This window comes from Acinetobacter parvus DSM 16617 = CIP 108168 (assembly GCF_000368025.1).
In the GTDB taxonomy this organism is placed as follows: Bacteria; Pseudomonadota; Gammaproteobacteria; order Pseudomonadales; family Moraxellaceae; genus Acinetobacter; species Acinetobacter parvus.
The window spans coordinates 229410-287080 of record NZ_KB849210.1 but is presented as its reverse complement, the minus strand read 5'-3'; the positions used below and the strand labels follow the sequence as shown (position 1 = coordinate 287080).

51 protein-coding genes, 1 pseudogene and 1 riboswitch (1 of these 53 only partly in view) are annotated in these 57671 nt (G+C 44.5%); of the genes and pseudogenes, 29 read left to right on the top strand and 23 right to left on the bottom strand.

Annotation, left to right across the window (positions count from 1 at the left end; genetic code table 11):
• Positions 1–260, top strand: the 3' portion of a protein-coding gene (tnpA, locus tag F988_RS02030) for an IS200/IS605 family transposase (RefSeq protein ID WP_004680797.1). It extends 154 nt beyond the left edge of the window; 260 of the gene's 414 nt are visible here — the last part of the coding sequence; its start codon lies beyond the left edge, outside the window; the stop codon is at positions 258–260.
• A 498-nt stretch (positions 261–758) separates the two neighbouring features.
• Here the strand turns inward: tnpA and dinB are convergent.
• The 3 genes and pseudogenes from dinB to mdtD all read right to left on the bottom strand — a co-directional run bounded on the left by dinB (position 759) and on the right by mdtD (position 3992).
• Positions 759–1814, bottom strand: a pseudogene (dinB, locus tag F988_RS02015) (DNA polymerase IV).
• A 1-nt stretch (position 1815) separates the two neighbouring features.
• Complete coding sequence (locus F988_RS02010; protein ID WP_004680795.1) at positions 1816–2577, bottom strand: glycoside hydrolase family 25 protein; 762 nt, start codon at positions 2575–2577, stop codon at positions 1816–1818.
• A gap of 26 nt (positions 2578–2603) precedes the next feature.
• Positions 2604–3992, bottom strand: coding sequence for a multidrug transporter subunit MdtD (mdtD, locus tag F988_RS02005; RefSeq protein WP_004680794.1), 1389 nt, complete (start codon positions 3990–3992; stop codon positions 2604–2606).
• 164 nt (positions 3993–4156) lie between these two features.
• Between mdtD and F988_RS02000 the strand changes: the two genes are divergently transcribed.
• The gene (locus tag F988_RS02000; RefSeq protein WP_004680793.1) at positions 4157–6151 is read left to right on the top strand and encodes a choice-of-anchor I family protein; all 1995 of its coding nucleotides are present in this window, start codon (positions 4157–4159) and stop codon (positions 6149–6151) included.
• A gap of 54 nt (positions 6152–6205) precedes the next feature.
• On the opposite strand, the gene F988_RS01995 is transcribed toward F988_RS02000, so the two are convergent.
• On the bottom strand, positions 6206–6826 hold the full coding sequence (locus F988_RS01995; protein ID WP_004680792.1) for an LOG family protein: 621 nt from the start codon (positions 6824–6826) through the stop codon (positions 6206–6208).
• 325 nt (positions 6827–7151) lie between these two features.
• Here F988_RS01995 and F988_RS01990 point away from each other — a divergent pair, with 325 nt between their 5' ends.
• The 5 genes from F988_RS01990 to F988_RS01970 all read left to right on the top strand — a co-directional run bounded on the left by F988_RS01990 (position 7152) and on the right by F988_RS01970 (position 14171).
• The gene (locus F988_RS01990) at positions 7152–8735 is read left to right on the top strand and encodes a TerC family protein (RefSeq protein WP_004680791.1); all 1584 of its coding nucleotides are present in this window, start codon (positions 7152–7154) and stop codon (positions 8733–8735) included.
• An 81-nt stretch (positions 8736–8816) separates the two neighbouring features.
• Positions 8817–9287: a YchJ family protein gene (locus tag F988_RS01985; RefSeq protein ID WP_004680790.1), complete on the top strand. Its 471-nt coding sequence runs from the start codon at positions 8817–8819 to the stop codon at positions 9285–9287.
• Between the two features lie 52 nt (positions 9288–9339).
• The gene (locus F988_RS01980; RefSeq protein WP_004680789.1) at positions 9340–9984 is read left to right on the top strand and encodes a trimeric intracellular cation channel family protein; all 645 of its coding nucleotides are present in this window, start codon (positions 9340–9342) and stop codon (positions 9982–9984) included.
• 131 nt (positions 9985–10115) lie between these two features.
• Entirely contained in the window at positions 10116–12335 is a 2220-nt protein-coding gene (gene parC / locus F988_RS01975) for a DNA topoisomerase IV subunit A (protein ID WP_004680788.1), read from the top strand.
• 156 nt (positions 12336–12491) lie between these two features.
• A complete protein-coding gene (locus tag F988_RS01970; protein WP_004680787.1) occupies positions 12492–14171 on the top strand; it encodes an AMP-binding protein in 1680 nt (559 codons plus the stop codon).
• A gap of 37 nt (positions 14172–14208) precedes the next feature.
• Here the strand turns inward: F988_RS01970 and F988_RS01965 are convergent, their stop codons facing one another.
• A complete protein-coding gene (locus F988_RS01965; protein ID WP_004680786.1) occupies positions 14209–14598 on the bottom strand; it encodes a hypothetical protein in 390 nt (129 codons plus the stop codon).
• Between the two features lie 150 nt (positions 14599–14748).
• Between F988_RS01965 and F988_RS01960 the strand changes: the two genes are divergently transcribed.
• Positions 14749–15147 carry an MAPEG family protein gene (locus tag F988_RS01960; RefSeq protein ID WP_004680785.1) on the top strand — a complete coding sequence of 133 codons (399 nt, stop codon included), beginning with the start codon at positions 14749–14751 and terminating at the stop codon, positions 15145–15147.
• A gap of 116 nt (positions 15148–15263) precedes the next feature.
• Complete coding sequence (gene ppa / locus F988_RS01955) at positions 15264–15791, top strand: inorganic diphosphatase (RefSeq protein ID WP_004674242.1); 528 nt, start codon at positions 15264–15266, stop codon at positions 15789–15791.
• Positions 15792–15893: 102 nt separating this feature from the next.
• On the opposite strand, the gene F988_RS01950 is transcribed toward ppa, so the two are convergent.
• A complete protein-coding gene (locus F988_RS01950; protein ID WP_004680784.1) occupies positions 15894–17219 on the bottom strand; it encodes an OprD family outer membrane porin in 1326 nt (441 codons plus the stop codon).
• Between the two features lie 724 nt (positions 17220–17943).
• Between F988_RS01950 and F988_RS01945 the strand changes: the two genes are divergently transcribed.
• A complete protein-coding gene (locus F988_RS01945) occupies positions 17944–18711 on the top strand; it encodes a TorF family putative porin (protein WP_004680783.1) in 768 nt (255 codons plus the stop codon).
• A gap of 453 nt (positions 18712–19164) precedes the next feature.
• On the top strand, positions 19165–19929 hold the full coding sequence (locus tag F988_RS01940) for a TorF family putative porin (protein WP_004674245.1): 765 nt from the start codon (positions 19165–19167) through the stop codon (positions 19927–19929).
• A 52-nt stretch (positions 19930–19981) separates the two neighbouring features.
• Here F988_RS01940 and F988_RS01935 read toward each other — a convergent pair whose 3' ends face one another.
• Both F988_RS01935 and F988_RS01930 read right to left on the bottom strand, forming a co-directional pair.
• Positions 19982–21469 carry a YifB family Mg chelatase-like AAA ATPase gene (locus F988_RS01935; protein WP_004680782.1) on the bottom strand — a complete coding sequence of 496 codons (1488 nt, stop codon included), beginning with the start codon at positions 21467–21469 and terminating at the stop codon, positions 19982–19984.
• A gap of 69 nt (positions 21470–21538) precedes the next feature.
• The gene (locus F988_RS01930) at positions 21539–21766 is read right to left on the bottom strand and encodes an accessory factor UbiK family protein (RefSeq protein WP_004680781.1); all 228 of its coding nucleotides are present in this window, start codon (positions 21764–21766) and stop codon (positions 21539–21541) included.
• 275 nt (positions 21767–22041) lie between these two features.
• On the opposite strand from F988_RS01930, the gene glnK reads away from it, so the two are divergent.
• The 6 genes from glnK (at position 22042) to F988_RS01900 (ending at position 27576) form a co-directional block, all read left to right on the top strand.
• Positions 22042–22380: a P-II family nitrogen regulator gene (gene glnK / locus F988_RS01925; protein ID WP_000780326.1), complete on the top strand. Its 339-nt coding sequence runs from the start codon at positions 22042–22044 to the stop codon at positions 22378–22380.
• A gap of 67 nt (positions 22381–22447) precedes the next feature.
• Positions 22448–23860 (top strand): ammonium transporter, encoded by a 1413-nt coding sequence (locus F988_RS01920; protein WP_004680780.1) that lies wholly within the window; start codon positions 22448–22450, stop codon positions 23858–23860.
• A 167-nt stretch (positions 23861–24027) separates the two neighbouring features.
• On the top strand, positions 24028–24492 hold the full coding sequence (gene nrdR / locus F988_RS01915; RefSeq protein WP_004674250.1) for a transcriptional regulator NrdR: 465 nt from the start codon (positions 24028–24030) through the stop codon (positions 24490–24492).
• A gap of 12 nt (positions 24493–24504) precedes the next feature.
• Entirely contained in the window at positions 24505–25605 is a 1101-nt protein-coding gene (gene ribD / locus F988_RS01910; protein ID WP_004680779.1) for a bifunctional diaminohydroxyphosphoribosylaminopyrimidine deaminase/5-amino-6-(5-phosphoribosylamino)uracil reductase RibD, read from the top strand.
• Complete coding sequence (locus F988_RS01905) at positions 25602–26894, top strand: DNA adenine methylase (RefSeq protein ID WP_004680778.1); 1293 nt, start codon at positions 25602–25604, stop codon at positions 26892–26894. Before ribD ends, F988_RS01905 begins: the two co-directional genes overlap by 4 nt.
• A 22-nt stretch (positions 26895–26916) precedes the next feature.
• Positions 26917–27576: a riboflavin synthase gene (locus F988_RS01900; protein WP_004680777.1), complete on the top strand. Its 660-nt coding sequence runs from the start codon at positions 26917–26919 to the stop codon at positions 27574–27576.
• A gap of 43 nt (positions 27577–27619) precedes the next feature.
• On the opposite strand, the gene blhA is transcribed toward F988_RS01900, so the two are convergent.
• From blhA to F988_RS01885, 3 genes are read right to left on the bottom strand one after another with little or no spacing between them, the layout of a single operon-like run.
• Complete coding sequence (gene blhA / locus F988_RS01895) at positions 27620–28246, bottom strand: cell division protein BlhA (RefSeq protein ID WP_004680776.1); 627 nt, start codon at positions 28244–28246, stop codon at positions 27620–27622.
• Positions 28247–28282: 36 nt separating this feature from the next.
• Positions 28283–28690: a DNA polymerase III subunit chi gene (locus F988_RS01890; protein WP_004680775.1), complete on the bottom strand. Its 408-nt coding sequence runs from the start codon at positions 28688–28690 to the stop codon at positions 28283–28285.
• A 3-nt stretch (positions 28691–28693) separates the two neighbouring features.
• A complete protein-coding gene (locus tag F988_RS01885) occupies positions 28694–30142 on the bottom strand; it encodes a leucyl aminopeptidase (protein WP_004680774.1) in 1449 nt (482 codons plus the stop codon).
• A gap of 156 nt (positions 30143–30298) precedes the next feature.
• Between F988_RS01885 and lptF the strand changes: the two genes are divergently transcribed.
• The 4 genes from lptF (at position 30299) to F988_RS01865 (ending at position 35366) form a co-directional block, all read left to right on the top strand.
• Positions 30299–31399 carry an LPS export ABC transporter permease LptF gene (gene lptF / locus F988_RS01880; RefSeq protein ID WP_004680773.1) on the top strand — a complete coding sequence of 367 codons (1101 nt, stop codon included), beginning with the start codon at positions 30299–30301 and terminating at the stop codon, positions 31397–31399.
• Positions 31399–32469: an LPS export ABC transporter permease LptG gene (lptG, locus tag F988_RS01875; protein ID WP_004680772.1), complete on the top strand. Its 1071-nt coding sequence runs from the start codon at positions 31399–31401 to the stop codon at positions 32467–32469. Before lptF ends, lptG begins: the two co-directional genes overlap by 1 nt.
• A 120-nt stretch (positions 32470–32589) precedes the next feature.
• Positions 32590–34134: a 2,3-bisphosphoglycerate-independent phosphoglycerate mutase gene (gpmI, locus tag F988_RS01870; protein ID WP_004680771.1), complete on the top strand. Its 1545-nt coding sequence runs from the start codon at positions 32590–32592 to the stop codon at positions 34132–34134.
• A 53-nt stretch (positions 34135–34187) separates the two neighbouring features.
• The gene (locus tag F988_RS01865) at positions 34188–35366 is read left to right on the top strand and encodes a S41 family peptidase (RefSeq protein ID WP_004680770.1); all 1179 of its coding nucleotides are present in this window, start codon (positions 34188–34190) and stop codon (positions 35364–35366) included.
• Positions 35367–35412: 46 nt separating this feature from the next.
• Here F988_RS01865 and F988_RS01860 read toward each other — a convergent pair whose 3' ends face one another.
• The 3 genes from F988_RS01860 to gacA are packed head-to-tail and all read right to left on the bottom strand — an operon-like array spanning position 35413 to position 39086.
• Positions 35413–36846, bottom strand: a complete 1434-nt coding sequence (locus tag F988_RS01860) for a sigma-54-dependent transcriptional regulator (RefSeq protein WP_004680769.1) — start codon at positions 36844–36846, stop codon at positions 35413–35415.
• A 22-nt stretch (positions 36847–36868) separates the two neighbouring features.
• Positions 36869–38434: a sensor histidine kinase gene (locus F988_RS01855; protein WP_004680768.1), complete on the bottom strand. Its 1566-nt coding sequence runs from the start codon at positions 38432–38434 to the stop codon at positions 36869–36871.
• A 16-nt stretch (positions 38435–38450) separates the two neighbouring features.
• Positions 38451–39086 carry a response regulator transcription factor GacA gene (gacA, locus tag F988_RS01850; protein ID WP_004680767.1) on the bottom strand — a complete coding sequence of 212 codons (636 nt, stop codon included), beginning with the start codon at positions 39084–39086 and terminating at the stop codon, positions 38451–38453.
• A 211-nt stretch (positions 39087–39297) separates the two neighbouring features.
• Here gacA and pbpG point away from each other — a divergent pair, with 211 nt between their 5' ends.
• Positions 39298–40377 carry a D-alanyl-D-alanine endopeptidase PBP7/8 gene (pbpG, locus tag F988_RS01845; RefSeq protein ID WP_004680766.1) on the top strand — a complete coding sequence of 360 codons (1080 nt, stop codon included), beginning with the start codon at positions 39298–39300 and terminating at the stop codon, positions 40375–40377.
• A gap of 215 nt (positions 40378–40592) precedes the next feature.
• The gene (locus F988_RS01840; protein WP_004680765.1) at positions 40593–41495 is read left to right on the top strand and encodes a hypothetical protein; all 903 of its coding nucleotides are present in this window, start codon (positions 40593–40595) and stop codon (positions 41493–41495) included.
• A 56-nt stretch (positions 41496–41551) separates the two neighbouring features.
• Here F988_RS01840 and thrC read toward each other — a convergent pair whose 3' ends face one another.
• From thrC to xerD, 4 genes are all read right to left on the bottom strand, one after another.
• Entirely contained in the window at positions 41552–42691 is a 1140-nt protein-coding gene (gene thrC, locus F988_RS01835) for a threonine synthase (protein WP_004680764.1), read from the bottom strand.
• A 58-nt stretch (positions 42692–42749) separates the two neighbouring features.
• On the bottom strand, positions 42750–44051 hold the full coding sequence (locus F988_RS01830) for a homoserine dehydrogenase (protein ID WP_004674291.1): 1302 nt from the start codon (positions 44049–44051) through the stop codon (positions 42750–42752).
• A 129-nt stretch (positions 44052–44180) separates the two neighbouring features.
• The gene (locus F988_RS01825) at positions 44181–44996 is read right to left on the bottom strand and encodes a DsbC family protein (RefSeq protein ID WP_004680763.1); all 816 of its coding nucleotides are present in this window, start codon (positions 44994–44996) and stop codon (positions 44181–44183) included.
• A gap of 133 nt (positions 44997–45129) precedes the next feature.
• Positions 45130–46050: a site-specific tyrosine recombinase XerD gene (gene xerD, locus F988_RS01820; protein ID WP_004680762.1), complete on the bottom strand. Its 921-nt coding sequence runs from the start codon at positions 46048–46050 to the stop codon at positions 45130–45132.
• 149 nt (positions 46051–46199) lie between these two features.
• Here xerD and F988_RS01815 point away from each other — a divergent pair, with 149 nt between their 5' ends.
• The 5 genes from F988_RS01815 to ftsW all read left to right on the top strand — a co-directional run bounded on the left by F988_RS01815 (position 46200) and on the right by ftsW (position 51348).
• Positions 46200–46460, top strand: coding sequence for a FeoA family protein (locus F988_RS01815; RefSeq protein WP_004674296.1), 261 nt, complete (start codon positions 46200–46202; stop codon positions 46458–46460).
• Positions 46457–48310, top strand: a complete 1854-nt coding sequence (gene feoB, locus F988_RS01810; RefSeq protein WP_004674298.1) for a ferrous iron transporter B — start codon at positions 46457–46459, stop codon at positions 48308–48310. The genes F988_RS01815 and feoB overlap by 4 nt, the downstream gene beginning before the upstream one ends.
• A gap of 54 nt (positions 48311–48364) precedes the next feature.
• Positions 48365–48616 (top strand): DUF6587 family protein, encoded by a 252-nt coding sequence (locus tag F988_RS01805; RefSeq protein ID WP_004680761.1) that lies wholly within the window; start codon positions 48365–48367, stop codon positions 48614–48616.
• A 157-nt stretch (positions 48617–48773) separates the two neighbouring features.
• Positions 48774–50132, top strand: coding sequence for a UDP-N-acetylmuramoyl-L-alanine--D-glutamate ligase (gene murD, locus F988_RS01800; protein WP_004680760.1), 1359 nt, complete (start codon positions 48774–48776; stop codon positions 50130–50132).
• Between the two features lie 10 nt (positions 50133–50142).
• Positions 50143–51348 carry a putative lipid II flippase FtsW gene (gene ftsW, locus F988_RS01795; protein ID WP_004674301.1) on the top strand — a complete coding sequence of 402 codons (1206 nt, stop codon included), beginning with the start codon at positions 50143–50145 and terminating at the stop codon, positions 51346–51348.
• A gap of 59 nt (positions 51349–51407) precedes the next feature.
• Here ftsW and gluQRS read toward each other — a convergent pair whose 3' ends face one another.
• The 5 genes from gluQRS to thiC form a co-directional block, all read right to left on the bottom strand.
• Entirely contained in the window at positions 51408–52340 is a 933-nt protein-coding gene (gene gluQRS, locus F988_RS01790) for a tRNA glutamyl-Q(34) synthetase GluQRS (RefSeq protein ID WP_004680759.1), read from the bottom strand.
• 11 nt (positions 52341–52351) lie between these two features.
• Positions 52352–52885 (bottom strand): RNA polymerase-binding protein DksA, encoded by a 534-nt coding sequence (gene dksA, locus F988_RS01785; RefSeq protein ID WP_004680758.1) that lies wholly within the window; start codon positions 52883–52885, stop codon positions 52352–52354.
• Between the two features lie 191 nt (positions 52886–53076).
• Complete coding sequence (cpdA, locus tag F988_RS01780) at positions 53077–53892, bottom strand: 3',5'-cyclic-AMP phosphodiesterase (RefSeq protein ID WP_004680757.1); 816 nt, start codon at positions 53890–53892, stop codon at positions 53077–53079.
• Positions 53893–53913: 21 nt separating this feature from the next.
• Entirely contained in the window at positions 53914–54525 is a 612-nt protein-coding gene (locus tag F988_RS01775) for an NUDIX domain-containing protein (RefSeq protein WP_004680756.1), read from the bottom strand.
• A gap of 75 nt (positions 54526–54600) precedes the next feature.
• The gene (thiC, locus tag F988_RS01770) at positions 54601–56496 is read right to left on the bottom strand and encodes a phosphomethylpyrimidine synthase ThiC (RefSeq protein ID WP_004680755.1); all 1896 of its coding nucleotides are present in this window, start codon (positions 56494–56496) and stop codon (positions 54601–54603) included.
• 84 nt (positions 56497–56580) lie between these two features.
• Positions 56581–56701: riboswitch (TPP riboswitch) on the bottom strand.
• 145 nt (positions 56702–56846) lie between these two features.
• On the opposite strand from thiC, the gene phoU reads away from it, so the two are divergent.
• Positions 56847–57569, top strand: coding sequence for a phosphate signaling complex protein PhoU (gene phoU, locus F988_RS01765; protein WP_004680754.1), 723 nt, complete (start codon positions 56847–56849; stop codon positions 57567–57569).
• Positions 57570–57671 lie beyond the last annotated feature (102 nt).

The window sequence follows — 57671 nt, the reverse complement described above, 5'->3', positions numbered from 1 at the left end:
AAGCTGAGTTGGTAGAGTTTGACGGTGAACATGACCATGTACATTTGCTCGTCAATTATCCGCCTAAAGTCGCTATTTCTAGTTTGGTAAATAGCTTGAAAGGTGCATCTAGTCGAATTTTACGAACCAAACACCCTGAAATTAAAAGCAAATTATGGGGTAATGCCTTGTGGTCGCCTAGTTACTTCGCTGCATCATGCGCAGGTGCGCCTATTGGGATTATTAAGCAGTATATTCAACAACAGCAAACACCGCATTAATGGCTTACGCCAGTCGCTTATATCCTCGGGCTAAACCCCGAGGTTTTACGCTCCAATGGATAAATCAGCCAGCAAAGCTTTCCATGCGAACCAGCCTGCGTTGCTGGAAAAATAAAATGGAGTGTTGCTGCGGGCAAATGATCATATTGCCAAGATTCAGCAACTGAATTTTTGCCTCTCTTAGTCGAGTCAGGCAGAAGTCTCGCGCATTCAAGATATTCTAATTGTATGGATACAGTTTAGCTGAACACAGTAGGGAGAAAAGTGCAATCCTGAAAATTTTATGGGTGGGGAAATTGAGAAAGGACACCAGAAGTGCCCTGTAATATTCGGATTTGATCGTCACGCCAACCACAGGAGCAGATGCTAAAAGTGAGGATTTCTTTAGCATCAGCAAATCACATGGATAATGTGATTGCGCTGCTAGAGTACTGAAAAGCACATAAAAAGCAAACATAAATTTAAACATAAACCATGCTTTTGAGTAAAAAAACGCCATTACCATAAGCAAAGCTGGGGTTCCTGCTGGGCTTGCTGTAATTGATACACGCCCACGCCAACCAGCCGAAACTGTAAAATGGGTTCAATATGCATTTCATTCAGCAATTGCAACACCACCTGCCACAGGTCCTGCTGCGATTGCAAGGGCTGTTTAAAGCTTTTACTGTGCTGTAAAACCTGAAAATTCTTTAACTTCAACTTGACGTTGACACCACGGGCCGTCAACTGCTACTTATTCAGGCTACGCCAGACCTGTTCTGTCAACGGCTGCCATGTATGGCTGCATTGATCAAGGGTGTAGTCATCATCAAAGGTGATCTCCTTGGAAATTTGCTGGCGTTCCCGTTCAGCCTTGACGGGGCGTTGGTCAATGCCTTGGGCATATAGATAGAGCTGTTTGCCATATTTGCCAAAATGGTGAATCAATATATTTTCATCAATTTGTTGCAGTTGACCCAGGGTGTGCAGATTGAGATGATGAAGCTTTTGTTGGGTCACTTTGCCGACGCCGTGAATTTTACTGACGGGCAAATCCTGAATAAAGCTGAGTACCTGTGAGGGCTTGATCACAAACAGGCCATTGGGCTTATTCCAGTCGGATGCGATTTTTGCCAGAAACTTATTCGGGGCAACGCCTGCGGAAGCGGTCAATCCAGTGGCTGCCAGAATATCGGCACGGATCTGTGTTGCAACCTCGGTGGCGCTAGGGATGTTTTTTAGGTTCTCGGTCACATCCAGATAGGCCTCATCCAGTGACAGCGGTTCAATCAGTGGGGTATATTGCTGAAAAATCTGGTGAATTTGTGCAGATACCTCTCGGTATTTCTCAAAGTTCGGTTCAAGAACAATCACCTGTGGACAAAGTTTTCGTGCCTGCCCCATCGACATGGCGGAACGCAGGCCAAAGACACGGGCAGGATAGGATGCGGCGGCGACCACGCCACGGGTATGATGAAAGGCCACCACTACAGGCAGGTCCTTGAGTTCGGGACGTTCCCTTAACTCAACTGAGGCATAGAAAGCATCCATGTCAATATGGATGATCTTGCGCAGCTCATTTGCCATCCTGAATGCCTTGTTGTGTTAAAAAGATGCGCCACTGTTTGGGAGAGTCGGCATAAACATTTAAATCGACAGGTTTATCAATACCATCAATTTTGCCATTCTGGGTATGTTGCCAAAACAGCCATTGTCGTCCATCTTTCAGTTTAGGCTGTTCCTGATAATCACGTACCCAAAGCGGTGTATTGATAAAGCTACCCATCAGCACAATATGGTAAAAACTCTTGGAAATATAGAAAATGGGCTGCTTGCCATAATGCTGCTGTAGCTGGTCATGCATGACCTGAATTTCCCTGAGTAACTGCTCCTTGGTAAAGGCGTTGATACAGTTGCTATCATATTCAAGGTCAATCACGGGCGGCAGGGCATCTGCTTTGTTGGGCACGGTAGCGATAAAGTTTTCCGCCTGCACCTTGCCATCCCGACATAAACGATAGAAGTGGTAGGCACCAACATGCAGGCCCTGTTCGCGTGCCTTAAGCCAGTTTTCCTGAAAGTTTCGGTCCTTAAAGTCGCCACCCTCGGTGGCTTTTAGATAGACAAACTGGTACTGCACTGGAGAGATCTTTTTCCAGTTAATCTCACCCTGATGGTGCGAAACATCAAAGCCACGAATGGCATAGTCCTGCGCAGACGCTTTCTGCTGATGGAACAGGCCGAAATAGCTCACCACACCAAGCATGACAGCTAAGCCAACACTGGCATAGGTTGGATAATATCGGGAGAGTGGATGTTTCACAGGTTTCTTTGCCATGTCGTCAGCTATATTTTTTCACGCATTTAGTCTGCCATTTCTTTTGGAATTTGCCAAAATACCAGTGCGGTGACCAGGTTGATACAACCCAGTGTCATTAATGTGGCATGGAACGCAGTGGTGAGGGAAGCGGTTGAGAAATGCTGACCAAACACATTAATCAAGGTTCCTGCCAACGCCACCCCAATACTCATGGATAGCATCATGATCATGGAAAGGAAACTGTTGCCACTGCTGGCATCCTGTTGCGGCAGGTCTTTCAGGGTTAGGGTGTTCATCCCGACAAATTGCAGCGAATTTAGTGTACCAAAAATAAACAGGTGCAGCACTTTAAGCCATAGTGGGGTTGTTGCTGTCATTAGGGCGAAACTGGCGATACATAATCCAACCAGAACGGTATTGGTTAGTAGAAAACGACGATAGCCAACACGCTGGATCAAAGGGCGGATAATCGGTTTAGAAAATAATGAGCCCAATACCAGTGGAATCATCATTAAACCTGTGATAAAGGGTTCAAAACCAAAGGCGACTTGTAGCATCAATGGCAAAATAAAAGGAATTGCATTGCTACCTAAACGTGCAAAGAAATTGCCTAAAATGCCAATTGAAAAAATTTTATGGCGGAACAATCGTCCATGAAACAAGGCATTCTGATGGTTATGTGCATGATACGCATAGCCAAACGTTGCTAAAGATCCGATTACCAGTAGACTGATGCTGATCCAACCAGAATATTGTGGCGCAGCGATATTCTCAATCCCAAGCGACAGACCCACCATAGCAATCATCAATAAGATAAATCCACCGAGATCAAAGGATTTGACGGTTGGTTCTTTTTGATTTGGCATGACTTTAAGCGCCATGATTACCCCAAGCACACCCATGGGGAGATTAATAAGGAAAATCCAGTGCCACGTGGCAACTTCGACTAACCATCCACCCAAAGTTGGTCCCATCAAAGGACCTATGAGACCAGCCAGACTCATTAAACTCATCGCTGAAAGAAATTGGCTACGTGGAATAATTTTAAGTAAAGCCAAGCGTCCAACGGGCATCAATAATGCGCCGCCCATCCCTTGAATAACACGACAAATCAAGAGTTGATCTAAGGTCTGAGACAGGCCACAACCGAGTGATGCCAGACTAAAAATCACCATAGCAGCAAGATAAGTATTACGGATACCAAAGCGGTCTGCCAACCAACCACTTAATGGGATAAAAGCAGCAACTGATAGGACGTAGGCAACAATTACCCCATGCATTTGTAATGGATTTTCATTGAGCTGAATTGCCATCACAGGAATCGCCGTGTTGACAATCGTGGTATCCAAGGCCTGCATAAAAAAGCCGATAGAAACCAAGAGCACCAATAAACGAAATTCAGGCTGTACGGCTTGATGAGTGGTTGTTGTCATGAGTGGTGACGTATGAAATATCAGCTTTAGTTTAATAGAATTGTATTTGAAATAAAGCCCAAAATTGTCAAAGACTCGTCATCGAACTGACATGAAAATGTCATCGTATTTGCACCTCGAATGACTAGATTAGCTCTACAAAATAAAATCTATGGAATTTGATCATGAAATTTAAGATTTCAGTGTTATTCACTGCAATGCTGTCAGTGGGGTTGGTGGCGTGTAATGATGATGACAAAACAGAAAAATCATCAAATCCTGATCCTAAACCTGAAGTAGTAGAGCCTACACCAGAGCGAATTCAGTTGAGCTTTTTAAGCCGATATGAATCAGGTGTTTTTGGAAAGAGTGCAGCTGAAATTCCTGCCTATGACCCTGCGACAAAACGTGTTTTTGTGGTCAATGCTGAGCTGGGGGCATTAGATGTACTTGATCTTGCTGATCCAGCTAAGCCAACTTATTTACAATCACTAACTGTTGATGACATCGCGGAAGGTGCAAAGGTCAACAGTGTCAGCATCCAAAATGGCATTATTGCTTTGGCTGTTGAAGCTGCGAATAAAACAGATCTTGGTTTTGTTGCCTTTTATCAAGCGAGTGATCTTAAACGTCTAAGCCATGTGCAAGTGGGTGCTTTACCCGATATGTTGACGTTCACACCAGATGGGAAAACGGTATTGGTGGCCAATGAAGGTGAACCCTCTGATGATTATCAAACCGATCCAGAAGGCTCTGTCAGTGTGATCAATGTGACTGATATCAGCAAGCCAAAAGTCAAAACTGCTGATTTTAAAGCGTTTAATAGTCAAAAAGATGCGTTACTTGCCAAAGGAGTTCGTATTTTTGGACCGAATGCGACAGTCGCTCAAGATCTAGAGCCAGAATATATTGCAGTTTCGGATGATGGTAAAACCGCTTGGGTTGCACTACAAGAAAATAATGCGATCGCGGTTTTAGATATTGCGACGGCAACGGTGACTTCGATTGAAGCAATGGGATTCAAAGATCACGGGCTTAGCGACAGTGGTTTTAAGTCGATGCTGGATCCAAATAAAAACTCAAGTAATGCTTTGGATGTGAGTGATTTTGACGGTAAAAAAACAGTTCAAGATATTATGATCAAGGCATGGAATGGACTTAAAGGGATTTATCATCCTGATGCGATTGCTGCTTATACTGCCGCGGATAAAAAAACCTATTTAATTTCTGCAAATGAAGGTGATGCGCGTGCATGGGGTGAAAATACAGCCGAATATTTTGGGCTAACTAAGCTGAAAGACTTTGAAAAGAATAAATTGCAGCGCTGTGACAATGACAATAGCAAAGGATTCGTTGAAGAGTGGCGCGTAAAACATCTCGTGCACAAGGATGGTTTTGATCGCCGTTGTGCCGATGATCTTCCTGCACAATTACGTGATTTAGCTGCTGGTGCGCACCTGAATCCGACCACTTTTGCCTACTGTGGTGCGAGCAAAGGTGATGCTGGTAACTGCCGAGATGACAAGCAATTGGGCCGTTTAAAAATTACCTGGACACAAGGTTACCAAACTGAAAATGGTAAACCTGTGTATTACTCAAAAGCTGGCGATAAAATTGGTATCAATGGTAATCCACTTACCGATTATTTGATGTACGACGACTTGTACCTGTTGGGTGGACGCTCATTCTCAATTTGGGATACACAAAATCAAGTTAAAATCGCTTATGACTCGGGTGATTTCATTGAACAATATTTGAATAGTGATCAATGTAAACTTGGTAAAGCACGGAATATTCCATGCCAAGATTGGTTCAATAGCAATCATGAAAAAGGCAACACATTAGGCGGACGTAGCAGCAATAAAGGACCTGAACCTGAAGGCTTGACGATTGGCAAAATTGGCAACAAACAATTCTTGTTCTTAGGACTTGAGCGTATGGGTGGGGTCATGGTATTTGATGTCAGTAATCCTAAACAGCCAATTTTCCAAGATTATTTAAATACACGAGAAGTATGGGATCAGGCTGATCCGTCGACGGCATTGTCTGCACATGGTGATCTTGGACCAGAAGGTCTAATCTTTATCTCTGCCAAAGACTCGCCAAATGGCAAGCCACTATTGGTTGTGGGTAATGAGGTGAGTGGTACCACTAGCATTTATCAAGTAAATCTATATTAAATTTAGACATAAAAATGCGGATCTAGATTGATCCGCATTTTTTATAGGTGATGTTTAAACTTCAATGTGTGTTGGTGCATTGAGGTTCTTGATGACATTAGAGATTTGTTCTGGATTTTCACAAATAATCAGTTTGGCACGATGCTGGGGCGGTAAAAAGCCCTCATCAACGGCATGGTCAAGCTGGGCAATCAGCGCATCATAAAAACGGTTGACGTTATAGATAATCATCGGTTTCTGGTGCTGGTTGAGCTGTCCCCAGGTGGCGATTTCCAGAATCTCCTCGAACGTTCCCAATCCGCCTGGCAGGGCGATAAAGGCGCTGGCACGTTCCGCCATCAAGGCCTTGCGTTCATGCATGCTTTTGACGATATGCAGTTCGGTCAACTGGCTGTGCGCAATTTCATAGTCCAGCATAAATTCGGGAATCACCCCCACCACTTCACCGCCATGCTCAAGCACGGTGTCGGCAACCTGACCCATCAGGCCAATGCTGGCCCCGCCATAGACGATTCCGAAACCCTGAGTGGCAATATGCTGGGCCAGTTCAATGGCTGTGTCACGGTAAATGGGTTTGTTGCCTGTACGGGAACCGCAATATAAGGCAATCAGGGATTGGGTAGTTTTGATGGGAGATGTTTCGTTGTTTTCAGTCATTTTTACAATACTATTCATTCAGTTTATTTTTACCTTATCATTTTCACTGTCGTTGTCTAGGTTAAATGACTTTTATGACAGTTTGATGCACACTTTCCATACAAGCTTCTCTGTAAACTTTAGAAAAAAATTACCAAGATCATGCTTATAAAAATGATGAATTTCACCTCAATCTTGCCTATACTGAAAATCCTTTTATTAATCTATGTACCTCTATGAGTAGTGGTTGTTGTCGCTCCGCTTTGTTCTTTTTTCCTATAAAAAATGTTTTGGCTACCTGTGCCGACCTTTTAGATTTTCAATTTCATCATAACACTGCCAATTTTGCAGAGGAGTCAGCTCAATGATTCTGGAATGGATGTCCGACCCCTCTGCATGGGTTGGTCTGGCGACATTGGTTATACTTGAAATTGTACTGGGTATTGATAACCTGGTCTTTATTGCCATTTTGGCAGAGAAACTACCACCTCACCAACGTAACGCCGCCCGTAGAATTGGTTTAGTACTCGCTTTGCTAATGCGTCTGGTGCTGCTCGCATCTATTGCATGGGTAGTGACCCTAACCGAACCACTATTTCATATATTTGACCATGCTTTCTCAGGTCGAGACCTCATCCTGTTGTTCGGTGGTGTGTTCCTCTTGTTCAAGGGAACCATGGAACTGCATGAACGGATTGAGGGCAAGCAGGCATTAAAAGAAGAAAACCCTGTCCATGCCGCGTTCTGGATGGTGGTGGTTCAGATCGTGGTGCTGGATGCCGTGTTCTCACTCGACAGCGTGATTACTGCCGTGGGGATGGTGAAAGAGCTTTCCATCATGATGATCGCAGTGACCATTGCGATTGGTATCATGCTGCTGGCGTCACGCCCACTGATGGATTTCGTCAATAAGCATCCAACCGTGGTGATCCTGTGTCTTGGCTTCCTGATGATGATTGGTTTCTCACTGGTGGTGGAGGGCTTTGGCTTCCATATTCCGAAAGGCTACCTCTATGCAGCGATTGGTTTCTCTGTACTGGTCGAAATAGTCAACCAAACCATGCGCCGCAATCAGGAGAAACTGGTCACCACCACAGATTTACGCTACCGCACCGCATCGGCTGTTTTGCGTATGCTGGGCAGTAAAGGCAATGGTGGTGAAGGGCAGAACAACGAGTCTGAAGATGTGTTGGCGACACAGGCCTACGCCAAGGAAGTGTTTGATGAGGACAATGGCGTGTATCACAGCGTACTGGTACAGGGCGTATTGGGGCTGTCTGAGCGTCCTGTAAAATCAGTGATGACACCACGTCCTGAGCTGGAATGGCTTGACCTTGCGGCTGACCCAGCCGAATTGAAAGAACGTTTGATGGCAATGACCCATTCACGCCTGATCATTGCACGGGGTGAGCTGGATAATATTGAGGGTGTGGTACTGACCCATAAAATTCTCAATGAATACATTGAAACAGGAACGATTGATTTCAGTAAACATCTGCGTGAACCTGTGATTGTGCATGAAAATGCGCAGGTGTTGATGGTGATGGAGCAACTGCGTCAGGCACCCTTGCAAATGGCAATCGTACTGAATGAATATGGTTCGATTGAGGGCATTGCCACACCAATTGACGTACTGGAAGCGATTGCGGGTGAATTCCCTGATGAGGACGAACTTGAAGCGGCGGCGGAAAGCCTTGAAGATGGTTCCATGATACTGGAAGGTTCAACCGATATTCGCCATGTTTCATTGCTTCTGGGTAAAGACCTTGTAGATGAAAGTGAGGAATACTCAACTCTGTCGGGTTATCTTTTGTTCCATTTGGGCCGTTTACCTGAAAATGGTGAGACGGTTGAAGCAGATGGCTACCGCTTTGAAGTGGTGACCATGGATGGACACAAGATTGAGAAAGTGCGCATTATCGCGGAAGAGAAACAAGCAGAGAAGTAATTAAGTTCCATCTCAATAGCCTTTGAGTTTGATCTTGTTGTACAAGATTTTCTCAGGGCTATTTTTATTTGAGAGTTGAAAATGACCTCCTTAGAAAACTGTCCATGCGGGCAGGGGCAATATGTGGTGTGCTGCCAGCCCCTGCATTTGAAACAGAAAACGGCCCAAACGGCCGAACAATTGATGCGTTCACGCTATAGCGCCTTTGCCTTGCAGCAGATTGACTACATTCTGGAAACCACGGCTTTGGGGCAGCAGGTTTTTTTAGACCGTGATGCGATTGCAGATTGGAGTCAGGCGAATCAGTGGCTGAAACTGGAAGTGGTACAACACCAGCCCAAGCTTGATAAAAGCCATGCCTTGGTAGAATTCAAGGCCTATTACCATGATGGAAAACAGCAACACATTCATCATGAAATTTCACATTTTGTGTTGCATCAGCAACACTGGTATTTTCTTGATCCAACGCTGGCTATGCAGATCACCATGAAACAACCCTGTGTCTGTGGCTCGGGGAAAAAATTTAAGCAATGCTGTGCGCAATTCATCTAAGTTTGACTTAAAATAGCGCACACTTTTATGCCTGATTTAAGGATGTAGGCAGATGTTGCTCACCGTGATTTATATCATTGCCATCACTGCGGAAGCCATGACAGGCGCACTGTCGGCAGGGCGACGGAGTATGGACTGGTTCGGTGTGGTGCTGATTGCCTGTGTCACTGCACTGGGTGGTGGCTCCGTGCGTGATGTGTTGCTGGGACATTATCCTTTAACCTGGGTCAAGCATCCTGAATATCTGGTTTTGACCTGCTGTGCGGCATTTGTCACCATTATTATCGCCAAGTGGATGAAACATTTACGCAGTGTGTTCTTATTGCTTGACGCCATGGGATTAATTGGTTTCACCATCATTGGCTGTCAAATTGCCTTGTCGATGGGGCATGGTTTTGTGGTTTCCGCCGTGGCTGGGGTCTTAACAGGGGTATCGGGGGGTATTTTGCGCGATATCTTGTGTAATGATGTGCCACTAGTGTTCCGTCGTGAGCTGTATGCCAGTATTTCCTTTGTTGCCGTGATTTGTTATTGGGTCTGTCTAGAGGTTGGACTACCACATGACCTTACCGTAATTTTTACCTTGGTGTTTGGTTTCACCTTGCGCGTGATTGCAATTTATTTTGGTCTGGAAATGCCAAAATTTATTTATAAGGAAGATGATGCTGAGTCTGCATCTTCAACGGATGAGCATTGACAAGACACCACTTGACGCATAAACAACAACAAAGACTTGTCACAATGCTTTCTCCGCATATGAGCTGCGGTTATAGCAGCGCAAGGGCATTTACGATAACATTAAGTAAATTTTTTATATGACTTGCTGATATGACCAGCCTTGCACATCATGCAACAGAAAACCGCTCCGTAGCCGAATTCACAGAACAAGCTTACCTCAACTATGCCATGTACGTGATTATGGATCGTGCATTGCCCCATATCAGTGATGGCCTGAAACCCGTACAGCGCCGTATTGTCTATGCCATGAGTGAACTGGGCTTGAAATCAACAGGCAAGCCAAAGAAGTCCGCACGTACCGTAGGTGATGTACTGGGTAAATATCATCCACATGGTGACTCTGCCTGCTATGAGGCGATGGTATTGATGGCCCAGCCATTCAGCTATCGCTATCCGCTAATTGAGGGGCAGGGCAACTGGGGTTCACCTGATGATCCAAAATCCTTTGCGGCAATGCGTTATACCGAAGCCAAACTGTCTGCCTACAGTGAACTGTTGCTGAGCGAGTTGGGACAGGGCACTAGTGAATGGCAGGACAACTTTGATGGTTCGATGAAAGAACCAATCACTTTACCCGCCCGTATTCCCAATATTCTGTTGAATGGTACGACGGGTATTGCAGTGGGTATGGCAACCGATATTCCACCACATAATTTACGTGAAGTGGTGAAAGGGACGATTGCACTGATTCGTAACCCTGAAACCACTGATGAAAAACTGGCGGAATATATTCCTGCACCAGATTTGCCGACCAAAGCTGAAATCATTACCCCGCCTGAAGAGTTGTTAAAGATTCAAACCACAGGGCGTGGTAGCTATCGTGCGCGTGCAGTGTATACGGTAGAAAAAAATGAAATCGTGATTACGGAGCTTCCATATCAGGTTTCAGGCTCTAAAGTTGTGACCCAAATTGCTGATCAGATGATTGCCAAGAAGTTACCTCTGGTCGCAGATATTCGTGATGAGTCGGATCATCGAAATCCAACGCGATTAGTCATTGTATTGCGTTCCAACCGTGTCGATGCTGAAACGGTGATGAGCCATTTATTTGCCACCACTGATCTGGAATCCAGCTATCGCGTCAACCTGAACATGATTGGGGCAGATGGCCGTCCGCAAGTCAAATCCATTCGCCGAATCTTGTTGGAATGGATTGAGATTCGTAAGCAAACTGTGACTCGCCGTTTGCAGTACCATTTAAATAAAATCGAAAAACGTTTGCATATCCTGGCAGGTCTTTTAATTGCCTATCTTGATATTGATACCGTGATTCGCATCATCCGTGAGGAAGACCAGCCCAAACCTGTGTTGATGCAGCATTTCGGTATTGACGATATTCAGGCCGAAGCCATTCTGGAACTCAAGCTTCGTCATTTGGCCAAGCTTGAAGAAATGGAAATCCGCCGTGAGCAGGAGGAGTTGGAAGCAAAAGCAGCCATTATCCGTGAACAACTGGCAAATCCAGAATCATTGAAAAGCCTGATTATCAATGAACTGAAAGAAGATGCGAAAAAATTTGGTGATGACCGACGTTCGCCAATCGTTGCGCGTGCGGATGCCGTCCAGATTAAGGAACAGGATTTAATGCCTGCCGAAACTGTGACGGTGGTGTTGTCCGAGGCTGGCTGGGTACGTGCCGCCAAAGGTGCGGAAGTTGATGCGGCCAACCTGAATTACCGTGCGGGTGACCAATACTTGAGCCATGCAGTCGGTAAAACCAATCAACGGGTGTATTTCCTCGATGAGACAGGGCGTAGCTATGCCTTGCCAATCAGCAGTTTGCCATCCGCACGTGGTTTGGGTGAGCCCTTAAGTTCCAAGCTTGCACCTGCAAGTGGCGTATCGTTTATTCAGGTCTTTATTGCAGATGATAACAGTGAGCTACTTGCCGTCAGTTCAAATGGCTATGGCTTTAAAACCCAGGCCGCACAACTGGATACCAATGCCAAGGCAGGTAAGGCGTTCTTGACGGTTGCAGACAAGGCAACGGCCTTGCCCCTACTTCCAGTTCAGCAGGCCACACATGCCGCCATCCTGAGTTCATCAGGCCGTTTACTCATCATTGACTTGGCCGAACTGCCTGTCCTGAACAAAGGAAAAGGTAACAAGTTGATACAACTTGAGGAAAAAGAGCAGATTTTATCCATGACAACCCTGACGTTAGATGAAATAATCCAAGTCGCTGCAGGACAACAGCACTTAAAACTGAAAGGGGATGATCTCCAAAAATATATAGGAAAAAGAGCAACAAAGGGGCAACTTTTACCACGAGGATATCAAAAAGCAAATAGACTCCTCATTCAGAGATAAGGCTAGTATTCTGTGATATAAATACGTTATATATGACAATGTATTCATATTGTTTGAATAGATTGACACGGCAATTCACAAAGTTAAAAAAATGTTTTGTCATGGAAGTAACATTGTTACTATTTTTAAGGATTACCACTCGGAGATAATGGCATTATGGAAAAGATTTGGTTTGCTGAATACAAAAAGACAGGAATTCCAGAAACAGTTGCACTACCTGCTGAAAACACCTCACTTGTTGATATTTTTGAACGCAATTTCCAAAAATTTGGTTCACGTGATGCCTTTATCTTTATGGATAAAGTTTTAACGTATAATGAATTAGAAGTCGCCAGCCGTAAATTTGCCACCTACCTGCAAAGTCTGGGCTTGAAAAAAGGATCGCGTGTTGCGGTGATGATGCCGAACGTATTCCAGTATCCAGTGGTGGCATTGGGTGTGTTCCGTGCAGGTCTGGTCCTTGTGAACGTGAACCCACTCTATACAGCGCGTGAGCTTGACCATCAGTTAAATGACTCAGGTGCTGAAGCACTGGTGATCATTGAAAACTTTGCCAGCGTATATCAAAGCATTATTGGCAAAACACCTGTGAAGCATGTGATTGTTGCCTCTGTGGGGGATATGTTGGGGACGCTTAAAGGCACCATCGTAAACTTCGTTTTACGCAAGGTCCGCAAGCAAATTCCAGCATGGAATATCCCTGGTCATGTGAAGTTCAACACTGCATTGAACAAAGTGAGCCCAAGCAACTACAAGCGTCCAAGCCTGACTTTAAGCGATACGGCTGTACTTCAATATACGGGCGGTACCACAGGTGTTTCTAAAGGTGCTGAGTTAACACACCGTAACTTGGTTTCTAACCTATTACAATGTGATGGTATTTTCTCAAGTAAATTTGGCACAGGTGACGGTTCTAAAGATGATCGTATTGTCTGTGCATTGCCGCTTTACCATATCTTTGCATTCATGGTGTGCGCGCTTTACGGTATGTATAAAGGTCAAGCCAATATCCTGATTCCAAACCCACGTGACCTACCAGCAGTCGTTGGCGAATTACGTAAATACCAGCCTTCATTCTTCCCGGCAGTAAACACATTGTTCAATGCTCTGGTGAATAACGAAGAATTCAAACAGCTTGACCATAGCAAATTGAAGATGGCAATGGGTGGTGGTATGGCTGTATTACCATCGACTGCTGAAGCGTGGAAAAAAGTAACAGGTACCATCATCATTGAAGGTTATGGCTTGTCTGAAACTTCACCAGTTGCGACAGCAAACCCACCAACAACCACAGAGTTCAGTGGCACAATTGGTATTCCATTGCCGTTGACTGAAGTGGTATTGCTTGATGATGATGGTAATGAAGTTGCTCAGGGTGAACAGGGTGAAATCTCGATTCGTGGTCCTCAAGTCATGAAAGGCTACTGGAACCGTCCTGATGAAACTGAAAAAGTCATGACGAAAGATGGCTTCTTCCGTACTGGCGATATCGGTGTCATGGACACACGCGGTTACTTCAAGATCGTAGACCGTAAGAAAGACATGATCCTGGTATCTGGCTTCAACGTTTACCCAAGTGAAATTGAAGAAGTGATTGCAAAACATCCGAAAGTATTGGAAGTGGCTGCAATTGGTGTTCCAGATGAAAAATCAGGCGAAGTGCCGAAGTTGTTCATTGTGAAGAAAGATCCATCTTTAACCACTGAAGAAGTGCTTGCTTATGCAAAACAAAACCTAACTGGCTACAAATGCCCGCGTTATGTTGAGTTTATGGAAGAACTACCTAAATCAAACGTTGGTAAAATCCTGCGTAAAGATTTACGTAAACCAGCTTAAGCTGTGCTGTAAAAAACGCCGCAATTGCGGCGTTTTTTTATTTATGATTAGATTTCATTAACCAACGATCAATATAAGGACGGCCAATTCCCACAATTCCTACAAATACCAGCATGGTGGCAAGCTGAAAACGCAAGCGGCTCGGGTCGATTCCATTAAAGCTAAAATAATTGTCCGCAAAGACATACAGCGCAATCACCACTAGCCAGTGCCAAAGAGTGAAACGCTGAATTCCCACCGCATAAAAGGCAATGGTCAGCACCACAAAAGTTCCCAATGTAGACTGCCAGTTTAAGTTGGCACAAATCACGCTGAGTAGAAATGCGATGATGGGCAACACTACTTTCAGCGCGCGGTCAACTAAAAGCTGATGCTGCCGTTGTTTGGCAAGGACATCAAACATTTCTTTTTGATTTTGAGGTTGCATAACTTGACCTTAAAACAGTATGAAAAAACAGAACTTTTACACAAAGAAAATATTTAAAGGAAACACTTGGCGAACAAGCACAAATGAAAATTCAATAGATTATGAGTTATGATAGCATGATCAGCAGAACTTCAAATGATGGATGTGAGCATGCAAGGTATTAGCGGCATTATATTGATGATTATCATCGCATGTTTGTTGCCGTATGTTTTTACCCTGATTGCAAAAGCAAAAGGTGGCTTCCAAGCAAAGGATAATCAGAATCCGCGTGAATTTTTGGCGAAAACGACAGGTCTAGCCGCCAGAGCCAATGCAGTACAACAGAATAGTTTTGAAAGTCTACCCTTATTTATCGCTGCAATTTTAATGGCCGAATATATGGTTGTGCCGGAGAAATTTATTCTGAGCTTAGGCTGGGCATATATCGTATTGCGCATTATTTATGGAATATGTTATTTGGCCAATCTAGCGACCTTGCGCTCAATCATCTGGTTTTTTTCAATATTTTGTCCAATTTTATTGTTTGTGATTACGATTAAAGTGACCTAAATTGATGTTGAGTATAAAATTCTTTAACGCTCAGCATATCTAGCATCATTTTTATGGTATTCACGCTATAATCTGTCGGATTTACATCTAAGTTCACAAGATAAACGAGTGTTGATATGAGTTATAGCAATATTCCTGCGGGTAAAGACGCACCAAATGACATCTATGTCATCATTGAGATTCCTGCAAATGCAGCGCCAATCAAATACGAAATCGATAAAGATTCTGATGCGTTATTTGTAGACCGCTTCATGGGTACAGCAATGTTCTACCCAGCTAACTACGGTTATGTACCAAATACATTGTCTGAAGATGGCGATCCATTAGACGTACTTGTTGTAACTCCACATCCTGTTGCTGCGGGTTCTGTGATTCGTTGCCGTCCAGTGGGCAAACTAAACATGGAAGATGATGGTGGTATCGATGCGAAACTGATCGCAGTTCCACATGAGAAGTTATCTCCTCTCTATAAAGATGTGAAAGAATATACCGATCTTCCACCTTTATTGATCAGTCAAGTTGAGCATTTCTTCCAGCATTACAAAGATTTAGAACCAGGTAAATGGGTAAAAATCAGTGGTTGGGAAAATGCTGATGTTGCAAAAGCTGAAGTGTTGAAAGCAATCGAAGCTGCTAAAAAATAATTTTAAAAGATAAAGTCTGATTTTATCACCCTAAAATCAGGCTCATAAAAAAACCGCCATTCAATTGAATGGCGGTTTTTTTATGAGTTGATCTAAATTGAATTAGAATAGTTTCACAGGAATATCAAGGAACAAACGCCATTCATTGGTTGAGCCAATGACATTGCTGACATATTGACCAGAAACATTATTATAGGTATCACTTGAACGTAAGTAAGAATAGCGAACACGTAGGCTTGCATCTTTCAATGCACCTGTTTGAACTGTATATTTGACTTGGTTAAACAACTCATGTTCTTCGGCTTGGTCAATGATTTTTGAGCGATCTGTTATTTTAGCGATATCAATATCCCAGCCATAAACAAATGCAGTTGTCCAGTTTAGACCAGGTAAACCGTGATTTTTAAAGTTATAGTTATATTGTAGCCCGACAGATTTTTCATCATTACCATTAAAGTCACCTAAATAGGAATTAGGCACATAGATACTTTGTAAACCATCAGCATTATAGCCATAGTCATACCCAGTATTACCTGTGTTATCTTGATAAGAAAGCATGATGTTATGTACATCTTTGCCATAGCCCACTGAAACAGCCCAAATCGAGTTTTTACGGTTTGCTAGATCATCTGTGGTATGTGAATCAGTGAGCGCATCTTTATCCCATTTTGTATGATAACCCATGGCATCAAGTGTTAAGGTACTCTTGTCTTTTAAGCTTTGGGTAAAGTTTACATTGGCATAATGACGTTCTAGCTTATCTTGAACATCTAAGCCATAATACGATGAATTGAGTTGATCATTAAATTTATATTTAGCACCCCAAACTACTGCACGATCAAGCCCTTGACCTGTCACATCTTTATCGGTACTAATTTGGTTTGACATTTGGTTTTTTGTGAACTTACCTGCAACCACATTTAGATTTGGAATTTCATTACTTTCAACGAAAACACCTGTGTAATACTCAGGTACTAAACGGGCTTGATTACTTGCCATGACAGGAAGTGTTGATACCTGTGTACCATAAGTCACGGTTGTGTTGGAAATACGTGCTTTCACATTGGCACCACCACGAGCCCAATGATCATAAGCAAATCCACGATCATCTACAGGAATCATTTGATTACCCGTATTATTATTCGCACCAAGCTTAAAAGATGTATCACCTACTACGCCAACACCAAAGCCAATAATACCCTTTGTAAAACCAGATTGAAGATCAAAAATGGCAGTTTGCGCTGTTGAGCTTGTATCATTTGTTAAACCGTCTTTTTTATCACGATTTAAAAAGCCTGTGCGGAACAATACTGAACCATTTGCATCCTCAACAAAACCTTTTGCTTCGCTTTGTTCACTTGCATATGTTGAGGAGATCAATGCGGCATTAATCAAAACCGCCAATATAAGTTTCTGTGCCTTTGGCATGGTAAGCCTCGTAAATAACAAATTTGGGGAGAGAAACTGAAATTTTGACCAATTGTATAAGTTATGCATAAAAAAGATAGATTTTTATTAAAACAATTTAATTATTTTTAAATAAAATATTTATAGAATATTATGATTTATTTTTTATTAAAAATAATGATTTTTTGAATTTAATACTTTGATTTTTATTAACTTTAAATTTATTTGTTGACTGTTTTTTTGATGGATTTTTTCTGGCCTGTTTTTAATAAAACACGTGATTATTTTATGTATTTTTTCTTTTAATTTAATTATTTATTTACTACTTGGTTGAAATTAGCTCATTTGGCTAGTAAAAAATACCATCCCGATGAATGGTATTGGTGCTTAACCCTATCTGGGTCGATTGCATCTGGCGCATTTTTGCATTTTTATTGAACATTTTATCTGGAGAGGGCCTGCAATAATAAGTTTCAATCATTCCAGCGGTTTTCATGGGTTAAAAAAGCATTGTTTTTGTGCGAAAAATAGTATGGTTTTATTTATATGCCTTTAAATGGTTCAAATTTCAGCCGAAATCCTGCATCAAGCTTATAAATAGGGAAAGTGAAAATGCTTTTTAGTCCTTTAATAATACAAATATATGATTTTATTGTCTTTTGTTGAGTTGGCATAACCTTTGCAAGATACATTTTGATGCAATTTAAAACATAAATCAGTCAAATATCCATCATGGGGAGATCAAATGATGAAACTTGCATATAAAGCAGTGGCGTTAAGTGTTATGGCGATGGCTTCAACTTTGGCAATGGCTGAAGAATCGAATGCGCTGTCTCAGGCAGGTGTAAGCTTTGCAGGAACCGCTGCCTTAACTTCAGATTACCGTTATCGTGGTGTGACCCAAACTGAAAATGACCCTGCGGTGCAAGTTGGCTTTGCATTAACGCATGAATCAGGCCTTTATGCGGGTGTCTGGGGTTCCAATGTAAATTTTGGTGGTGCTGATCCACATCTTGAGCTAGACCCATATGTTGGTTATGCAACTGAACTGCCATTTGCAGGCAAACCCACTTTGGATGTTGGCCTATGGTATTACGGTTATCCAAGCGCATCAGATATCAACTGGCTTGAGCTTTACGCAAAACTTGGATTCAAGGATGTATTGACCTCTGGTGACAGCTTGCTGGGTGCAGTCAACTATACCAATGACTTTGCTGGTCTGGACGAGAATGGCTGGTATGTAAATGCAACCTATAATGTGCCGTTTGCCGCTGGCTTTGGTGGTGTGGCAAGCGTTGGCTATACCAAGGTGGATAACTACGACTTTAGCGACAGTGGCAGTGAAGATGACACCTATGTTGACTGGAAAGTGGGCCTCACCTATAACGTGAAGTCTGTTTCTGGCTTGACTGCTGAATTGGCTGCGATTGGCACCAATATTGATGCCAATGCCCAACCATACAAACGCGGTACAGAAACGGGTGCGGTGTTTACCTTAACCAAGGCGTTCTAATGGGGGCTAGGGATGTGTTGAACTTTTATTTATAAAGGTTTGCCAGCTCCTCTAGCGAAGAAAACAGCCAGCACATATGCTGGCTGTTTTTTATATCCGAAATTCACCTAATGTGAGTTACCCATTCAGTATAGGGAAAAGCATCCCTGCACCTTTACGGCGCACAGGAACGCTAAAAAAAAGCGCCGTTTTCATGTGCCAACATTCTCCATGAGCGCACACTATTACTGCCCCATGTCGGCAAATCCTGAGTAAATGTTAAAATTTATCAGGAGGGGTAATCATAATTAATTTTTATATCTAATTGTTATTTAACATAAAAAGATATTATTGTACAAAATTTTTTCTAAAGGCCCTGCATTCCATAAAAACTGGCACAGCATTTGCTGATTACACAGTGATGCAATTCAAAACATGAATCAGTTGAACATCTATAATATGGGGGAGATCAATATGATGAAATTTGCATGCAAGGCTGTTGCTTTAAGTGTTATGGCTGCAATGTCAACTTTTGCTTTGGCTGAGGATAGTAAGCTTCCATTCCCAGGTGAAGTCACAGGTAATATTAGTGCTGTATCCAGCTATAATTTACGTGGCATTACCAATGCACCTGAAAATAGTGGTCCAGCTGTACAGGGTGGACTGGACTATGGCTACAATGGTTTCTATCTAGGTTATTGGTTTTCAACCCTGGATTATTCATATGCCTGCCTAAACCCAGATGGCTGTAGCGATACAAACTCAAGGGATTCTTTTGAAAGTGATTTTTATGCAGGTTATAAAGGCAAAATCACAGATAATCTAGGCTATCAAGTTGGTGGAACAATTTATTATTACTATCCTGGCTGGGAATCAACAGGATATGAAACTTTCCTGGGTCTAAGCTATAAAGAACTCACCGTAACGGCTCAAACGCTACTCAACAACGTTACTTTCGGTAATAAGGGTGACACCTATTTCCTTGCGACTTATGCACCTGCCTTGCCTGCTGGTTTTACAGGTAAGGCGCAGATTGGTGCTTATTATTATGGGGATGATGATGAGTTCACTGCAAAAACAGAAAACACTTTTGCTTTCCGTCATGCAACGCTTGGTTTGTCTCATGCTTTAGGTGAAACAGGTGCAAACTGGAGTCTGGATTACATCCTGGGTGGCTATGACCGTACTGACATCAAACAAAAGAACAAGGTTGTGTTGGGACTGGCTTACGCTTTCTAATAACAATAAAAATCAAAGCGACCTCTAAGGTCGCTTTTTTTATGGCCTGATTTTAGGTTGAATTACCCCGATAAGACAGTGCTTCAGTCAAGTGTGAACTTGAGATGATTTCACTTTCTGCCAAATCCGCAATGGTTCGTGCCACCCGTAACACCCGATGGTAGGCACGTGCTGAAAGATTTAGGCGCTGTTGGGCCATCTCAATAATTTTGCTTGAGCTGTCATCCAGACAGGCATATTGCTCCAGCAAAGTAGGTGAAAGTGCCTGATTTAAACATTTCTGCCGCTGAATTTGCTGTTGATAGGCTTTCATCACCCGCTGACGCACCGTTTCAGAGTTTTCACTCGGTGTCCGTTCTTGTAATTCATTTGCCTGCAAAGGCGGTACATCAATATGCAGGTCAATACGATCCAGCAATGGGCCAGAAATACGGTTTTGATAGCGTTGGATACTTTCAGGTGAACATTGGCAGCGACTGTCCTGATTAAAGGCATAGCCACAGGGACAGGGATTCATCGCGGCGATAAACTGGAAATTTGCTGGAAAGGTCATTTGCCTTGCAGCGCGAGAAATGACAATTTCTTTGGATTCAAGTGGCTGGCGTAAAACCTCAAGCACTTTTCGGTCAAACTCAGGCAATTCATCCAAAAATAACACACCTAAATGGGCCAGGGTAATTTCACCTGGTTTGGGTTGTGAACCACCCCCAACCAATGCAATTGCCGAAGCAGTATGGTGTGGTGCGCGAAACGGCCTTTGCCCGAAAGTGTGCTGAGCATTTGCAACTGAGTAGATGCTGGCAACCTCTAAATTTTCCTGTGCATTTAATGGCGGTAAAATAGAGGGCAAACGCGAGGCGAGCAAGGTTTTACCTGTGCCTGGCGGCCCCTTAAATAATAATGAGTGTCCACCAGCCGCGGCAATTTCCAGCGCACGGCGGGCGCGTAACTGTCCTTTGACATCGGCAAGGTCAAATGGATAACGTGAGGATGCCGTCATTGATTTTTGTGGTGCAGCTTTTAGTGGCGAATTGCCCAGAAAATGTGCACACACCTGCTGTAAATGACTGGCTGCATACACTTCAAATTCAGGCAGTTGGCTGGCTTCATCGAGATTAGCGGTTGGCAGTAACAAGCGATGTCGTGCCTGTTGGCAAGCCATGGCAATGGTCAATGTTCCTGAAACAGGGCGTAAGTGCCCATCCAGTGCCAGTTCTCCAATAAATTCAAAACCATCGGTACAATTTTCAGGTAACTGTCCAGAGGCGATCAGAATACCCAGTGCAATCGGCAAGTCCAGACGGGAACCATCCTTGGGCAGGTCTGCGGGTGCCAGATTAATGGTTAAACGCTTGGTTGGAAAAAGAAAACCACTGTTGATAATCGCAGAGCGGACGCGGTCCTTGCTTTCACGGACTGCGGCTTCAGGCAACCCCACAATGGTTAGGGAGGGTAGGCCTGAGCTGATATGGACTTCCACTTCGATCTGAGGGGCATGTAGCCCCAGTAAGCCTCTCGTGTAAATTTTGGCAAAAGACATTTTGTTATTGTTCCATCATGGTGCTTTATTTTTAGTCATTGTTCAGTATTGGTTGCACTGAGTTGGTGCTTATTTTTTGTTCTGCACCATTTCTTCAAGTGTTTTCATTTGCTGTTGTAACTCACTCATGCGCTGGTTGGCCAAATTCAGTGCTGTTCGCTGACGATCCAGCTCCTGTTTTGAAACCAGGTCCAGTTTTTCGATGCTTTCATTCAGGAGGGCACGTAAATTTTTTTCTAAATCTTTTTTCGGCTGGTCAACTTGCTGCAAAATGGCTTGTAAAAGTGTCTCAATCATAAAGTGCTCAATCGGTTATGGGTATTTGTTGCCCAGTGTATCACTGCTCACCGCATTCCCATAGCCTTGTGCATCATGGCTGGATGATTGACTGATAAATTTAGCTAAATAGTCGCAATTGAAACTTATTTTCGATTGGGTATCTACATCTTCAAGGCTAAATAGGTTATAAAGAAAGCTTATGTCCAGTATTTAAAAACCCCCAACCTTTAAATATTGGCATGAAAATTGAATATAAAACCTTACTGGTGAAAATAAGCCGAAGGAAAACAAACATGAAGCTTGTAACTGCAATTGTAAAACCATTCAAATTGGATGACGTGCGTGAAGCACTTTCTGATATTGGTGTTCAAGGGATTACCGTAACTGAAGTCAAAGGTTTCGGGCGTCAAAAAGGTCACACAGAACTGTACCGTGGTGCAGAGTATGTGGTTGATTTCCTACCAAAAGTAAAGATTGAAATTGCGATTAGCGATGAAATGGTTGATGCGGTGATCGAATCAATTACCCGTGTCGCAAGCACAGGAAAAATCGGTGACGGAAAAATCTTTGTCACCAATCTAGAACAAGTCATCCGTATTCGTACTGGTGAAACAGGGCCAGATGCTGTCTAAATTGGCATAAAGTTTGCTGAGTTAGAAATAAGAGAAATAGCTCACAAAATAAGGTTGGGGGACACGAATGAAAAAAATGCTTATGGCGCTCAGTCTATCTGGCGCACTCTTAGGTGGCTCTGCCGTGGTTTGGGCAGAAGATGCTGCATCCGCACCAGTCACTGCTGAACAAACTCTAGCTGTGGCTGATAATGGCACAACAACAGAAGTTATTGCAGTAGAAACACCAGCTCCTGTGGAAGCTGCTCCTGCCGCTGAAGCTGTACCAACAGCAGATACAGGTGACACGGCTTGGATTCTGGTTTCAACAGCGTTGGTTCTGTTAATGACCATTCCAGGTCTGGCTTTGTTCTACGGTGGTATGGTACGTAAGAAAAACGTACTGAGCACCATGATGTTCAGCCTTTCTGCGGCAATTTTGGTCAGCTTGATCTGGGTGATTGCAGGTTACTCACTTGCGTTCTCTGGTACTGGCGCATACTTTGGCGACTTGTCGAAAGCCTTTCTGAATGGTGTTGCATTCGATGCCTTGAGTGGAACTATTCCTGAAAGCCTGTTTGTTATTTTCCAAATGACCTTTGCCATTATTACTGTTGCGATTATTAGCGGCTCAATTGCAGACCGTATGAAATATTCAGCATTCATGGCATTCATCGCAGTTTGGGTGATTCTGGTTTACGCACCAATCACACACTGGGTGTGGGCAGCGGATGGCTGGTTATTCAAGGCAGGCGCACTGGATTTTGCTGGTGGCACAGTAGTTCACATCAACTCAGGTGTTGCTGGTCTGGTTGCTGCTTATATGCTGGGTAAACGTACAGGCTTGGGCCGTGAGTCAATGGCGCCACATAACCTGACTTTAACTGTTGTGGGTGCAAGCCTGATCTGGGTGGGCTGGTTCGGCTTTAACGGTGGTAGCGCATTAGGCGCTGGCGCTCGTGCAAGTATGGCAATCCTAGTCACTCAAGTTGCCGCAGCCGCAGCCGCATTCTCTTGGTTGGTGGTTGAGCGTGTCGTTCGTGGTAAAGCCTCAGTTCTTGGTGGTGCTTCTGGTGCGGTTGCTGGTTTGGTTGTGATTACACCTGCTGCTGGTTTCGTTGGTGTCGGGGGTGCGTTGGTGATGGGTCTGATCGGTGGCGTGGTTTGCTTCTGGGGGATTACTGCACTGAAACGCCTACTTAAAGCAGATGATGCATTGGATGCCTTTGGTCTACATGCTGTGGGTGGTATGGTGGGTGCCGTATTAACAGGTATCTTCTACAGTGACGAAATCATTAAAGCTGCTGGTGTTGTACTTGCTCCGACATTCGCTGGCCAACTTTGGGTTCAAATTGAAGGTGTATTAGCAACAATCGTATATAGTGGTGTTGTGACTTTCATTATCCTTAAAGTGATTGATCTGGTGATTGGTATCCGTGTCAGCGCTGATGACGAACGTATGGGTCTTGACCTAAGCCAACATGGCGAACGTATCGAATAACTGATTATTCAGTGATCCAAAAACAGCCCATCAGGGCTGTTTTTTTGTGTCTTTGCCCTTGAATTTCCCTTTATGCGATGATTAAAACCGTGCTCTGCTTTTGCTCAGGTTCAGCAATTGCCTAAACTTTGCTACACTTAAGCAAAGTGATAAATAACTGCGCCACTATGCATTGTCCATTTTGTAACGCTGCTGATAGTAAAGTGATTGACTCCCGTCTGGCCGCCGAAGGCTGCCAGATTCGCCGTCGCCGTGAGTGTGTTGTTTGCGGGGAGCGTTTTACCACCTTTGAGAGTTATGAAGTGGTGATGCCGCGTGTGATTAAATCAGATGGAAAAAGTGAACCCTTTGATGAGGAAAAACTCCGCCGCTCATTGATGCATGCGCTGCAAAAGCGACCTGTGACCCAGGAACAAATTGAAACGGTGCTCAGTGATATTCAGTCGCAGATTCGCCGTCTGGGTGAGCGGGATGTGAAGTCGAGAACCATTGGTGAGATTGTCATGCAGGCACTGTTTGCGCTGGATCATGTCGCCTATGTCCGTTTTGCCTCTGTTTACCAAGATTTTCAGGATGTTGAAGCATTTCGTCGTCAGATTGAGCAAATGCAACAACGTGAAAATGAAGCCTGAGTTAGAGAAATCATGTCTGAGTTCACGCAAAATCATTTATCCCAAGATCAATATTGGATGCAACGTGCCATTGAGTTGGCTCGGCTTGGACAATATTCAACAAAACCAAATCCGAATGTGGGCTGTGTCCTTGTCAAGAACGATCAACTGATTGGAGAGGGGTTCCATCCTAAGGCGGGGCAGCCGCATGCAGAAGTTTTTGCACTTCGCCAAGCGGGCGAACATGCTAAAGGCGCGACAGCTTATGTGACCCTGGAACCCTGCGCGCATTACGGCAGAACACCTCCCTGTGCCGAAGCATTGGTTAAAGCTCAGGTGAAGAAAGTCGTGGTCGCTTGTTCAGACCCAAACCCATTAGTCGCGGGAAAAGGCGTTCAAATTTTACAAGCAGCGGGTATTGAAGTTGAAACAGGAATTTGTGTAGAAACTGCGAAAACGCTCAATTTGGGCTTTTTAAAAGCGATGTCTACGGGTTTGCCGTATGTGCGTTTAAAAATTGCATCCAGTCTGGATGGACGTACCGCGATGGCGTCGGGTGAATCGAAATGGATTACAGGCCCGGCCGCGCGGCAGGATGTACAGCATTGGCGTGCAGTTTCTGGTGCAGTGATTACGGGCATTCAAACAGTACTGGCAGATGACTGCGAACTTAATGTGCGTTCCTTGGACAATATTGATATTGAGACCGTGGTACAACCCAAACGTATCGTGTTAGACCGTCAGGGACAGTTGCCACTTGTTGCCAAGATATTACAAAATCCTGAAACAGTGATGGTGATGACTCCATTTCGTCAGGAACTTGCCGATTTAGGCGTGATACAATTGTCGCCGCAACCTTTAAATCAATTATTGCAGGCCTTGGCTCAACAATACCAAATTTATGATGTATTGGTTGAGGCTGGCGCAACGTTGTCCACCGCCTTTTTACAGCAGGGTTTGGTTGATGAAGTGATCAGTTACGTTGCACCCACCTTACTTGGTCAATCTGCCCGTGCAATGTTCAATGCTGAATTTAGCCAAATGGCAGAGCAACTGCGGTTTGAGTTGGTCGATATCACCCAGCTTGGGCAAGACATTCGCCTGAGATTGTTCCCTATCCAAGAGATGATATGAATCCAGAACCATCGGTTTATCACAAACGTCGGCACGCGGCACGTACCACTGACGAATATCTTTTCCATCAGCTCGTTCCCTATCTTGGTAATAAGCGTCGTCTATTGCACCTTATTTTGGAGGCGCTTGAGATTACGGAAACACTGAATAGCAGGAAAAAGAACCCACCGATTTTTGCTGATTTCTTTGCGGGGAGTGGTGTGGTCTCGCGTTTGGCACGCCAGAATGGCTATCGTGTGATCGCCAATGACTGGGAACCCTATAGCCATGCCTTGAACCATGCCATTTTGGCCTGTGTTGATGCGCCTGCTTTTAAGGAACTGGGTGGCTATCAAAAGGCCATTGATTATCTCAACCGTCTGCCCGAGGTTAAGGGCTGGGTCACGCACAACCTCTGTCCGCGCAATGATGATATCTATGATGCAGCACGTGACCGTTTGTTCTTTAAACGCCGTAATGGCATGCGGATTGATGCGATTCGTCAGCAAATCGCAACCTGGCAGGCACAGGGTGCAATCAATGATGTGGAAATGAGTGCATTACTAGCACCATTGCTGTATTCGGCAAGCTTTGTCAGTAATACCAGTGGCGTATTCAAAAGCTTCCATCAGGGCTGGGGGGGTAAGACCCAAACAGCACTGGAACGGATTGAATCCTTACTGTGGCTGACCCCAAGCCGTTTCTGTGAGATTGGCGATACGAAGCGTCCTGCGGCTGAAATGTGGTGTGTGGATGCCCAACATCTGGCCAATCAAATGAGTGGTTTTGAGGTGGATGTGGCTTATCTTGATCCACCCTATAATCAGCACGCCTATAGCAGTAATTACCATGTGCTCAATGCACTGACTTTATGGGATCAGGTTGATCTGCCACCACCTGATACCAAAGGCTTTAAGAGTGGCATTGACCGTGCCTGGCGTAAACAGCGTCCAAGTCAATATAACTCATCCAAATATGCCAGAGAGGCGTATGAGAAGTTATTGGAAACCATTAATGCCCGCTATATTTTGACCAGTTATTCGACTGATGGAAATATTGAACCGAAAGACCTGCTGACCGCCAATTTAAAACGCGGCAAGGTCACATTGCTGACTCAGGATGTTCCTCGCTATCGGGTCAGTAAACAACGTCAGTCTGAACGGGCACGGGTACTTGAATTTATCGTGATTACCGATACCCATGCCAAGTCTGGTCCACCTTTGCGACAGCTTTTAGGACAGTTGTATCACTTTGCTGAATTGGGTGGGGTGGATACTACAGGCAATAGTACCCAATTGGCCTTGTGGTAAAAGAGGCGTTAGGAGAGATTTTATGTTTACAGGCATTATTGAAAGTTTAGGTAAGGTTGAGAGCTTACAAAGTGTAGGCGGTGATGTACGTCTACGTATTCAAACTGATTTGGATATGTCTGATGTACATTTAGGTGATTCAATTGCGACTAATGGAATTTGTCTCACAGTGATCGAGTGGGGAAGCAATTGGTATGCTGCAGATGTGTCTCGTGAAAGCTTAAATCGAACGACTTTAGGTCAATGGAAAGTAGGTCAATCCGTCAATGTCGAAAAAGCAATGTTGCCAACAACACGTTTTGGTGGACATATTGTGAGTGGACATGTTGATGGTCTAGGAGAAATTACAGTCGTTCGAGAAGACGCACGTTCATTATATTTTGAAGTAACAGCACCTGTTGAATTGGCAAAATATTTAGCTGAAAAAGGTTCTGTAACTGTCGATGGGATTAGTCTGACCATTAACCATCTACGTGGCAATATTCTAAGCTTGAATTTAATTCCACATACGGCTGAGCGTACCAATATTGGCACATGGCAAGTTGGTACAAAAGTTAATTTAGAGGTTGATGTGCTGGCACGCTATATCGAGCGCTTATTGTTGGGTGATAGAGCAGCGGAACAAAAAACTGAGTCAAACATCAGTATGGCATTTTTGGCTGAAAACGGTTTCTTAAAATAAAAAATGAAACATAAAAAAGCCCAGTTTAAACTGGGCTTTTTTATTATTTTTCATCTGAAAATTGACTATTTTTCAGAATGTATTCTATTTCGTCTTGCGCAATCGCATGTAATTTTGCTCTAAAAACTGTGACTGCTTGTTCAATCAAACTTTCCGCTTCCAGTTCCAGTCGAACACGGACACTTTCCAGCTCAAATAAGATTTGTTGGTCATCAATCCTAACACGTTGAGCCTGCGCATAATCAATACTTGGTTGTTCAGGATTTGGTTGATAACGTTCAGTGTGTTGTGCAATTTCTTGATCAATGTGTTGTCGAAGAGCAACAAGATTTTCAGTTTGCTGTTCAAACTGCTGTTCTTCATCTGCCTGTAGCTGTGCTGCATAAGCCGCCTCGGCAGCACGTTTTTCCGCCAATGCCTTTTCCAAAGCCTGCTGTTTGCGGATACGTGCCTGTTCGATCAATTCTGCCTTTAAGTCGGCATAGGCCTGATCAATACGTTGTTGAGAGCGTAGCTGAGCTTTTTCTTCGAGTTGTATCCATGTTTGGATTTGTGTTTGTGGTAACAGTAGATCACAGATACGTGCCAAATCTTCCTGATAAGTCTGGCGGACTGTTTCAGGTGCATTTAACCAGCGTTTTTTAAAATCCTGACCTACATTTAATGCCACGCGACACTCCTCAAAATGATGCTTTTTGTTGCAGACTTATAATTTAAATGTTCGAGGTTCGATACCCAAACGACGATACATTTTAAACTTTTCCCGACCAGCCTGTTTCGCGGTTTCATTATTTTCAATAATTTCGATAATGTGGCGAAAATCCTGAGTTTGTTCAAGTGCATGATTGTTAAAATTAAATACAATCCAATCATTCGATGGCGGTAATTCAGCTGAAATACACACTGGACTATTCAATTGATCAATTCCATGAGCAATAAAGCTACTTGAATCAAAACTCCATAGCTTGTTATCCAACTCATTTTGTAAATTTGAATCAACACAATACCACCAAATCTGTGGGTGCTGATTCAGAATTTTTCGACATAAACGGCAAGCACTATCAACTTGCCGCTCAACGCTGTTTTCAAACAAATAAAAACTAACTTGTGCCATAGATTAGTTATTCGTTTCAACACGATTCGCTAAAAACTGCATCAGTAATGGTACTGGGCGTCCAGTTGCACCTTTAGCTGCACCAGATAACCATGCTGTACCAGCCACATCAAGATGTGCCCAGCGGTAATCACGAGTGAAACGTTCAAGGAAACATGCTGCGGTTATTGCACCACCATAAGGACCACCAATATTGGCAATATCGGCAAATGGTGAATCAAGGAGTTCTTGATATTCTTCCATCACAGGCATACGCCATACACGGTCGAGTGATTGTTCGCCAGCAAGTTGTAATTCTTGTACCAGTTCATCATCTGGAGAGAATAGCCCACTGACGACTTTGCCTAGCGCCACCACACATGCACCTGTCAGCGTCGCAATGTCAATCACAAGGGCAGGGTTGAAGCGTTTGATATAGGTCAGTGTGTCACAAAGTACAAGGCGGCCTTCGGCATCAGTATTCAGAATTTCAACGGTTTGACCGCTCATGGTGGTCACGATGTCACCTGGACGGGTGGCATGCCCTGATGGCATGTTTTCAGCCGCAGCAACCGCACCGACCACATGAATTGGCAGTCGGGCTTCGCATAATGCGCGGATTGTACCCAGTACCGAGGCCGCACCACACATATCAAACTTCATTTCATCCATACCCAAGCCTGGTTTGAGTGAAATACCGCCTGTATCAAAAGTCACGCCCTTACCGACCAGTACCACAGGTGCCTGATCTACCTGGGTATTGTATTCCAACGTGATCACGCGCCCTGGACGTTCTGAGCCTTTGCTGACGGCAAGGAAAGCATACATGCCCAGGTCAGCCATTTGCTGCTCATCCAGTACCGTGACTTTGAGTAGGTCTGGATATTGTGCGGCAAGGGCAAGGGCCTGATCAGCAAGATATTCTGGGAAACAAAGATTCGGCGGGCAGTTGCCTAAATCGCGCGCATAGTTTTGACCTGACTGAACTGCATGAATCAGGTTGAGTTGGGCATCATTCAGTGGGCTTTCGCTTGCAACCAGATCAATGCTTTCCAACACAAATTCATTCTTCTTGGATTTAAATGCATCATAGCCATAAGCTGCCTGTGTCAGGTTCAAGGCAAACAATCCATGTAAATCAGTCGGTAACGCCGAAATGTCTAGCGTGATGTGCTTAAATTTATTTTGTGATGATTTGATAATGGATTGTGCGAGTTTTGCTAATTTAATAGCTTTTAATTCTGCACTTTTCCCAAGACCCAGTAGCTGGGCGTTTGGCTGTACCGCAATATTGGCAATTAACGGCAGGCTTTCATTAAAACCCGCCTTAAACTGAGTGGCATTGAGAATGTCATCTAGCTGGTTGATTTGATAAGCATTTAAATTCTGTTGTAATTGTTCTGAATCAACCAATATCCACAAAGATTCACTTGATGTTTGTGCTGGAAATGCAGTTTGCAGTGTAAATTTCATTGTCTGTTTCGAACCTAATGGACAAAAAAGAAAGATAAGTCCATTAAACACTTTCGGATATGAGGTTGCAATCGGCAACAAGCGATAGGTTTTATATTTTTAACATTCGGGTAAACTACAGTTTCCTTTCGACTGACTCTATCTGGAAGCATTACCTTGATTATTCGGCGTTACCTCGTCAAACAAGTGGTGTCCACCTCGCTGGTGGTGACTGCCTTGCTCACCCTAATCATTATGGGCGGTCAGTTGATCAAGATTTTTGGACGTGCTGCACAGGGTCGTTTGGACGGTGATGTCCTGCTGAGCATCATTGCCTATCGTTTGCCTGAGTTTTTAACGTTGATCCTGCCATTGGGCTTTTTTATTGGCCTGATGCTGGTGTTTGGTCGTCTGTATGTCGATCATGAAATGGCGGTGTTGAATGGCAGTGGCGTGAGCCGCAACCAGTTGGCACGACTCTTATTACCAATGACCCTGGTATTTTTGATTGTTCAGTCTATCTTGATGTTTTGGGGAGCATCTTCGGGAATACGCGCCTATAAAAGCCTGATGCAGACTCAGGCTGTGCGTGCGGGCTTTGATCTGGTTCGACCAAAGGAGTTTATCTCTTCTGGGCCATATACCATTTATGCAGGTTCGCTTTCGGAAGACCGTAAGAATTTAAAGGATATTTTTTATTACCAAAAGGCGGATCGGGAAGATAAGCCTGATGTGATGATTCTGGCGAAAGAAGCCACCCGTGTGGAAATGGCCAATGATACCGCCAATGTGGTTGATCTGGTTCAGGGCCGTCGCTACGAAATCTATCCAAACCAGCCTAGATATACTCAAGCCGAGTTTCAGTCCTATCGTTTACGTCTGGAAAATGATAAGGATGTCAAATTTGAAAGTGATGATGTGGAAGCATTGCCGATGAGCAAGCTATGGCAAAAGCGCGATGATTCCGTGGTGCGGAGTGAGCTGGGCTGGCGGATTTTTGGTCCATTGGTCATGGTGATTGCCCTGATGCTGACCGTGGCCTTGTCTGAAGTCAGTCCACGCCAAGGCCGATATTATCGTCTTATTCCATCTATATTTATTTTTGCCAGCCTGATTGTGTTGATGATCGCAATTAAAACGCGGATTAGTAAGGAACAGCTAGATATCTGGGCCTATCCAGTGGTGTTGTTGGTATATGCAGGTGCTGCGGCAATTTTTGCCCGTAAACAGAAGCTGGCACCCAAAATCAAGAAAAGTATGCAGCGAGTGGGGTTGTGATGTTAGCACGTCGAATAGTCGCCAGACATGTCACCAAAACCACGGTTCTCGCCATGCTGGGAACCACACTGGTACTGTCTTTTCTACAGGTGTTGTTTACCTATCTGGGTGAGCTGGGTTCACTTAAGCCCGATTACAACGCATGGCAGGCGTTCCTGTTTGTGATGTGGGGTGCGCCGCGCTATCTCTATGAGATCCTGCCTGTTGCGGCATTGATTGGTTCGGTTTTAGGGCTGGGGGCATTGGCATCCAATAGTGAGCTGATTGTGATGCGTTCAGTGGGCATCAGCCTATGGCGCATTGTGGGTTGGGTAATGCGTTCAGCTTTATTGCTGATCATCCTGTCGTTTGCCTTGAGTGAATGGGTGATCCCATATACCAATGAAAAGGCGCAGAGCATTAAAACACAGCGTAGTGTCGCATCCTTGGGTGAGGTAAAGGGCTATTGGTCACGTGAGGGGCAGCGCTTTATCTATATTGGCTATGCCAATGCCCAGGGACAACTTCGTGATATTAATGTCATTGATTTCGATCAAAACTACCGTTTGCAGTCTTTTGTCAGTGCCGAACAAGGGCAGTTTGTCAAAGATGGGCAGTGGACTTTAAAAGAGTCGCATCAGATCGATTTACTGGCTCAGGGTAATGCGATCAAGACTGATCATGAGCAACAGCCAATGGGACTGGCATTACAGCCTAAATATGTACATATGGTGACGCTGGACCCAGAGGATTTATCGCCAAGCCAACTGATCAGTTTTATGCACTACCTGAAAGAATATAGTCAGGTGCCAAAAACCTATGAATTGGCATTCTGGCAAAAAGTTGCTTCACCCTTTGCCCTGATTACGCTGGTATTGATCGCCTGTTCCTTTATTTTTGGCCCATTGCGTCAGCAGTCGATGGGTTTCCGTCTCGTAATTGCATTATTTACAGGATTGGGCTTTTTTTATTTACAGGACTTTTTGGGCTATGCCAGTCTGGTGTATGCGCCATCTCCAGCGTGGTTTGTCTTGCTGCCAATCCTGTTGATGTTTGCGGCAGGGAGTTATTTGCTCTATCGCGCACGCTAGAAGTCTGAATAGTTTGAATTGATAATCATTATTGATTAAAGCGTCTGCAAGATCATGGAGAAATTTATCAAATTTCGGTAAACTATGCCGATCAAATGATAGACAAACAGAGAGTCCATTATGACGGATGTAAATGCTGGCAAAATTCCTCACGTTCTGGTCATTATGGATGGCGTGGGACATCGTGAAGCGGTTGAGGGCAATGCTTATCTGGCGGCAAAAACGCCAAACCTCAGCGCCATGAAAGCCAAGCATCCCAATAGTTTAATTTCTGGCTCTGGTGAGGATGTGGGCTTACCTGATGGACAGATGGGCAACTCAGAAGTGGGGCATATGAATCTGGGTGCAGGTCGTGTGCTGTATCAGGATTTTACCCGTATTACCAAGGACATTCGTACTGGTGATTTCTTTGAGCATAAAGTACTGGTGGATGCGGTGGAAAAAGCCAAGGCAGCCCATGGTGCAGTGCATGTGATGGGGTTGTTGTCAGAGGGTGGTGTACACTCGCATGAAGACCATATCGTTGCCATGTGTGAGCTTGCGCTAAAACGTGGTGCAACAGTATATCTACATGCATTCCTCGATGGTCGTGATACACCACCACGCAGTGCCAAGCCATCGCTGCAAAAACTGGATGCTATGTTTGCCCAATACCCAAATCAGGGGCGTATTGTCTCAATGATTGGCCGCTATTTTGCAATGGACCGTGACAATCGCTGGAACCGTGTTGAAGAAGCCTATCGCTTGATGACCGAGGGTGAGGCAATCCGTGTTGCCAATTCTGCGCTTGAGGGATTGGAACAGGCCTATGCGGCGGATGAGAACGATGAATTTGTTCGAGCAACCCGTATTGGTGAAACCGTCAAGGTACAGGATGGTGACAGCATTGTATTTATGAATTTCCGTGCTGACCGTGCCCGTGAAATCACCCGTGCCTTTGTTGAAAAAGATTTTGCAGGCTTTGAACGTAAAGTTGTTCCGCAGCTATCAAAGTTTGTGATGCTGACCCGTTATCAGGCCAGCATTGATGCATCTGTGGCCTATATGCCAGAAGAACTTAAAAATTCCATTGGTGAATACTTGTCTGGTTTAGGTAAAACCCAGTTGCGTATTGCTGAAACTGAAAAATATGCCCACGTCACGTTCTTCTTTAGTGGTGGTCGTGAAGATGAATATCCAGGTGAAAAGCGTATCCTGATTCCATCCCCAAACGTGGCAACCTATGACCTGAAACCTGAAATGAGTGCCATAGAAGTCACTGATGAACTGGTGAATGCCATTAATTCAGGTGAGTTTGACCTGTTGGTGGTGAACTATGCCAATGGCGACATGGTGGGGCATACGGGCGTGTTTGACGCTGCGGTAAAAGCGGTTGAGACAGTGGACACCTGTTTGGGACGTGTCTATGAGGCTGTCATGGCAAACAAAGGGCATATGTTAATTACCGCCGATCATGGTAATGTAGAGCAAATGCAGGACTACGACAGTGGACAGGTTCATACCCAGCACACTACTGAACTGGTTCCATTTATCTATGTTGGGCCAACGCAGGCAACCATTGCTGAGGGTGGGGTTTTGGCAGATGTTGCGCCAACACTGCTTCATTTGATGCAGATTCCTGTACCGCCAGAAATGCAGGGCAGGAATTTAATTACTTTAGAATAAATCTCCCTTAGCTCGTCTTTTTAAAAGAAGAGCTTCTTTAGAAAGGTGAACCAATGAACCAGCACAACAACATTTACAGGGCTTTATATGCAGGGTTGTTGATGTGTTGGGGGCATATCCTATATGCAGCACCAAGCCCACATCCATCGGGCTGGGTGGATGAGACTGCATCGCATAGCAGCGCCGAAGTGCCAATTGAGTCAATTCAACAGTTTGTACAAATCTATGGCATTGTACGGGACAACTATGTTGACAAAAAATCTGATGATGCCCTGTTCCAGCAGGCCATTAAGGGATTGGTCAGTGGTCTGGATCGCTATTCCCGTTATCTGTCTGCTGAGGAATATCGCCAGCTGATTCAATATACCGAGGGTGATTTAGCTTCTGTTGATTTTAATTTAAATTATGACAGCTTTACCCGCTTATGGCAGATTCATGACCTCAAAACAGGGTCGGATTCCAATAAGCTGGGATTGCGTAATGGGCAAACCATCCTGAAAATTGACAATCAGGAATTAAAGAGCCTGAATCAAGATCAAGTGCAGGGTTTACTTTATGGATCGATTGGCAGCACCCTGCAAATACAACCTGAAAACAGCAATAGCACCATCATTCTGGTTCGGAATAAAAAAGTTGAAACCGATATTAAACCTGTTTTATTACATAATCAGGTACTGGTACTCAAAATTCGGGTATTCCAGCAAGATACGGCCAATGAAATCAAACGACTGATTGAGGAATACAGTTCAACCAAGTTAAAGGCGGTTGTGCTGGATTTACGCAATAATCCAGGTGGACTGCTTTCCGCTGCGGTTGAATCAGCAGACTTATTTTTGAATCAGGGACTCATTGTCACCACAAAAAGCCGTTCCGAGGGTGATCAGCAGTTTCAGGCATTGCCCTCCAATGAGTTTCAGAATATTAAACTGGGGATTTTGATCAACCGCCGTTCTGCATCAGCGGCTGAAGTGTTTACCGCAGCCCTGAAAGAACATAAACGGGCATGGGTGATTGGGGAGAACAGTTATGGTAAAGGTGTGGTACAAAAACTGTTTCCACTTCCAAGTGGCGCAGCCCTGCAAATGACGGTATCGCATTATTACACCCCAAATGGCAACATGATTGAGGGACAGGGGATTCAGCCAAACCAGACCTATCCCTTGCCACCAGAAATGAAAGAGGACAGTTATTTAGAACATGTCACTGAACTGGTGCTGAAAAGTAAGCTTTAACATAATAAAGCCCCTTTTAAAGGGGCTTTATTTTTAGATCAGCGTATTACTCATCATCTTCAGTATCGAGTCCAAATTTTTTCAAACGATAGCGTAAAGAGCGGAACGTCATGCCCAGTTTCTTGGCCGCCAGAGTACGGTTCCAGTGCGTGAGATTGAGTGCATTGAGCAGGATTTCTTTCTCAATATTTTCTAGATAGCGTTCCAGTCCTTCAGGCGGAAGTTTTTTAGAACTCATTGCAGGGCTAGTGCTTGGATGAACCTGCTCATTCTCTTCCTGCGTTGCAAAGGGCATGGTGACAGGAGTCGCAATTGAGCCGCGTAATGGGGCTGTTTGCAAGTGTGCAAGATCGATATTTTCGTCATCACTGAGGGTGATGGCGCGTTCAATGATATTGCGTAACTCACGCACATTGCCTGGGAAATATTGTTGTAACAGGAATTGTTCTGCACGAGAAGACAGGGTTTTTGCAGGGAGTTCCCATTCCTGGCTAATTTTCTGGATAAAGTGATTCGCCAGCAGGAGAATGTCCTGGCCACGCTCACGCAAAGGTGGCAGCACGATATCCATGACGTGAATACGGAAAAATAAGTCCTGACGGAAGCGGCTTTGTTGAACCAGAAGTTCAAGATCCTGATGGCTGGCACTGATCACACGGAAATCAACATCAATTTCTTGGTCTGAGCCGACAGGGCGGATCTTCTTCTCCTGTACGGCACGTAATAATTTGACCTGCATATTGAGTGGTAGTTCTGCGATCTCGTCCAGAAACAAGCTACCACCATGTGCTGACAGAATTAAGCCCTGTTTGTCCTGTGCCGCACCTGTAAAACTGCCTTTCTTATGTCCGAACAGTTCACTTTCCATCAATTCGGTTGGAATGGCACCACAGTTAATTGCAATAAAAGGCCCTTCACTACGGTTACTTAGACGATGAACCAGATTGGCAACGACTTCCTTACCTGTTCCAGACTCGCCCGTGATAAATACAGGTGCCTGAGAACGGGCAATTTTCTTGAGTGCGATACGTAATTGTTGAATTGGTGCCGATCGCCCAATCAGTAATTTATTTTCTAAAGCTGTTTCAGCTGCTTCCTGTTCAGGTTGTGGGCGATTTAACGCTTTTTGAATCAACTGGTCTAAATGTGTTTGATTGACAGGCTTACTGACAAAATCAAATGCACCCGCTTTCAATGCCGCAATAGCAATATCCATATTGCCATAGGCAGTTAGTACCGCAATCGGTGTATTGGGATAGTTCTGTGTTACGTGTTTGACTAAATCGAGACCATTACCATCTGGAAGGTTTAGGTCTGTTAAACAAGCATCATACTGAAATTCAGTAAAAAACTTTTTTGCTTGCTCTACACGATAGGCGAGATGGGTTTTAATCCCCATTCGTGCAAGCGTCATTTGCATGAGGAGACATAAGTCTTCTTCATCGTCTACCAGCAAGACGAGTGGTTGTTTAGTTGCCATTTCCCCGAAAACCTAATCTAAATCAATGAATTTTTGAGCATTCAATCCTGAAACATGCTCCTTGTTGTCGCTCAACATAGGTGAGCTTTGCATGATTTGCCTCACAAAAGCTATGAGATAGGTACAATCCTAAACCAGTTCCTTTAATTGCGGTACTAAAAAATGGCTTGAATAGCTGAGAAATATCGCGTTTTGCCACGCCTGTACCAAAATCAATGACATCAATACAGATTCGCCCCTCTTTTAAATGCACCTGCACCTCAATATGTTCCGCATCTGCGGCATTATGTCTCAATGCATTGCGAATCAGGTTGATCATGACCTGCCTCAACTGTTTTTCATCAAACAGGATACTGGCTCGTTCAGGAAGATTGAGCTGAATCTGTTGTTTTACATCAGCCAAATCTTCATTGAGTAGGCTACCAAAAAAATCAGTCAGGTGAATGACCTGTGCCTCTGTCGGCTTGTTGCGTGCCATTTCCAGCGTATCCTGAATGATGCTGTCAATCCGCTTGGCCTGTTTGCCAATCATGCGTGAAAGCATGTCCTGTTGATGGGCATCACTTTCCTTGAGCAGTTCATTGGCCTGTACAATTGCAGCCAGAGGGTTGCGAATTTCGTGAGCGATACTGGCGGAGAGCTGTCCTAAGGCCGCCAGTTTCAATTGCTGGACTTGCTGGTTAAGTTTCTGTGCATCTTTTAAAATCAATAAAATGAGGAATTGTTCAGGAACGACGAGGTGCTTAACCTTTATATTGACGGTATAAGGGCTTTGTTGGGATTCAAAACTAAATTCCTCACCATCTTTCAGGTCACTGAGCCTGATCAATTCGAACAGGTCGGCCTGCCATTTGATCAGTGGTGTTTTTTCCGCCGAAATAGGAAAATGAACACCCAGCAGGGTATTGGCGGCGGGATTGCTGAGTACAATATGGCTGCTTTCATCCAGCACCAGATAACCATCCTCGATCTGTTCGAGAATATAGCGGTTAATGTTCTGGAGTTGATGGATCTCGATAGATTGGTGGAAAGTTAAGGTTTCCAGAATTTTAAAGCGTTGCACTGCAATACGGCCAATCGCATGCACCACAAAAAATAGAAAGGCAAGGAGAGCGCTATTGCCGAGATGATTTAAATTATTGTAGTCAAAAAAGTTGCCAAGAAAACGCTGGTAAACCACCATAATTACCGCGAACAGCGTGACGATTAAGGATAACTGGGCATTAAGCAGAATGGCGGATGAAAAAATAATAATAACGTAGAGCAGGCTAAGCTGGAGGTTTGGCCCACCTGCTGAAAATGTAATTAGGCTCAGGCAAATCACGTCAACAATAAAGACAAAGATCAGTTGCTTGGTGATTTGCAGTGGAAGCAGTTTCAGTAAAAAGAGCTGGAAAATATTGATGCAGGTATAACACAGCAGTGTATAAAAATACAGAAAGGGGTATTGATAGTTGTTGCCCAGTTGTTCTGCGGTAAGTACATAAATCAGGATCAGGCTGACTGAAATAATCAGGCGATAACCACTATACCAGATCCCTAGTCGATAGATGGTCTGTGATACAGAGGAGGCAATTTGTCCCAACATAGGCGATGACTAAAGATTAAGGTTTAATGAGTCCATATCGAATCGCAAGATGGGTAAGCTTGACATCGCTATCAATTCCCAGTTTTTCAAAAATACGATAACGATAAGTATTTACGGTTTTAACACTAACAAACAGTTTATCTGCAATTTCTTGAGCACTAATACAATTAACCACCATCATTGCGACTTGCATTTCACGCTCAGAAAGTGCGTCAAAAGGTGATTGTTGCGTATCTGAAAGATAAGAACTCGCAAGCTGTTCAGCAATATCGGCACTGAAATATTTACCGCCCTGCATCACCTTGTTAATGGCACGTACCATTTCTGAAATAGGCGCACCTTTGGTGATATAACCTTTTGCACCTGCTTTTAATAACAACGATGGATAAGGTTCTTCCGCTAAACCACTGACAGCAATCACTTTAGTCTCAGGTGCGGTTTGTAACAGGCGACGTGTTGTTTCTACGCCACCAATGCCAGGCATATTGACATCTAATAGTACAACCTGAGGATGCTTTAATCGAACTAAAGCAATCGCTTCTTCTCCAGATTCAGCTTGTCCAACAACATCAACATCTGGATGGTCTTCCAACATACGACAAATGCCTGTGCGTACGAGCTCATGATCATCAACAACGAGAACAGTGATCAAGAAGACCTCCTTTTTTTCAGAAAAACTGGTTTTTTGTTACATAAAGCAAAATGAGCTTGCATTGAAACGACAAAATTAGCAATCCTATTCTCCGTTTCTAGCGAATAGTTGTACACAATTGTGTCTATAAAAGCTTTACCCGATTTGTTCAAATGTAAGGCATAATGATAGTAAGCGCAAATGTGCAGCGTCCTGAGTTGAGTATTGTGTCGTGAAAAAATCTAAAAAATCTGTCATACATGTGTTGGGCATGTCTATTTTGTTGGCGCTTAGTTCAACAAGTTATGCTGAGCTGGTTGTAAATAACAATCCAGCCTCTACAAGTGCGAATAGTTCTTCAGCTTCGTTAAATTGGTCTGCAAGTGATGCAAGCCAATTGATGCAAGATGATGATTCATTAGAGATCAGTCCGCAAGGCTCGACCTCTGTGACCACAACTTTACGCAGTGGTGGTTCTGCAACCATTACATCGTCGAGTAGCCCTAAAAATACTGTACAAATTCGCGACACTTTTAGCAACAGCAGCAATTATAGTAGCCAGCCTTCAGTCAATGCCCGCGCTGCGCTGGTGATGGATGCGCAAACGGGTGAAGTGCTGTACAGCAAAAACAGCAACATGTCTGTGCCAATTGCGTCAATTACCAAACTGATGACAGCCGTTGTGACTGCTGACGCACGTTTAAATATGTCTGAAGAAATTACATTGCAATCCATTGATTTTGCGGGTGCAGGTGGCAAAAACTCCAGTTCAACCCTGCGTGTTGGCGACACAATGAACCGTGCAGAAGCATTGTTGTTTGCCTTGATGAAGTCTGAAAATCCTGCGGCAGCCGCTTTGGCTCGTACCTATCCAGGTGGCCGTCCTGCCTTTATTGCAGCCATGAATGCTAAGGCAAAGCAATTAGGTATGAGCTCTACCCGTTTTGCTGAATCAACGGGGCTGGACCCTCATAATATTTCATCAGCACGTGATCTAGGCATTCTAGTCAGTGCAGCTTCACAATATGGCTTGATTCGTCAGTTCTCTACCACGCCAGCCTATGACTTCAATCTAGGCTATCGTATGTTGAAGTCAAACAATACCAATGCCTTGGTGCGTAATGGTGGCTGGAACATTAACCTGTCAAAAACAGGTTATATCAATGAGGCAGGGCGTTGTGTGGTGATGCACACCACAGTAAATTCGCGTCCAGCGGTTGTGGTATTGCTTGGTGCATCCAGTTCACAGGCACGTACCAATGATGCTACCAATCTATTGAATTGGGTTGCAACACTGCCAAAACGTATTTAATACTGCGTAGATCAGTTTTTAAAATAAAAACTCTTCATCAAGAAGAGTTTTTTTATGCCAAAATGAAGCGACATAATTTGTCTTGTATCAACGCATGATACTGGTTTTTAAAATAAAAATCAGTTAATGTTAAATCATAACACTGGCTTTACAGTGCTTAAGTTTTACATCAGAAAAAACAAACAATTGAGTGATAAATAAATTAGGGGAACAACATGGGCAGCTATGTGATTCGTGAGAAATACTTTGGTTATAACGATGAAACTTTCTACGTAGCTGGCAATCGTATTGCTAATGTTTTTGATAATAAACAACAGGCTGAATTAGCTTATAAAAAACTTGAGATAGATGGAGCGCGTGATTTTGCATTACATGAAGTTGAATCCCTTTTTGATGCTGATGAAGCATTATTGCAGCAATTAGATGATTTCGTATATTCACGTTGTGGTGAACATATCTGCGAAGCAGGGGATATCTCTGACGATGTATTACCAGTAAGTTTAAGTGACGATGATACCTTTGAATTTATTCAGCTTGCTGGAATGCAAAAATTCCAATTGGTTGAATTCGAAAATCAAGTCAAATTTTATGGTTTATGGTCTGTAAAAAAACAACGATGGGTTGAGGAACATGATGAATGCTTTGCGGGTTTAATATATTCAGAAAGTTTAGATGCTTTTAAATCTAAAGTTGAGCATATTTTTGCTGATTATGATTATTCAGCAATTGAACTAAAAGGTAGCTTAGAAGAACTTTCAGCGCAACCGATTTTATTGCAGGCAATGATTAGTGCACAATCTGGTTTAAGTTATGATGAAGCAAAACAAACTCTTGTCATTGATGCTTGGCAAGATGAAGCATTGTATGCTGTGAATTCGCTATTGAAGCAGCCTTTGTTTGAAATTAAAGAAATTGGCCTAGAAGAAATTCAAACGATTGAAAAAGAATTGGCCAAGCAGTATAGCTATGATGAAGATGACTGGGGAGACGAAGAAGAGGGTGAAGACTTTGATGCCGAAGCCCTTGTTGAAGAACTCATTCAAGAGTTGGCAGAAGAACTGGACTTAAGTGATGAGCAGCGGGCTGAACTGTTTAAGGAAATGAAAAAAGAATCTTAACGCCTGAAGATTAAAAAAACCTGCCGTAGCAGGTTTTTTGATCTATCAATGATAGCTTACATATTTGAAAGAATTGAATTTTTCACTTGGGCCATGGTGGCATCGATTGACAACATGACTGCATCAGCACATTGCTTGATTGCAGTATCAGGATCTTTCAAACCGTTACCTGTCACAGTACATACAATCACAGAACCCTCAGCAATTTTACCCGCCTTGATGTCACGGATTGCGCCACCGATAGAGGCAGCAGAAGCAGGTTCCACAAACACACCTTCATACATTGAAAGTAAGCGTTGCGCTTCAAGAATTTCAGCATCCTGTAACTCGTCAAACCAGCCTTTAGAGTCACGTACCACCGCTTTGGCATGGTTCCAGCTCTGTGGATTACCAATACGAATCGCTGTTGCAACAGTTTCTGGATTCTCTACAGGCGCGCCACGTAAGAATGGTGCAGCACCAGCAGCTTGATAACCGACCATGGTCGGTAAACCTTCTGGTTTAGGGCCAGTAAATTGATCAGTTGATGCATCATAGATCACTTGTTCAAACTGGTCAGCAGGCTGGTTTGCAACTGCTTCTGTATAACCCATCCAGTGTGCAGTAATATTCCCTGCATTACCGACGGGCAAGCAGTGATAGTCAGGTGCACGACCTAAAGCTTCCACGATTTCATAGGCAATGGTTTTTTGACCTTGCAAACGATACGGGTTGATTGAATTTACAATGGTGACAGGTGCCTGATCAGCCACTTCTTTAACCAGACGCATACCATCATCAAAGTTACCACGAATTTGCATAGTGATCGCGCCATACATCATCGCCTGTGCCATTTTACCCATGGCAATCTTGCCTTCTGGAATGAGTACAAATGCCTTGATGCCTGCACGGGCCGCATAAGCTGCCGCCGCTGCTGAAGTATTACCTGTAGAGGCACAGATAATCGCTTTAGAGCCTTCCTCAACTGCCTTGGTCACCGCCATAGTCATACCACGGTCTTTAAATGAACCTGTTGGGTTCAGACCTTCGTATTTGACATAGATTTCAACATTTTTGCCAATAATACGTGGAATGTTCTCTAGTTTGATTAGTGGAGTATTACCTTCACCCAAAGAGATTGCACGTGTAGTTGCAGACACAGGTAAACGGTCACGATAACGGTCTACAAGACCAGTATAACGATTGGCATTCGACATGATGGTGTTCCAATATGAGGTAGAGCGGGGAGAGGGAAGTCATTTTCCCTCAACCTGATTAACTATCGAGCGATTCTAAACGAATTCTGATGATTTCGCCATGAATTGTAGGTAATGCCTGAATTTGTGCAAGCGCTTCATCCATCTTGGACTCAAGCACTGGATCAGTCAAAATCACAATCGGAATTAAATCCTTTAAGCGTGATTGCTGCATAATGGCATCAATACTGATCCCCGCACGGCTGAGAATGGTGGTGACATCGGCCAATACACCCGTCTGGTCTTCGGCATTGAGGCGAATGTAGTATCCAGTGGTCATTTGCTCACGGCTGAGGATTGGCACATTGGTGAGTGCTTCAAATGCCAGTTGAGGAATCGTTCCTGCACCATCTTCGGTATAGGAAATATCACGCACAATATCAATCACATCGGCGACCACCGCAGAAGCGGTTGGACCTGCACCTGCGCCAGCACCGTAATACAACGTAGGACCAACTGCATGAGCTTGCACAAGAACGGCATTCTTAACACCATTGACATTGGCAATCAGTTCTTCGGATGGGATCAATGTTGGATGGACGCGTAACTCAATTCCATTGGCTGCACGGCGTGCAATACCCAAATGCTTGATGCGGAAACCAAGATCTTCTGCATATTTCACATCTTGTGCGGTAATCTTGCTGATGCCTTCGGTGTAGACTTTGTCAAACTGTAGCGGAATACCAAAAGCACAAGAGGCTAAAATGGTGAGTTTATGGGCCGCATCAATGCCTTCAACATCAAAGGTTGGGTCAGCTTCGGCATAGCCCAGTTCCTGAGCTTCTTTTAACACATCTTCAAAGGCACGGCCTTTTTCACGCATTTCTGTCAGGATAAAGTTGCCTGTACCATTGATGATCCCTGCCAGCCATTGAATATGGTTTGCTGCAAGGCCTTCACGGATCACCTTGATAATTGGAATACCGCCAGCAACCGCCGCTTCATAGGCGATCTGTACGGCATTGTCTTCTGCCGCCTTAAACAGTTCATTGCCATGTTCAGCAAGCAAAGCCTTGTTTGCGGTAACCACCTGCTTGCCATGTTTAATGGCTTCCATGATGACTTCATAGGCAGGATGAATGCCACCCATGACTTCAACCACGACATCTACATCAGGTTGACGTACGATGTGCATCAGGTCATCATTTTGTTGAATACCCTCAAGATTTAAGTCTGGACGTGGACGGCGTGTACCCACATGGGTAATTTGAATTTCTCGACCAGTACGGCGTTTAATTTCAGCAGCATTTTCTTGTAATAATTTAAGGGCTCCACCACCAACAGTACCAAGACCGAGTATCGCCAGACGAACTGGTTTCACGTCACACTCCATTTTATTCAATCGTTTTAATGAAGCTTGATCATAGCTAAAAAACTGCGTAGACACTAGGGCTAAGATCACTTTAATCTGTCGCCCAATTCGTTCTGGTGTATATGGAGAGAGAATAATTTATTTTTCAAGTCGCTTGATGATCTCGTCAGGGGTCATATAACCACCCAGATATTCACCCTCAACATTGTAAATTGCTGGGGTGCCATTTACGCCCATGTTGAGACCCAGTTGATATTGGTCACGTACTGGGTTTTTACATTCTCCAGCGAGGACAGGTAAACCCTGAACGGCTTGATCAAAGGCGGCCTTACGGTCTTCACTACACCAGATCGCGGTCATGGTTGGCATAAACTGCTCACCACGAGGCCATGCGATGTAACGCACTTCAATGCCTTTAGCGGTAATTTCAGCCAGATGTTCATGCAGTTTGTGGCAGTAAGGGCAGCTTGAATCGGTAAACACATAAATCACATGTTTGGCTTTACCGCCCTGCGCTGGATAAACAATCAGGTCTTCTGTTTTAAGGGCGGCCAAGTGTTTTTTATTCTCTGTTGACTGCAATGCCTCACTGACATTGTGCAACTGTTTGTCGCCTAAACGAATTACATCACCCTGAATAATATACTGCCCGTCAGCCGTGGCATAAACTGAACCCATCCCTTCCAGACTCACCCAGTATAAGTTGGGCACTTCGGTTTTTTTCACCGCCAAAATTTTGGCATTGATATTGGCGGTTTTAAAATGCTTTTCCAGCGTTGAAACCAGACGCTGCTGGGTATTGCGTTCATTTAAGGTTGATGCTTCACCAGTTGCAGGCGCACTCGCTGTCAGGGCATCTTGTTTTTGTGCTGAGTTTTCTTTTGAGCAAGCACTTACCAATAATGTCGATGCTAATGTACATGCAAGTACAAGCTTGGAACGGTTAAACAACATAAGGAACCTTTTTTGTTCATATTCATATATTCAGGGGCTTAGCATAACAAAAAAATGCCATGACTTCGTTAAATCTTGCTGATGCATTGTGAACAAAATCAAGTTTTATCCCAATCTTGGACAAGTGGTGGTTTTATCCCCGTGGATGGTATTTACCATGCAACTCCTGCATACGGTGTTGAGCAACATGGGTATAAATCTGGGTGGTGGAGAGGTCACTATGCCCAAGCAGCATTTGCACCACACGTAAATCCGCGCCGTGATTGAGAAGATGGGTGGCAAAGGCATGGCGCAGGGTATGCGGTGATAACTCCGCCTGAATATTGGCCTGTAGCGCATAGCGTTTAATCGCGTACCAAAAGTTCTGGCGGCTCATGATGCCACCGTGCTGGGTCAGAAACAGATAATCGGTACTGCTCTTGTAGAGCTGCGGACGGGATTCCGTCAGATATTTTTCAATCCAGTCACAGGCATATTGTCCGAGTGGAACAAGACGCTCTTTATTGCCCTTGCCTGTGATGCGTAAAAAGCCCTGCTTTAAATTGATCAGTTCCATGCGTAAATTGAGCAACTCAGAGACACGTAAGCCGCAGGCATACAGCACTTCCAGCATGGCACGGTCACGTAGGCCTAGGGCGGTGTTAGTGTCAGGCGCATTGATCAGCGACTCAACATCCTGTTCTGATAAATCCTTTGGCAATGCTCGACCAATTTTAGGGGATTGATGGGTGGCAACAGGGTTGTCATCCCTCAGTTTTTGTTCCCTTAAAAATTTATAGAACTGTCTCAGGGCCGATAGGCAACGTGCAATTGAACGGGGACTTTTACCAGACTTGGTCAGCGCAATCAGCACATCGGCAATGTCAGCACTCGACCATTGCGGTAATGAAACCGATGTGTGTAATTCGCTGCACTGAATCAGGTCGGAGAGATAGGCATTACGGGTATGGGGGCTAACGGTTTGCGCCACCAGATAATCACGAAAACCCTGTAAAAAACTCAAATGTTCAGGAATGTTGACCGCAGAGGGAATACGAGGTTTTTTATTTAACATAACAGCCAGTGTCCTTGATTCATCTGCACTGTAAAAGAAAAATTTTGTGTTGTCGATCTGTCAAAAAAGGAAATGCCATTGATATTGTTTTTGGTAATTATTCTCATTTGCCTGTATACTTGCAATAAAAGAGTCAAGGGTTAGAAGCGGTGCGATTGTCAGCATTAAAAGTCAAGCAAACGGCGATAATCACTAAGGTGAATCGCCTGGTCGATGAGACTGGACAGCCAGATCTTGTAGCAGTGCGTTTAGAGAGTTTGGGCTTTGTGCCAGGCACTCAGGTGCAGGTAATTACCAAAGGTGTGTTTGGTGGCGATCCGATTCTAATCCAGATTGGCTTTACTCGTTTCGCATTACGCAAAACTGAGGCTGAAAAAATTGAAATTCAACTTGAAGGAGCACCTGCATGAGTGATGCGTTACGTGTTGCCCTCGTGGGGAATCCAAACTGTGGTAAAACCTCTTTATTCAACCACCTGACAGGAACCCGCCAAAAGGTTGCCAACTATGCAGGGGTAACGGTAGAGCGTAAGGTCGGGCATTTCCAGTTGCCGTCAGGTCGGAGTGTTCGTGTCCTGGATTTGCCAGGAACCTATAGCTTAGAGGCCACCAGTCCAGATGAGGAAATCACCCGTGATGTCTGTCAGGGCAAGATCGCGGAAGAGGGGCAGCAGGATGCCTTTTTATGCGTGGTGGATGCAACCAACTTAAAATTGCATTTAGGCTTGGTGCTGGAAATCATTGAACTGGGCCGCCCAATACTGGTGGTGTTGAACATGATGGATGAGGCACGTCGCCGTGGCATCCAGATCAATACCCAGAAACTGTCAGAACGTTTGGGCGTACCCGTGGTCGAGACTGTAGCAGTCCGTAACACAGGCATTGAAAACCTGTTGCACGCACTGGACCAGGAGAAATACACGGTTCCACAAACAGAGCTCAGTGGTTTGAAAGGTGGACACCATCAGAAAATTGAAACGATTTTCAGGGATGTGGTGAATTTCGTTGATCAGGAAGATAAGCGCACCGATTTTCTGGATAAGATTTTCCTGCATCCAGTGCTGGGCCTGATCACTTTGGCTGTGATGATGTTTATTGTCTTTCAGGCGGTCTTTGCCTGGGCTGCACCATTCATGGATGGGATTGAAAGCCTGTTTGGCTGGCTTGGAGAAACCTTGGGGCAACACATTTCCCAGCCATTGCTGCAAAGTCTGGTTGTGGATGGCATTATTGCAGGGGCTGGTGGTGTGGTGGTGTTCCTGCCACAAATCCTGATCTTGTTCTTCTTTATTCTGGTGCTGGAAGAATCAGGTTACTTGCCACGGGCAGCGTTCCTGTTAGATAAGTTGATGTTCAAGGCTGGTCTGAGTGGGCGCGCCTTTATTCCATTGCTTTCAAGTTTTGCCTGTGCCGTGCCTGGAATTATGGCAACCCGTAGTATCAGTGATCCACGTGATCGTTTTACCACGATTATGGTGGCGCCGCTGATGACCTGCTCAGCACGGTTACCTGTATATGCCTTGCTGATTGCGGCCTTTATTCCAGCGCAAACCGTGTGGGGCATTTTTAACCTGCAAGGTCTGGTGTTGTTTGGCCTGTATATGTCAGGGATTTTTAGCGCGCTTTGTGTTTCCATCGTGATGAAATTCCTGCAAAAGGACAAATCACAACATGCGTTGTTGCTTGAGTTGCCAAGTTACCGTATTCCAGACCTGAAAAGTGTCGGGATTGGACTGCTGGACCGCGCCAAAATTTTCTTAAAACGTGTCGGTGGCATTATCTTTGCGCTGTCGATTTTGCTTTGGTTCCTGTGTACTTTTCCGCAGGCACCAGAGGGTGCAACCCAACCTGCAATTGACTACAGCTTTGCAGGGATGCTGGGGCATGTGATCCAGCCTATTTTTGCCCCGATTGGCTTTAACTGGCAAATCTGTATCGCCTTGATCCCAGCGATGGCGGCCCGTGAAGTGGTGGTGGCTGCACTGGGTACCGTCTATGCACTGTCGGGTGCAGACGATGATGCGGTGGCACAAGGCTTGGCACACTTGATCAGTGCTGATGGTACAGGCTGGTCGCTGGCAACAGGTTTGTCTTTGCTGGTGTGGTTTATCTATGCGCCGCATTGTCTGGCAACACTGGCAACGGTACGCCGTGAAACGGGTTCATGGAAGCATGTGGCGGCGATGACTGCGTATTTGTTTGGATTGGCCTACTTAATGTCGTTTTTTACCTACCAGATTGCATCACGCATTTGGGGGTAGCAAATACCACCTGCCCCCCTTTAACAAAGGCAGGGAATCATTGGAGAGATGCTTATGTTTGAGTACTTGATTGTTGCTGTATTGGTGCTGTGGAGTGCTGTGGTAGTATTTAAGAAAGTATTTCCTCAAACAGCAAATGCAGCATTTCTGGCTTTATCCAACCTGTGCCAGCATTTAGGGTGGCAACGTCTGGCCACATGGTTAAAACCTAAAATGGTGGTGGGTTGTGCTGGGGGCTGTGGCTGTTCTACTGATGAAAAAGAGACGAAAAAGTCACAGGCGATCCAAACGGTAAAGTGGCGTTAGCAATATAAGGGTTGCCCATATTTAAGGATATGGGCGATTTTTTTACTTTTACGCACTGACACAAAAAAGCCTGAATAAAACCAAAACTGAAAAAGCATTTAAAACAGTAAAGTGCTAACATTTTTGCCATTCTGTGAACTGCAAAAATGGAACGAAAATGTTAATACAACGTGGTGGATTAAAAGTCGTGGCGGGCCTGGGGATTTCAGGTGTGTCGGCGGTTAACTTTTTACATGAACAAGGCTACCAGGTTGCAGTTACGGATTCTCGGGAAACTCCCCCTGGGCATGACCAGATTCCCGCTGGAGTGAAAACCAGCTTTGGCAAACTCGATTCAGAGCTTTTACAACAAGCAGAAGAAATTATCCTAAGTCCAGGCCTTGCGCCACAGCTACCTGAAATCCAGCAGGCGATTGAGCAGGGTATTGCTGTTGTGGGCGATATCCAGCTGTTACGTCGCGCAACAGAAGTTCCAATTATTGCAATTACAGGCTCAAATGCAAAAAGCACCGTGACCACATTGGTTGGCTTGATGGCGCAGGATGCAGGCAAAAAAGTGGCTGTGGGTGGCAACCTTGGCCGTCCTGCACTGGATTTACTGAAAGATCAACCTGAGCTGATTGTGCTGGAACTGTCCAGCTTTCAGCTTGAAACAACTTCCCACCTGAATGCGGAAGTGGCTGTGGTGTTGAACATGAGTGAAGATCATTTGGATCGTCATGGCAATATGTTGGGATACCACAAGGCCAAGCACCGTATTTTTCAGGGCGTGAAAAAAGTAGTCTATAACCGTGATGACAACCTAAGCCGTCCACTGGTTCCAGATGTCACGCCGATGCAAAGTTTTGGTCTTAATGCGCCTGACCTGAATCAGTATGGCGTGTTGCGAGATGCAGATGGTACCATGTGGTTGGCGCGTGGACGTGAACGGTTACTTAAAACTTCCGAAATGTACATTCAGGGGATGCACAACGTTGCCAATGCACTGGCCTGCCTGGCATTGGGTGAGGCGGTTGGCTTGCCAATGCAATCCATGCTTGACACCCTAAAAACCTTTAAGGGGCTGGAACATCGCTGTGAATACGTCAAAACTGTTGATGGGGTACGCTACTATAACGATTCCAAGGGAACGAATGTTGGCGCAACACTGGCGGCAATTGATGGTTTAGGGGCTGCGATTGAGGTCAAGAAAGGCAAGCTGGCACTGATTCTCGGGGGGCAGGGCAAGGGACAGGACTTTAAGCCATTACGTGATGCCATCCAGAAATATGTCAAGAGTGTGATTCTGATTGGTGAAGATGCGGCAGTGATTGAACAGGCCATTCAGGGAACCACCATCATCCAGCATGCCAATAGCCTAAAGCATGCGGTGGATTTGGCCCAACAGGCGACCCATGCAAAGGATGTGGTTTTACTCTCGCCAGCATGCGCCAGCTTTGATATGTTTAAGAGCTACAATGATCGTGGACATCAATTCGTGGCCTGTGTAAATGCCTTGAATGAAAATAAAAACTAGGGACAGAGTTATGGCTGATTTAGCCCAAAACGCTATACAAAAGACTGTACAGAAGATTTCACAGCTGCTGAATCGTTTGCCCAAGTTTCCAGCAGAAATGACAGCACGCAATATCCTGATTTTCTCTGTGATTTCCCTGCTGTGCTTCGGTTCGGTGATGGTGGCGTCAGCCTCGATGCCGTATGCGGAATATATTCATGAAAACCCATTCTACTTCCTGATTCGTCATGGTATCTCGATTGTGGTTGCGGCGGTGGTGGCATTTTTAACCTATCGGGTCTCCCTCAATCTATGGTTTAAAAATGCATTCCCGTTATGGTTGATTACCATCGTCTTGCTGCTCGCCGTACTGGTTGTGGGTTCCGAAGTGAATGGGGCACACCGCTGGATTAAGGTGGGTGGCTTTACCTTGCAGCCTACAGAGATTGCCAAGATCGTGATGGCAATTTTTACCGCTGACTATGTGGTTCGCCGTGCCAAAGAGGTGCGAACGCACTGGAAAGGTTTGCTGCGCCTGAGTGGTGTCATGGCCCTAACCGTTGGCTTCATTGTGGCTGAGCCTGACTTGGGGGCCACCGTCGTGATTGTTTTGATGATGGTGGGTGTATTTTTTCTGGCAGGTGCGCCAGCAACACAGTTCCTGATTATGCTGGGGGCAATTGTTGCGGGCGTGACGGCACTGATCCTGTTTGAGCCTTTCCGCTTTCAGCGCCTGATTTCATTTACCAATCCCTGGGCTGATCCATTGGGCGTTGGCTACCAGCTTTCCAATGCATTGATGGCATTTGGACGTGGTGAATGGTTTGGCACGGGATTGGGACACAGTGTCCAGAAGCTGTCCTATCTTCCAGAAGCACATACTGACTTTATGTTGGCAGTTCTAGGTGAGGAGTTTGGTTTTGTTGGCGTGACCATTGTGATGGCGCTGTCATTTACCATGCTGGCATGCTGTATTCGTATTGGCCACCGTGCATTGCAACACAACTACCTGCGTGCAGGCTATTTGGCCTATGGCATCAGCATTATTTTCCTGCTACAGATTTTGGTGAATGCGGGCATGAATATGGGCTTGATGCCAACTAAAGGTTTAACATTGCCATTCATTAGTTATGGGGGTACGTCATTGATGATGTGTGCAGCCATGATCAGTCTGATTCTGAAAATTGATGCATCAACGCAAGAGTTGAATCCAGTAAAAGAAGAATCAAACTTCTAGTTAATCAAGCTTGAAAGTTTGAGAGAAGCCCTTTGCCATGCATAGGGCTTTTTTATTGCCTATAGGTATATTCCAGCCAACTGACTACCTTTTGGAATTAAAGCAACATTCCATTGTTGCACCGCCTGTTTGAGCATGATTCGGGGTTGGTCAAGTTCAACATCAGGCTGACCCAGTGCTAAAATCGCCTGCTGTAGCAGTTCGGCGGCTTTAGTGGTATCGAGTGCCTGTGCCATATTCTGCTTTGACAGTTTTTGTCCCTGATCATTCATGGCGAGGGGTAAATGCATATAGTTTAAAACGGGATAATTTAACAGTGAACCGAGCCAGATTTGGCGAGTGGTATTATCCAGTAAATCTGCACCACGAACCACATGGGTAATCCCCTGTAAATAATCATCGACCACGACAGCCAATTGGTAGCTAATAATGCCATCTCGGCGTTTTAGCACAAAATCGCCGAGATCATGTTGCAAGTTTGAGCATTGCTGGCCCTGTAAACGATCATCAAAACAAATGCGCTGATCAGTGACCTTTAGGCGAATCGCTTGCTGGCTGAAATCAAGACGGAGGTCACGACAAGTACCTGCATAGATATGATTGGAACCCAGCATTTTACGTGTGCATTGACAGGCATAAACCGCCTGGATTTGTTTAAGCTGTTCAAGCACCTGTTCATAAAGCTCTAAACGATCTTTCTGGAAAATGATTTCGGCATCAGGTTCAAACTGAAATGCATCAATACAGGAGAGAATGTGGGCTTCACTATGGGGATAAATGCGTGGAATGTCGGTGTCTTCAATGCGAACCAGCCATTTGCCATGATTGGCCTTGGCATCACAATAGCTTGCGACTGCGGTAAGCAGGGACCCAAAATGTAAGGGGCCAGTGGGAGAGGGGGCAAAACGTCCGATGTATGAGCGACGATTAAGCAAAGTATCGCTTTGCCGCTGCGCAAGAGCGAAGCTGTGCTTCGCTTCATGGCTTAACACGGTTGTCAAAATTAACCGTTGTTTTGCTTTTCTTTGATTTCTGCCAAAGTTTTGCAATCGATACAGAGCGTTGCCGTTGGACGTGCTTCCAGACGGCGTAGGCCAATCTCAATGCCACAGGTTTCACAGAAACCATAATCTTCGTTCTGGATCGCCTCAATCGACTGTTCGATTTTACGAATCAGCTTACGCTCACGGTCACGGGTGCGTAACTCAATCGCAAACTCTTCTTCCTGTGTTGCTCGGTCATTGACATCAGGCAATGCAGTTGATTCATCCTGCATGGTGTTCAGGGTACGATCAACTTCAGACATTAACTCAGCTTTCCATGCATTCAAAATCTGGCGGAAATGCTCAAGCTGCCTTTCAGACATATATTCTTCGTTTTTCTTTGGCTGATAAGGTGCGATGCCAAACAGACTTGCGGTGGTTCCACCTTCCGCAGACTTGGGTTTGGTTTTACGCACACGTTTTACAGGCGCTTTTTGATCGTCAATCACTTCTGTCTGTTCGTCCAGGACTTGATTTTGGTTGTCATTCGCCATATAGGGCATTCCTCATCATACACGTACTATCTATACGCAAAAAATATGGTGATATGCAAGTGTTTTTATATAAACCGAAGATGGTTTTCCCCATCAGGGGTCGTCATCATATAGAGTTTTTAGACAAGATGGTAGTCATTCCTGTCTAGATTTCGTGAGAAATCGTGGATGTGATTTGTAATCAACAGTCGCTAATCATATCCCAAAACTTCTGAGCTGTTCATACGCTGGGAAGTCGGAAGCCGATAGACCTGTGTTTCCAGCTCGCCATTGGCCTTAAGGCAGATATAACGGTAACCAGGATGTTCCTCATCCAGGGCGAATTTATCACTTTTCGGTTTGAACTGAATACAGGTTGATGGAGTTGATAAAAATTGAATATCTTGCCATCCGTTAATAGAGTCTTGGTGGACATGACCACAGATGATGGCTTTGATATTTGAAAAAGGTCGAATCGTTTCGAGTAAATCAGATGAGTTCTTTAGTTTATGTTGATCAATCCAAGCAGATTCCATCGCAAAAGGATGGTGATGGCAGGCAATAAGCACATAGCGGTCTTTTAACTGTTGTAATAGTCTGGTCAACTGTGCCAACTGACCATCCGCGATTTTTCCATCAATACGCTGTGGCTGTGCACTGTTCAGTAAAATAATGCACCATTTGCCAAGTTCAACAACCGTTACCTGTGTCTGGTCGCTTTCATGGAAAGGAAAATGGACAACATCATCATGATTGCCTGGGGTATGGAAGAAAGGAATGCCCAGACTCTGCATATGTTGCAGATAGCGATTGTAGGTCACTGGTGTCGGGTTCTGAGCCAGATCACCTGTATGCACAATCAGGTCAATATGGGGGTGCTGTTGGCGCATCAAGTCGATTACTGCATGAAAGCTTTGCTCGGGATGCATCCCGACAAACTCCAGATGCGGATACTCCAGTAAATGGGTATCAGTAATCTGTATCATCACAAAATCTTTTTGCGATAACGCTGAGACCTGGAAAGTCACCGTCTGTAGTCCCTCAGATTCTTATCGTTGTTGTAAGTGTTGAGCCAGCCACTGCAATGCCATAATCACAGGTGCATTTCTCAAACGTCCATTCTTAAGTAAAGTGCCTAGTTCTGAATAGTCAAATAAATGAAGCTGGATATTCTCCCCTTCATCTGGCATCCCAAAGATGCCCCCCATTTTTGGTAATTCTACTTCTGCCGCATACAAGTGAAAAAATTCCGAGCATGCCCCCGCAGAAGGGTAAAAACTAAATAAATGCTGGAGCTGTTGAACCTCACAACCCGATTCTTCCAGGCTTTCCCGACGGATACAGTCTTCTGGTGCTTCGTCTCCATCCAGCACACCAGCAATGACTTCAAGTTGCCATGCTGACTCGGAGTCATTTAATGCACCGACCCGAAACTGCTCAATGAGTGCAAAGCGTTGTTGTTGGTCATTATAAAGCAAGACACCAGCGGCTTCTGGGCGATGGATCAGCTCACGCTGAATCACGGGTGAGTAATCTGGCTGATTAAACAGTCGGTGTCGAAAGCTCACTTTCTCAACTTGAATGAATCCTCGGAATAGAAACTCTCGAGATTCTATCGTAACGTCGGATGCTGAATAGCTGGCGTGGTCAAGAATATTCATCTTCAATCAGGATGAGATTGTACATATCTCATCCTAACCGAGAATGATTCATGGGCAAATCTTTTTTTAGGCGATTTACAGCTTGTGGTACAATTTTTGACCATGTTCCTGATAAGCGGTTTTCATGGCACTGAGACCTGCTTCAATATCTTTTTCCACATCATTTGACTGATTGGCATTGTGTTGATTTTGCGCATAATCTCGCACATTCTGAGTAATCTTCATGGAGCAGAATTTTGGTCCGCACATGGAGCAGAAATGCGCTGATTTATGTGCCTCTTTTGGCAAGGTTTCGTCATGCATGCTGCGTGCCGTATCTGGGTCCAGACTCAGGTTAAACTGGTCATCCCAACGGAACTCAAAACGTGCCTTGGACAGTGCGTTGTCACGTACCTGTGCACCTGGATGCCCCTTTGCCAGGTCCGCTGCATGCGCCGCAATCTTATAGGTGATAATCCCATCCTTGACATCTTTCTTGTTGGGTAGACCTAAATGCTCTTTTGGTGTGACATAACAGAGCATGGCAGTACCATACCAGCCAATCATCGCGGCACCAATCGCCGAGGTGATATGGTCATAACCTGGAGCAATGTCAGTTGTTAATGGCCCCAGTGTATAGAATGGCGCTTCCTTACACACTTCCAGTTGTAGGTCCATATTCTCCTTGATCATATGCATTGGCACATGACCAGGACCCTCAATCATCACCTGTACATCATGTTCCCAGGCGCGATGTGTCAGTTCACCTAATGTCTTAAGTTCACTAAATTGTGCTTCGTCATTGGCATCCTGCACACAGCCTGGACGTAACCCATCACCTAAGCTAAATGAAACGTCATAGGCTTTCATGATTTCACAGATTTCATCGAAATGCGTATACAAGAAGTTTTCTTGATGATGCGCAAGACACCATTGCGCCATAATTGAGCCACCACGCGACACGATGCCTGTCAGACGATTGGCGGTCATAGGCACGTAGCGTAATAACACACCTGCGTGAATGGTGAAATAATCGACACCTTGTTCAGCTTGCTCAATCAAAGTGTCTTTAAAGATTTCCCAAGTGAGATCTTCCGCGACACCATCTACTTTTTCTAAAGCTTGATAAATAGGCACGGTACCAATTGGTACAGGAGAGTTACGGATAATCCACTCTCTGGTTTCATGAATATTCTTACCCGTCGATAAGTCCATGATAGTGTCGGCGCCCCAGCGGGTTGCCCAGGTCATTTTTGCCACCTCTTCATCAATTGATGAACCGAGTGCCGAGTTGCCAATATTGGCATTAATTTTTACTAAAAAGTTGCGACCAATAATCATTGGTTCAATTTCAGGATGATTAATGTTGGCAGGAATAATCGCACGACCTGCGGCAACTTCTTGACGGACAAACTCAGGGGTGATTTCTCTTAAATTCTGAGCACCAAAGTTTTGTCCTGCATGCTGACGCATGTCTACGCCTTCACCTTGGCGTTGATTTTCACGAATTGCAATATATTCCATTTCAGGCGTAATTATGCCTTGTTTGGCATAGTGCATTTGGGTAACGTTTTTACCTGCTTTAGCTCGACGAGGATTTTGAATATGAGCAAAACGAATGTCAGCAGTACGAATATCTTTTAAGCGAGCTTGACCAAAATCAGAACTTAAACTTGAGAGTACATCGGTGTCATCACGTTCTTCAATCCAAGTTTGACGGACAGAAGGTAGACCTTGATTTAAGTCAATTTGTACATCAGGATCGGTATAAACACCTGAGGTGTCATAAACCATAACAGGTGGATTATATTCACCACCTAGACCTGTCGGTGTTTCTGTCAAGCTAATTTCGCGAAATGGAACTTGGATATCTGGGCGAGAGCCTGTTACATAGACTTTTTTTGATGAGGGTAAAATACGGGTTAAATCTTTAGCATCTTGCTCATGTTGAGCGGAAATATCAGCAGAGGGAAGATTCGTTAATTGGTTCATGGCATGATCCTTATGTATTACATTAACGAATCAAGCACGAGCAAAAACGATAGCGAATTTATCTCTTTGATAAATAAAGGCGAGGCTTTTGTTGGGCTTGATTCCTACGCAGGTGTTAACCTGATCAGGTTCAACGGTACTTGTCTTTAAATCTTGTGATTAAGATAATCTCAGCAGTTAATTAACTGCGCTCCGTCAAGCTAGGTATTTAGACTAACAGATTTTTAGATTTTTGTTTTATCAATTCGCACCAATCGACTTTTGACTCAGCTGTGTTATTGTCATAAAAGTTTCATCATTGCTGTGTTTTAATCACCCATCATTTTCCATGTGTCTAGTGGAGGCATACTGTGAGTCCAAGTAATCCTGTGTTAAGTCACCATATTTCTTCACAATTTAATGAAGACTTACAAGATGTGCATACCAAGTTTATGACCATGGGCGGTTTGGTCGAGCAACAGGTTGCCAATGCAATTCATGCCCTGCTGGATACCGACGCAAACCTGGCGATTGATGTTCAGTTCAAGGACAATACTGTCAATCAGCTTGAACGGGATATTGATGAGGGCTTAACCCTGATTCTGGCACGCCGCCATCCCGCAGCGATTGACCTGCGTATGGTCATTGCGATGAGCAAGGCCAATACCGACCTTGAACGTATTGGTGACGAAGCAGCAAAGATTGCGCGTATTGCCCAAAACCTGTGTAAAGAGGGGGAGTCACCGCGTGGTTATATGGAAACACGCCATATTGGTAACCAGGTTCGCGTGATGATCCATGATGCTTTGGATGCCTTTGCCCGTCTGGATGTGGATCAGGCCTTAAAGGTGGTGATGGCGGATGTGGATATTGACCGTGAATACCAGTCGGCAACGCGTACCCTGATGACCTATATGATTGAAGACCCGCGCCATATTTCGCGTGTCATCAATGTGATGTGGGTGCTGCGTTCATTGGAAAGGATTGGTGACCACGCGCGCAACATTTCCGAGCAGGTGATTTATATGGCTAAGGGAATGGATGTGCGCCACACCAGCATTGAAGAAATTGAACAGAAAGTAAATCAAAAATAATTTCAGGAACTCTGTACACGACAAATTTCACAGAACCCTTATCCTATCAGGATTCTGCTTTCTTAAAATTGCCAAAATTTCCTTAAACTCTTCTTTTTTCCC

Coding starts and splice junctions, on each gene's coding strand:
- F988_RS02010 (WP_004680795.1), bottom strand. CDS start 2,577: ATGGCAAAGAAACCTGTGAAACATCCACTCTCCCGATATTATCCAACC.
- mdtD (WP_004680794.1), bottom strand. CDS start 3,992: ATGACAACAACCACTCATCAAGCCGTACAGCCTGAATTTCGTTTATTG.
- F988_RS02000 (WP_004680793.1), top strand. CDS start 4,157: ATGAAATTTAAGATTTCAGTGTTATTCACTGCAATGCTGTCAGTGGGG.
- F988_RS01995 (WP_004680792.1), bottom strand. CDS start 6,826: ATGAATAGTATTGTAAAAATGACTGAAAACAACGAAACATCTCCCATC.
- F988_RS01990 (WP_004680791.1), top strand. CDS start 7,152: ATGATTCTGGAATGGATGTCCGACCCCTCTGCATGGGTTGGTCTGGCG.
- F988_RS01985 (WP_004680790.1), top strand. CDS start 8,817: ATGACCTCCTTAGAAAACTGTCCATGCGGGCAGGGGCAATATGTGGTG.
- F988_RS01980 (WP_004680789.1), top strand. CDS start 9,340: ATGTTGCTCACCGTGATTTATATCATTGCCATCACTGCGGAAGCCATG.
- parC (WP_004680788.1), top strand. CDS start 10,116: ATGACCAGCCTTGCACATCATGCAACAGAAAACCGCTCCGTAGCCGAA.
- F988_RS01970 (WP_004680787.1), top strand. CDS start 12,492: ATGGAAAAGATTTGGTTTGCTGAATACAAAAAGACAGGAATTCCAGAA.
- F988_RS01965 (WP_004680786.1), bottom strand. CDS start 14,598: ATGCAACCTCAAAATCAAAAAGAAATGTTTGATGTCCTTGCCAAACAA.
- F988_RS01960 (WP_004680785.1), top strand. CDS start 14,749: ATGCAAGGTATTAGCGGCATTATATTGATGATTATCATCGCATGTTTG.
- ppa (WP_004674242.1), top strand. CDS start 15,264: ATGAGTTATAGCAATATTCCTGCGGGTAAAGACGCACCAAATGACATC.
- F988_RS01950 (WP_004680784.1), bottom strand. CDS start 17,219: ATGCCAAAGGCACAGAAACTTATATTGGCGGTTTTGATTAATGCCGCA.
- F988_RS01945 (WP_004680783.1), top strand. CDS start 17,944: ATGATGAAACTTGCATATAAAGCAGTGGCGTTAAGTGTTATGGCGATG.
- F988_RS01940 (WP_004674245.1), top strand. CDS start 19,165: ATGATGAAATTTGCATGCAAGGCTGTTGCTTTAAGTGTTATGGCTGCA.
- F988_RS01935 (WP_004680782.1), bottom strand. CDS start 21,469: ATGTCTTTTGCCAAAATTTACACGAGAGGCTTACTGGGGCTACATGCC.
- F988_RS01930 (WP_004680781.1), bottom strand. CDS start 21,766: ATGATTGAGACACTTTTACAAGCCATTTTGCAGCAAGTTGACCAGCCG.
- glnK (WP_000780326.1), top strand. CDS start 22,042: ATGAAGCTTGTAACTGCAATTGTAAAACCATTCAAATTGGATGACGTG.
- F988_RS01920 (WP_004680780.1), top strand. CDS start 22,448: ATGAAAAAAATGCTTATGGCGCTCAGTCTATCTGGCGCACTCTTAGGT.
- nrdR (WP_004674250.1), top strand. CDS start 24,028: ATGCATTGTCCATTTTGTAACGCTGCTGATAGTAAAGTGATTGACTCC.
- ribD (WP_004680779.1), top strand. CDS start 24,505: ATGTCTGAGTTCACGCAAAATCATTTATCCCAAGATCAATATTGGATG.
- F988_RS01905 (WP_004680778.1), top strand. CDS start 25,602: ATGAATCCAGAACCATCGGTTTATCACAAACGTCGGCACGCGGCACGT.
- F988_RS01900 (WP_004680777.1), top strand. CDS start 26,917: ATGTTTACAGGCATTATTGAAAGTTTAGGTAAGGTTGAGAGCTTACAA.
- F988_RS01890 (WP_004680775.1), bottom strand. CDS start 28,690: ATGGCACAAGTTAGTTTTTATTTGTTTGAAAACAGCGTTGAGCGGCAA.
- F988_RS01885 (WP_004680774.1), bottom strand. CDS start 30,142: ATGAAATTTACACTGCAAACTGCATTTCCAGCACAAACATCAAGTGAA.
- lptG (WP_004680772.1), top strand. CDS start 31,399: ATGTTAGCACGTCGAATAGTCGCCAGACATGTCACCAAAACCACGGTT.
- gpmI (WP_004680771.1), top strand. CDS start 32,590: ATGACGGATGTAAATGCTGGCAAAATTCCTCACGTTCTGGTCATTATG.
- F988_RS01865 (WP_004680770.1), top strand. CDS start 34,188: ATGAACCAGCACAACAACATTTACAGGGCTTTATATGCAGGGTTGTTG.
- F988_RS01860 (WP_004680769.1), bottom strand. CDS start 36,846: ATGGCAACTAAACAACCACTCGTCTTGCTGGTAGACGATGAAGAAGAC.
- F988_RS01855 (WP_004680768.1), bottom strand. CDS start 38,434: ATGTTGGGACAAATTGCCTCCTCTGTATCACAGACCATCTATCGACTA.
- F988_RS01840 (WP_004680765.1), top strand. CDS start 40,593: ATGGGCAGCTATGTGATTCGTGAGAAATACTTTGGTTATAACGATGAA.
- thrC (WP_004680764.1), bottom strand. CDS start 42,691: ATGTCGAATGCCAATCGTTATACTGGTCTTGTAGACCGTTATCGTGAC.
- F988_RS01825 (WP_004680763.1), bottom strand. CDS start 44,996: ATGTTGTTTAACCGTTCCAAGCTTGTACTTGCATGTACATTAGCATCG.
- xerD (WP_004680762.1), bottom strand. CDS start 46,050: ATGTTAAATAAAAAACCTCGTATTCCCTCTGCGGTCAACATTCCTGAA.
- feoB (WP_004674298.1), top strand. CDS start 46,457: ATGAGTGATGCGTTACGTGTTGCCCTCGTGGGGAATCCAAACTGTGGT.
- F988_RS01805 (WP_004680761.1), top strand. CDS start 48,365: ATGTTTGAGTACTTGATTGTTGCTGTATTGGTGCTGTGGAGTGCTGTG.
- murD (WP_004680760.1), top strand. CDS start 48,774: ATGTTAATACAACGTGGTGGATTAAAAGTCGTGGCGGGCCTGGGGATT.
- ftsW (WP_004674301.1), top strand. CDS start 50,143: ATGGCTGATTTAGCCCAAAACGCTATACAAAAGACTGTACAGAAGATT.
- dksA (WP_004680758.1), bottom strand. CDS start 52,885: ATGGCGAATGACAACCAAAATCAAGTCCTGGACGAACAGACAGAAGTG.
- F988_RS01775 (WP_004680756.1), bottom strand. CDS start 54,525: ATGAATATTCTTGACCACGCCAGCTATTCAGCATCCGACGTTACGATA.
- thiC (WP_004680755.1), bottom strand. CDS start 56,496: ATGAACCAATTAACGAATCTTCCCTCTGCTGATATTTCCGCTCAACAT.